The 46,646-nt window shown below is 32.9% G+C and carries 57 protein-coding genes; 24 read left to right on the top strand and 33 right to left on the bottom strand.

The annotated features are described in order from the left end of the window. Positions 1–226: 226 nt before the first annotated feature. The 14 genes from BACINT_RS02050 (at position 227) to BACINT_RS01980 (ending at position 9,189) form a co-directional block, all read left to right on the top strand. A complete protein-coding gene (locus BACINT_RS02050) occupies positions 227–478 on the top strand; it encodes a hypothetical protein (RefSeq protein WP_004295365.1) in 252 nt (83 codons plus the stop codon). Positions 479–799: 321 nt separating this feature from the next. Next, complete coding sequence (locus BACINT_RS02040) at positions 800–1,189, top strand: hypothetical protein (protein WP_007559098.1); 390 nt, start codon at positions 800–802, stop codon at positions 1,187–1,189. 85 nt (positions 1,190–1,274) lie between these two features. Beyond that, positions 1,275–1,415, top strand: coding sequence for a hypothetical protein (locus tag BACINT_RS24310; RefSeq protein ID WP_007559096.1), 141 nt, complete (start codon positions 1,275–1,277; stop codon positions 1,413–1,415). Positions 1,416–1,431: 16 nt separating this feature from the next. Beyond that, positions 1,432–1,623, top strand: coding sequence for a hypothetical protein (locus tag BACINT_RS02035; RefSeq protein WP_007559094.1), 192 nt, complete (start codon positions 1,432–1,434; stop codon positions 1,621–1,623). Between the two features lie 12 nt (positions 1,624–1,635). After that, the gene (locus tag BACINT_RS02030; RefSeq protein WP_007559092.1) at positions 1,636–1,842 is read left to right on the top strand and encodes a hypothetical protein; all 207 of its coding nucleotides are present in this window, start codon (positions 1,636–1,638) and stop codon (positions 1,840–1,842) included. Positions 1,843–1,872: 30 nt separating this feature from the next. Then, entirely contained in the window at positions 1,873–2,091 is a 219-nt protein-coding gene (locus tag BACINT_RS02025) for a hypothetical protein (protein WP_004295363.1), read from the top strand. Between the two features lie 18 nt (positions 2,092–2,109). After that, on the top strand, positions 2,110–2,427 hold the full coding sequence (locus BACINT_RS02020) for a hypothetical protein (protein ID WP_007559090.1): 318 nt from the start codon (positions 2,110–2,112) through the stop codon (positions 2,425–2,427). A 33-nt stretch (positions 2,428–2,460) separates the two neighbouring features. Continuing rightward, positions 2,461–2,943: a hypothetical protein gene (locus BACINT_RS02015; protein WP_007559088.1), complete on the top strand. Its 483-nt coding sequence runs from the start codon at positions 2,461–2,463 to the stop codon at positions 2,941–2,943. Further along, the gene (locus tag BACINT_RS02010; RefSeq protein WP_004295360.1) at positions 2,933–3,145 is read left to right on the top strand and encodes a hypothetical protein; all 213 of its coding nucleotides are present in this window, start codon (positions 2,933–2,935) and stop codon (positions 3,143–3,145) included. The genes BACINT_RS02015 and BACINT_RS02010 overlap by 11 nt, the downstream gene beginning before the upstream one ends. A 162-nt stretch (positions 3,146–3,307) precedes the next feature. Continuing rightward, the gene (locus BACINT_RS02000) at positions 3,308–4,465 is read left to right on the top strand and encodes a replication initiation protein (protein WP_007559085.1); all 1,158 of its coding nucleotides are present in this window, start codon (positions 3,308–3,310) and stop codon (positions 4,463–4,465) included. Positions 4,466–5,703: 1,238 nt separating this feature from the next. Beyond that, positions 5,704–6,060: a plasmid mobilization protein gene (locus BACINT_RS01995; RefSeq protein ID WP_007557662.1), complete on the top strand. Its 357-nt coding sequence runs from the start codon at positions 5,704–5,706 to the stop codon at positions 6,058–6,060. A 433-nt stretch (positions 6,061–6,493) separates the two neighbouring features. Beyond that, positions 6,494–8,056, top strand: coding sequence for a relaxase/mobilization nuclease domain-containing protein (locus BACINT_RS01990; RefSeq protein ID WP_007660158.1), 1,563 nt, complete (start codon positions 6,494–6,496; stop codon positions 8,054–8,056). A gap of 16 nt (positions 8,057–8,072) precedes the next feature. After that, positions 8,073–8,696, top strand: a complete 624-nt coding sequence (locus tag BACINT_RS01985; protein WP_004295355.1) for a ParA family protein — start codon at positions 8,073–8,075, stop codon at positions 8,694–8,696. Between the two features lie 58 nt (positions 8,697–8,754). Continuing rightward, positions 8,755–9,189: a hypothetical protein gene (locus BACINT_RS01980; RefSeq protein ID WP_007660157.1), complete on the top strand. Its 435-nt coding sequence runs from the start codon at positions 8,755–8,757 to the stop codon at positions 9,187–9,189. 88 nt (positions 9,190–9,277) lie between these two features. Here BACINT_RS01980 and BACINT_RS01975 read toward each other — a convergent pair whose 3' ends face one another. After that, a complete protein-coding gene (locus BACINT_RS01975; RefSeq protein WP_007660156.1) occupies positions 9,278–10,000 on the bottom strand; it encodes a TetR/AcrR family transcriptional regulator in 723 nt (240 codons plus the stop codon). Between the two features lie 123 nt (positions 10,001–10,123). Here BACINT_RS01975 and tnpA point away from each other — a divergent pair, with 123 nt between their 5' ends. The 3 genes from tnpA (at position 10,124) to tnpC (ending at position 12,521) form a co-directional block, all read left to right on the top strand. Further along, positions 10,124–10,447 carry an IS66 family insertion sequence element accessory protein TnpA gene (gene tnpA / locus BACINT_RS01970; protein ID WP_007660155.1) on the top strand — a complete coding sequence of 108 codons (324 nt, stop codon included), beginning with the start codon at positions 10,124–10,126 and terminating at the stop codon, positions 10,445–10,447. Continuing rightward, positions 10,440–10,808, top strand: coding sequence for an IS66 family insertion sequence element accessory protein TnpB (tnpB, locus tag BACINT_RS01965; protein WP_007660154.1), 369 nt, complete (start codon positions 10,440–10,442; stop codon positions 10,806–10,808). Before tnpA ends, tnpB begins: the two co-directional genes overlap by 8 nt. Positions 10,809–10,895: 87 nt before the next feature. Then, positions 10,896–12,521: an IS66 family transposase gene (tnpC, locus tag BACINT_RS01960; RefSeq protein ID WP_007660153.1), complete on the top strand. Its 1,626-nt coding sequence runs from the start codon at positions 10,896–10,898 to the stop codon at positions 12,519–12,521. A gap of 114 nt (positions 12,522–12,635) precedes the next feature. Here tnpC and BACINT_RS01955 read toward each other — a convergent pair whose 3' ends face one another. Next, the gene (locus BACINT_RS01955; protein ID WP_007660152.1) at positions 12,636–13,847 is read right to left on the bottom strand and encodes an aminotransferase class I/II-fold pyridoxal phosphate-dependent enzyme; all 1,212 of its coding nucleotides are present in this window, start codon (positions 13,845–13,847) and stop codon (positions 12,636–12,638) included. A 168-nt stretch (positions 13,848–14,015) separates the two neighbouring features. Between BACINT_RS01955 and BACINT_RS01950 the strand changes: the two genes are divergently transcribed. The 4 genes from BACINT_RS01950 (at position 14,016) to BACINT_RS01935 (ending at position 18,709) form a co-directional block, all read left to right on the top strand. After that, entirely contained in the window at positions 14,016–15,014 is a 999-nt protein-coding gene (locus BACINT_RS01950) for a DUF7689 domain-containing protein (RefSeq protein ID WP_004295351.1), read from the top strand. Between the two features lie 211 nt (positions 15,015–15,225). Beyond that, positions 15,226–16,548 (top strand): hypothetical protein, encoded by a 1,323-nt coding sequence (locus BACINT_RS01945; RefSeq protein WP_005647361.1) that lies wholly within the window; start codon positions 15,226–15,228, stop codon positions 16,546–16,548. Between the two features lie 9 nt (positions 16,549–16,557). After that, on the top strand, positions 16,558–18,237 hold the full coding sequence (locus tag BACINT_RS01940; protein WP_007559167.1) for an MAC/perforin domain-containing protein: 1,680 nt from the start codon (positions 16,558–16,560) through the stop codon (positions 18,235–18,237). Positions 18,238–18,280: 43 nt separating this feature from the next. Further along, positions 18,281–18,709 carry a hypothetical protein gene (locus BACINT_RS01935; RefSeq protein ID WP_005780925.1) on the top strand — a complete coding sequence of 143 codons (429 nt, stop codon included), beginning with the start codon at positions 18,281–18,283 and terminating at the stop codon, positions 18,707–18,709. A 434-nt stretch (positions 18,710–19,143) separates the two neighbouring features. Here BACINT_RS01935 and BACINT_RS01930 read toward each other — a convergent pair whose 3' ends face one another. The 13 genes from BACINT_RS01930 to BACINT_RS01870 all read right to left on the bottom strand — a co-directional run bounded on the left by BACINT_RS01930 (position 19,144) and on the right by BACINT_RS01870 (position 28,657). Further along, positions 19,144–19,530: a helix-turn-helix domain-containing protein gene (locus tag BACINT_RS01930; protein ID WP_007559164.1), complete on the bottom strand. Its 387-nt coding sequence runs from the start codon at positions 19,528–19,530 to the stop codon at positions 19,144–19,146. Continuing rightward, positions 19,523–21,478, bottom strand: coding sequence for a type IV secretory system conjugative DNA transfer family protein (locus BACINT_RS01925; protein WP_004295345.1), 1,956 nt, complete (start codon positions 21,476–21,478; stop codon positions 19,523–19,525). The genes BACINT_RS01930 and BACINT_RS01925 overlap by 8 nt, the downstream gene beginning before the upstream one ends. A 3-nt stretch (positions 21,479–21,481) precedes the next feature. After that, the gene (locus tag BACINT_RS01920) at positions 21,482–21,706 is read right to left on the bottom strand and encodes a hypothetical protein (protein WP_004295344.1); all 225 of its coding nucleotides are present in this window, start codon (positions 21,704–21,706) and stop codon (positions 21,482–21,484) included. A gap of 174 nt (positions 21,707–21,880) precedes the next feature. Then, positions 21,881–22,324: a hypothetical protein gene (locus BACINT_RS01915; protein WP_007559162.1), complete on the bottom strand. Its 444-nt coding sequence runs from the start codon at positions 22,322–22,324 to the stop codon at positions 21,881–21,883. 10 nt (positions 22,325–22,334) lie between these two features. After that, positions 22,335–22,607 (bottom strand): hypothetical protein, encoded by a 273-nt coding sequence (locus tag BACINT_RS01910; protein ID WP_004295341.1) that lies wholly within the window; start codon positions 22,605–22,607, stop codon positions 22,335–22,337. After that, complete coding sequence (locus BACINT_RS01905) at positions 22,598–22,876, bottom strand: HU family DNA-binding protein (RefSeq protein WP_004295340.1); 279 nt, start codon at positions 22,874–22,876, stop codon at positions 22,598–22,600. The genes BACINT_RS01910 and BACINT_RS01905 overlap by 10 nt, the downstream gene beginning before the upstream one ends. Before the next feature lie 11 nt (positions 22,877–22,887). Then, positions 22,888–23,241, bottom strand: a complete 354-nt coding sequence (locus BACINT_RS01900; RefSeq protein WP_004295339.1) for a hypothetical protein — start codon at positions 23,239–23,241, stop codon at positions 22,888–22,890. Beyond that, on the bottom strand, positions 23,238–24,074 hold the full coding sequence (locus BACINT_RS01895) for a topoisomerase C-terminal repeat-containing protein (protein WP_007559158.1): 837 nt from the start codon (positions 24,072–24,074) through the stop codon (positions 23,238–23,240). Before BACINT_RS01895 ends, BACINT_RS01900 begins: the two co-directional genes overlap by 4 nt. Further along, positions 24,075–24,782, bottom strand: a complete 708-nt coding sequence (locus BACINT_RS01890) for a hypothetical protein (protein ID WP_007559156.1) — start codon at positions 24,780–24,782, stop codon at positions 24,075–24,077. After that, positions 24,763–25,266 (bottom strand): PH domain-containing protein, encoded by a 504-nt coding sequence (locus BACINT_RS01885; RefSeq protein WP_005647342.1) that lies wholly within the window; start codon positions 25,264–25,266, stop codon positions 24,763–24,765. The genes BACINT_RS01890 and BACINT_RS01885 overlap by 20 nt, the downstream gene beginning before the upstream one ends. Continuing rightward, positions 25,263–26,372: a toprim domain-containing protein gene (locus tag BACINT_RS01880; RefSeq protein ID WP_007559154.1), complete on the bottom strand. Its 1,110-nt coding sequence runs from the start codon at positions 26,370–26,372 to the stop codon at positions 25,263–25,265. Before BACINT_RS01880 ends, BACINT_RS01885 begins: the two co-directional genes overlap by 4 nt. A gap of 4 nt (positions 26,373–26,376) precedes the next feature. Then, the gene (locus BACINT_RS01875; protein ID WP_007559152.1) at positions 26,377–27,936 is read right to left on the bottom strand and encodes a DUF3945 domain-containing protein; all 1,560 of its coding nucleotides are present in this window, start codon (positions 27,934–27,936) and stop codon (positions 26,377–26,379) included. 1 nt (position 27,937) lies between these two features. Next, positions 27,938–28,657: a DUF4099 domain-containing protein gene (locus BACINT_RS01870; protein WP_029425721.1), complete on the bottom strand. Its 720-nt coding sequence runs from the start codon at positions 28,655–28,657 to the stop codon at positions 27,938–27,940. A gap of 40 nt (positions 28,658–28,697) precedes the next feature. Between BACINT_RS01870 and BACINT_RS01865 the strand changes: the two genes are divergently transcribed. After that, entirely contained in the window at positions 28,698–29,363 is a 666-nt protein-coding gene (locus BACINT_RS01865; protein ID WP_007559149.1) for a M23 family metallopeptidase, read from the top strand. Between the two features lie 46 nt (positions 29,364–29,409). Here the strand turns inward: BACINT_RS01865 and BACINT_RS01860 are convergent, their stop codons facing one another. The 18 genes from BACINT_RS01860 to BACINT_RS01765 all read right to left on the bottom strand — a co-directional run bounded on the left by BACINT_RS01860 (position 29,410) and on the right by BACINT_RS01765 (position 43,623). Beyond that, a complete protein-coding gene (locus tag BACINT_RS01860; RefSeq protein WP_007559145.1) occupies positions 29,410–30,276 on the bottom strand; it encodes a zeta toxin family protein in 867 nt (288 codons plus the stop codon). After that, positions 30,263–30,523, bottom strand: coding sequence for a hypothetical protein (locus BACINT_RS01855; RefSeq protein ID WP_005647331.1), 261 nt, complete (start codon positions 30,521–30,523; stop codon positions 30,263–30,265). The genes BACINT_RS01860 and BACINT_RS01855 overlap by 14 nt, the downstream gene beginning before the upstream one ends. A gap of 21 nt (positions 30,524–30,544) precedes the next feature. After that, the gene (locus BACINT_RS01850; protein WP_005647329.1) at positions 30,545–31,024 is read right to left on the bottom strand and encodes a DUF3990 domain-containing protein; all 480 of its coding nucleotides are present in this window, start codon (positions 31,022–31,024) and stop codon (positions 30,545–30,547) included. Continuing rightward, complete coding sequence (locus tag BACINT_RS01845) at positions 31,021–31,470, bottom strand: DUF3791 domain-containing protein (RefSeq protein WP_004295329.1); 450 nt, start codon at positions 31,468–31,470, stop codon at positions 31,021–31,023. Before BACINT_RS01845 ends, BACINT_RS01850 begins: the two co-directional genes overlap by 4 nt. Positions 31,471–32,588: 1,118 nt before the next feature. Continuing rightward, positions 32,589–33,230, bottom strand: a complete 642-nt coding sequence (locus BACINT_RS01830) for an OmpA family protein (RefSeq protein ID WP_007559135.1) — start codon at positions 33,228–33,230, stop codon at positions 32,589–32,591. Between the two features lie 2 nt (positions 33,231–33,232). Further along, the gene (locus BACINT_RS01825; protein ID WP_007559134.1) at positions 33,233–33,892 is read right to left on the bottom strand and encodes a hypothetical protein; all 660 of its coding nucleotides are present in this window, start codon (positions 33,890–33,892) and stop codon (positions 33,233–33,235) included. Between the two features lie 2 nt (positions 33,893–33,894). Continuing rightward, positions 33,895–34,398: a hypothetical protein gene (locus tag BACINT_RS01820; RefSeq protein ID WP_007559132.1), complete on the bottom strand. Its 504-nt coding sequence runs from the start codon at positions 34,396–34,398 to the stop codon at positions 33,895–33,897. Positions 34,399–34,410: 12 nt separating this feature from the next. Further along, complete coding sequence (gene traN, locus BACINT_RS01815; RefSeq protein ID WP_004295380.1) at positions 34,411–35,250, bottom strand: conjugative transposon protein TraN; 840 nt, start codon at positions 35,248–35,250, stop codon at positions 34,411–34,413. A 1-nt stretch (position 35,251) separates the two neighbouring features. Beyond that, entirely contained in the window at positions 35,252–36,361 is a 1,110-nt protein-coding gene (gene traM, locus BACINT_RS01810) for a conjugative transposon protein TraM (RefSeq protein ID WP_007559128.1), read from the bottom strand. Between the two features lie 3 nt (positions 36,362–36,364). Beyond that, positions 36,365–36,796, bottom strand: a complete 432-nt coding sequence (locus BACINT_RS01805; protein WP_007559125.1) for a hypothetical protein — start codon at positions 36,794–36,796, stop codon at positions 36,365–36,367. Further along, entirely contained in the window at positions 36,796–37,410 is a 615-nt protein-coding gene (gene traK / locus BACINT_RS01800) for a conjugative transposon protein TraK (RefSeq protein ID WP_005647312.1), read from the bottom strand. Before traK ends, BACINT_RS01805 begins: the two co-directional genes overlap by 1 nt. 32 nt (positions 37,411–37,442) lie before the next feature. Continuing rightward, complete coding sequence (locus tag BACINT_RS01795) at positions 37,443–38,465, bottom strand: plasmid transfer protein (protein ID WP_007559121.1); 1,023 nt, start codon at positions 38,463–38,465, stop codon at positions 37,443–37,445. Continuing rightward, entirely contained in the window at positions 38,458–39,114 is a 657-nt protein-coding gene (locus BACINT_RS01790; RefSeq protein ID WP_007559119.1) for a hypothetical protein, read from the bottom strand. Before BACINT_RS01790 ends, BACINT_RS01795 begins: the two co-directional genes overlap by 8 nt. 1 nt (position 39,115) lies before the next feature. Next, positions 39,116–39,790: a hypothetical protein gene (locus BACINT_RS01785; RefSeq protein ID WP_004295374.1), complete on the bottom strand. Its 675-nt coding sequence runs from the start codon at positions 39,788–39,790 to the stop codon at positions 39,116–39,118. A gap of 10 nt (positions 39,791–39,800) precedes the next feature. Beyond that, positions 39,801–42,641: a TraG/VirB4 family ATPase gene (locus tag BACINT_RS01780; RefSeq protein ID WP_007660146.1), complete on the bottom strand. Its 2,841-nt coding sequence runs from the start codon at positions 42,639–42,641 to the stop codon at positions 39,801–39,803. A 5-nt stretch (positions 42,642–42,646) separates the two neighbouring features. After that, entirely contained in the window at positions 42,647–42,946 is a 300-nt protein-coding gene (locus BACINT_RS01775) for a hypothetical protein (protein ID WP_004295371.1), read from the bottom strand. A gap of 1 nt (position 42,947) precedes the next feature. Further along, complete coding sequence (locus BACINT_RS01770) at positions 42,948–43,262, bottom strand: DUF4134 domain-containing protein (RefSeq protein WP_004295370.1); 315 nt, start codon at positions 43,260–43,262, stop codon at positions 42,948–42,950. Positions 43,263–43,281: 19 nt separating this feature from the next. Continuing rightward, complete coding sequence (locus tag BACINT_RS01765) at positions 43,282–43,623, bottom strand: hypothetical protein (RefSeq protein ID WP_007559113.1); 342 nt, start codon at positions 43,621–43,623, stop codon at positions 43,282–43,284. A gap of 145 nt (positions 43,624–43,768) precedes the next feature. Here BACINT_RS01765 and BACINT_RS01760 point away from each other — a divergent pair, with 145 nt between their 5' ends. Together BACINT_RS01760 and BACINT_RS01755 are read left to right on the top strand one after the other, a co-directional pair. Then, complete coding sequence (locus BACINT_RS01760) at positions 43,769–44,362, top strand: recombinase family protein (RefSeq protein WP_007559111.1); 594 nt, start codon at positions 43,769–43,771, stop codon at positions 44,360–44,362. Between the two features lie 392 nt (positions 44,363–44,754). Further along, on the top strand, positions 44,755–45,765 hold the full coding sequence (locus BACINT_RS01755) for an ArdC family protein (RefSeq protein WP_005780952.1): 1,011 nt from the start codon (positions 44,755–44,757) through the stop codon (positions 45,763–45,765). Positions 45,766–46,646 lie beyond the last annotated feature (881 nt).

Genomic DNA, 46,646 nt, shown 5'->3' with positions numbered 1-46,646 from the left:
AACCTAAAACCATTTTTAACAAAAATAATTGTCCTATTATTTGCGACATTTATAGAAAATCACTATCTTTGAGTATTGAAAATAAAGAGATAAACAAACCTTTAAAGCTGGTTTGGCTGCCAGTATAAAGAACAGCAAACAAAATCATGAAACATTGCTTCTTAAATCCATTTCGTAGCCAACTGTTAGTGCTATTTTTCAGTATTAATTCATTAATCATTTTTTTATGAAAAAAGAGTTTACATTACGCTTAGACGATGCAGCCTGCGCAGAGTTAGAAAATCTAAAAAAATTATCTGGTGAAAAAACAGATGCTAAAGCTATTAGATTTGCTATTCAGAATTATGCAACTTTGAATGATAGGTATATTGAAACACAACGGCAAATAAGGACGTGGAAAGATAAATATGCAGCGTTAAATAAAGCTGTTGATGATTACTTGTCTTCTTTTGAAGCATTGAAGAAAACTACAGATTGATAGTCAATTATTAGAAATGTGAAAGGATTAATTTATGATTGGAGTAGAGAAGAAAATTTTCAGATTATCTAGTTCTGTGTTAAATCGTACTTTTAAGCAGGAAAAGAGTATTTTTTGTTCAATGGTGTTACGATTGATGGATACAGAAAACTATGCAAACAATTATTGCGATTCGCTAAGTCTTGTTCTTGAACTATTTCCAGAGATTGATAGGGAAAAGCTAGAAAAAGAATTGGATAAATACGTTTGATAGTATTTGAAATCAAAAATGGGCTATTAAACTAGTTAATAGCCTTATTTTAATACATAAATTCATGAAATATGGCAGCGGATATGACAGATGAAACGATTGCACAATACATGGAACGCATCGAGAAAATGAGCATAAAAGAAATTCAAAAAGAAATTGAATTTCTGGAAAGCCCCGGTTACAACTGTGAAGGACTGGTATGTGCAGACGGAGTAATTACTCCCCGGACAAAAATGCATCGTAAGGTTCTTTGGTATAAGAGAATGAACCAAAAGAGCCTAACAGCCCTGCAATGGGCAAAAGAAGGATATGTTGTAAATCCGGATGCAATAGGAAGAAAGTGGAAAAACAATCCTCACAATTCAAAGGCTATAATATATTATGTATCAGATGAAGTACATGAGGACAAAGAAGCGGCTAAAGAATTTCTCAAATCGAGGCGTAAGGAAAAGAAAGAGTAGTCTTTAGTTCACAGGTCTCTTTTCCAGATATATAAGTCAAGATAAAATGGGATTATCATACCAAATAACGCATAACAGAATAGTAATGAATCAAGAAAGAACATTAACCTTTGGTAAGTATAAGGGAACACATCGAAGTAATATTACTGGAGGCTTCTCAGCAGGTGACTTCGGTGGTTTAATTTATTCAATCGAAAATTTCAATGAAAGTGAATATGAGTTTTAACCAATAAAATGAAGATATGAATAATGAATTTATTGATGGTATTTGGTTTGCTGTTCAGCATATTGTAGTAGTCAGAGATATGCCAGCAATCGCAATAGGGATAATTAAGGAATCGAATCTTTCCATTGATGATTGTAAGGCTGCGCAAAAAAGGAGTGGTTCTTTTCACAATCAGATGATGAAGTTTATTGAAACAGAATTAGCGTAAAACAGTATAAATATGAGCAAAATTGAAGAAGCCTTCAGAGGCTTAGGAAGAACAGAGAAAGTGAGATTCATTTCGCAGAACATCGAGTATGCAAATGCGGTTGCAGTAGCCAGTTATGTAAAAGGTTATCTTTTCGATGTCCTTAATGATGTCGGAGATGATGAGTATATAGCAGCGTATCTCAGAGAAAAGGGATATGAAGTAAAAAAACAAGAATAATCCTCAAATCGATATATAAATAAACGAATTATGAATGAAAGAACAATCCAAATAGACGTAATTGGAAAAATAGAAGGTACTCAATTTATGAAGTGTAAGCTATATACAAATGAAAATATTGTCATTATCATGATGAATGAATTTGATTATGAACGGTTGAAAGAAGAAGGAATCTTCATAAGAGATGGCAAAAGTCGAGATTCAGCCGGGGTGTTGAATACAACCAATACTTTCATCGAAAAAAATTAATACTCAAAACAAAAAAGAATGATTATGGATAAAAAAGAAAAGAATTTTGCCACATACAAAGAATTTGCAAAGATGCTTCGGGAAGTGGCAAACATATACTCTAAACTGGGTGACGAACCATTGTTGAAAGAAGGATATGAGTATAACGCCATTAGAGATGCTGTTCAGTATGTAACGAACAAACACGATTTTGGTTACTTTATACAGCCTTGGAAGGATGAGTTTCTACGTATGCCTTTTGATGTGACGAAGCGAAAAAAATGGGCTGATTATGTGGCTGAATGCCATGCTACAGGAAAGGAAATAGATTACGATAATTATGATTGGGATAAATGACCATAATTTTTCGAATAGTGTGAAAGGGAATAGATGTCATATAATCAAAATATAGATAGAATGTTTATTGAATATAAGGTATATCGTAGGGTGTCAGATTTGAAGCCTTTTATATCTAGGGATGAACTTCCTTCTTGTCAGATGATTGGGAAAAAAAAGTTTGTAGGAAAAAAAGCAAAAATGGAGGCTGTTTATAGACTTACAGGGAAACGTTTGCCAGAAGACTATACAACAGAGCAGGTAAACAATTTTCTTACGGTAGAGCTTTTTAATACGTCTTTATGGCATAAGTATAGAAAGATTTACAATGAAGTTTCCAATGAAAAAGAAATTGTTGTTGAGAACTATAGTTATCAATATACATTAGTTGTAGAATTAGCAAATAAATCGAATTTATCATTGGATGAAGGAAAAATTGTACATTTTGTTATGTGCGAACTGTTAGGAAATCCTTGTGAAACGTATAAAGGGATGAAAAACCCTATAATTTCTTTACGAAAAGATTATGATAGATAAAGCAAAAACATTAGATGAATGCTTTAAGGAACTAATTCTTAAAAGAGGTTGGTCTAAAAATAGTCCATATGACCGCCGAACTGCATCAAGGCATAAAAAGCAATTCCTTGAAGGAACGTTGCCCGATGAATTTAAAAGAGTATATTTGCAAAGTGCTGGTTATACAATAGTGCAGCCGGAGCTTTGGCGACAGGAATTATAAAACAAAGAAAATGGACTGGAGGAACATAATAAGAAATCTATTAGAAATTATCATTGCTATTTTTAGAATGATTTTCATAGGGCTATTTTATATAGCCAAGTTTATGTTTGTGTTCTTTATTCTACTTTTTTTTGGAGTATTAATCAGTCAAAATAATAAGCGATGGTAAATAGAGAAATAAAAGCCCGAAAACGTGCGGTGAAAGAAGAAAAAGAAGAAATAGACGGTGAGATTGTTAGAATTAGGAAAGGGCATCCTCGTACAAATCTTCCTGTGAAACTCCCAGAAAATCCCACATGGCTGAAACAACCTAATGTAGTTACATTAATGGCTGGTGATTTTAAGACAGTACAGATTAGAATCTTAATTGCTGTTATAGAGAAATTACAGGATGTCATAGAATTAAGTATTCAGCATCTAGATAAATATGGTACATCTATTCCATGCGAGCAATTATCTTTATTTCAAGAATATTCAGACCGTATAAGAGTAGATATCGCATATCGGGATTTGGGCGTTAATCCAGACCAATACAAGGAAGTAAAAAGCATGGTTCGTAAATTAATCAGTATTCCTGTAGAGCTTGATGTTAAAGACCCAATAACAGGTGAGGATAGTTGGTCTATTACTGGTTTATTCACTAAGGCAAATATACCCAAAACTCCTTATTCAAGAGGTTTTTCTTTAGAAATGGATAGAGAGGTTGCTAAAGTTTTCATTAATGTTGATAGAGGTTTTACACGCTATATAAAAGAGATAGCTTTAAGAGCGCAAAGTAGATATACAATAAGAATGTATATGCTGATTAGCTCATGGAAAGAAAAAGGTGGTTTTTCTATCTATGTGGATAGATTTCGGAAATTCTTAAAATTAGAAGATAAATACCCCGAATTTAAAGATTTGTATAAACGTGTAATACGCCCTGTTTACGATGATTTGTTTGAACAGGCTGATTGCTGGTTTGAAATGGCAGAAGTTTATCGTAATTCAGGCGATACACAGCCTTATAAACTTAATTTCAAAGTTATTAAGTCTGCATTATCAAAGAAGGAAGAAGAACTATTAAAAGGACAAAAGAAGATGATAACGAATTTTTGTTCTTTGCACTTTGCAATGAAGGACGAGCATTTGCAGCAGTTTATTCCACAGATTACATTAAGCAACTATAAAGCAGTAGTAACTAAGATGCTTTATCTAGGCGAATATGTTAGAGATAACTGGAATAAAATTTCAAATAAAGCAGAATATTGTTTATCCGTATTATTAAAAGAAGTAGAAATACTCCCCGGAATGATTGGAGAAGAAAAAGAAGATGAATAAAAGTTGGGTTTTTGTCCCTAGGAGGGGTCTAAAAGTTGGGTTTTTGTCCCTAAGAAGTTGGGTTTTTGTCCCTAAGAAGTTGGGTTTTTGTCCCTAAGAAGTTGGGTTTTTGTCCCTGATTTTTTACAATTATCTGTTGTTTTTCAGATAGTTACCCTTTCATTTTTAAGGGTACTACCATCACTAGCTGATAAAAAAAAACCTGATAATCATACCAACACACAAAAAAGGAACTTTTCTTATTACATAAACCCATAAAAAAGGAACTTTTCTCATAATCTTAACACAAACTTTAGGGAAAAGAACATCTATTAACAAAAAAAGACACTATATGATACAAATAATCAATCAAAAGTTGGGTTTTTGTCCCTATCTAAAAAAAACATATTTTAAAAAGTTGGGTTTTTGTCCCTATCTAAAAAAAACATATTTTAAAAAGTTGGGTTTTTGTCCCTATCTAAAAAAAACATATTTTAAAAAGTTGGGTTTTTGTCCCTATCTAAAAAAAACATATTTTAAAAAGTTGGGTTTTTGTCCCTATGCTTTTTTGATATACTGTAGGGAAAGAAATTGATACCGAATTATCATTCCTGGCACACCCTGTAGAACGACCTTTTGATACCAAATACAAAAAGCAGCCGGAAGCCGGACGCAAAAAATTGATACCATAAAACATTAGGGAAAAAGAACAGGAACAAAATACAATATTATATATATAAATAATATGTGAATATATAATATATAAACAAACAATATATAATATGTGATTAACACGCTTCACTTCCAGAGTTCCAGAAAGAGCCACACGAAAAATCTTCTTTTCCCTAAAGTTCCTTGTGTCGTTTCTCTCTATACTTGAATACAGGAAAACGGCTGCATCATAAAAGAAAAGACACCGACACCATTCAGGAACTACCGCCCATCGGTAAAAGGATTGCATCTAATTGATACCTTTTCTGCCTGCACTGGAGAGAAACCGGGAAGGTATTTGATACCGTACTTTTCCGGGTTCTGCCCGGCATGGACGATAAGAGAACATTATTATGATACCAAAAAAACTTATCTAATTGTATTTTTTTCCCTTTTGTTTGGGAGGGTGTTTAGTAATTTATATATTTGCGTTTGTAGAAATTAATAGCAAGATGTGTTTTTGTGGACACAAAAACCAAATCTTGCCTGATAAATCAGGAGTTTAGCCCCCTCGCAACTTGGGGGCATATATTATTTAGTATCATAGTATGAAAGCAAATAAAAGAGATAGAATAGTGAAAGTTCGCTTAACGAATTTAGAATATGAAGAACTAACTAAAGCTTCTAAATCTAGCAAATGTATGTCAGATTATTTTAGACAGAGAGTCTTTAGGAAAGGAGTTGGTCTTATTGACCCTAAAGAATTTATTCGTTCGATGGATGAAATTTGTTTGGAAATGAAACGTATAGGAAATAATATAAATCAGTTGGCTAGGTATGTAAATATTCATAAGGAAGAAGTTAATCAAGAGGTTCTTAATGAGGTAGAAAAGAAAATGGCAGACTATGTAATTATGCAAGATAAATTGAATGTTACTTGGCGTAAGTTGATGTCAATCAAATAATATATGTATATATAATATTTATATATATAATTTTAGTGATAAAGACAGCGTTACTATTTCTTTTCCCTAAAGTTCCTTGTGTCGTTTCTCTCTATACCTGAATACAGGAAAACGGCTGCATCATAAAAGAAAAGACACCGACACCATTCAGGAACTACCGCCCATCGGCAAAAGGATTGCATCTAATTGATACCTTTTCTGCCTGCACTGGAGAGAAACCGGGAAGGTATTTGATACCGTACTTTTCCGGGTTCTGCCCGGCATGGACGAAGAGAAAACATTATTATGATACCAAAAACTTTAGGGGAAAATATTATATATATAAATAATATATGAATATATAATATTTGTATATTTATTGTATGAATAAATTATATTGAAATATTCTTTTATTGAATATTTGTTTGTATATTTGCGGTGTGAAGTTATAAATATGGTAGTAGTAGTTTTAAAAGCGGCAACTTCTTTCGCTGGTATTGATTATAATGAGCGAAAGAATGAGGAAGGCAAGAGTGAACTTCTTGTTGCAGAAAATTTTGCTATGAATCCAGATAATTTGAAGAAGTCGGATTATATAGCTTATATGGAATCTGTCTGTAGGACTAATCCAGCGGTCAAGGCAAAACAATTTCATGTAGTGATTTCATGTAAGGGGCGTGAATATTCGGCAGAGGATTTGAAAAATGTAGCTTTGCAATATATAAATAAAATGGGTTATGGAAATAATCCTTATATGATATATTTTCATTCTGATACAGAAAATAATCATGTACATATTGTTTCTACACGAGTACAGAAGAACGGACAGAAGGTAAAAGATAATATGGAAGCTGTGCGCTCACAGAAAGTCATAAATCAAATAATGAATGTTGATTTAGCTTTGAAGGCTAAAGATGATATTTCAAAATACATGGAGTTTTCTTTTTCTACAGTGCAGCAATATAAGTTGTTACTTGAACAATCAGGATGGAAATTAAGAGAAAAGGATGGATTATTAATTTTGTATAAGGGTGGTGAAAAGCACGCTTCAATTCAATTAGAGCAGATAAAAGATAAAGCTAAACAATATACACCTGATGAAGAAAGAAGAAAACAGATAACAGCTCTTTTATTTAAATATAAGCAAGGACTTTCCTATACAGAACTTCAAACTTTGATGAAAGATAAGTTTGGTATAAATTTAGTCTTTCATACAGGAAAAGGACATACTAAACCTTATGGATATACATTAATTGATTATAGAAATAAGAGAGTTTTGAAAGGTGGGGAAGTTATGGATTTGAAGGAACTTTTAGTAGAGCCTAATAAACAAGCAAAAGTTGAACACTGTAATAGTATAATTAATCTTCTTTTGAAAGATGGAACAAAATATACAATGGATAGTTTCAAGAAATTAATGTTAGATTACGGTTATAGGTTTTCAATGAATGGCACAATATTTATAAATGGTGATGATAAGGCTTTATTGGTTCTTGATAAAAAACTGTTGAAAGAACTTAGATATAATAGCAGAGTGTATGAAGCAAATAAATTTAATGTTGCTACACTTAAAGAAGCCGAGTTGTTAAGTAGAATTTATCATGTGAAAAAAGATGATATTTTGATTCAAGAGCATATGGATAAAAAAAATACTGTCTATACTGATATGATAAATAGTTATTTGGCTCATAGTTCAGATTTACATTCTACATTAAGAGAAAAAGGAATTCTTTTTGTTGAAGATGATAATTTAGTTTATCTAATAGATAAAAAGAATAAAGTAATCGTAAGTACTGATGATTTAGGAATCAATATTATAAAAGATGGCTATAGTAAAGATAGGATTACTCTAGTTACTCTTGATAAGATGGAAAGAATAAATGTTGAACAAGATTCAGAACTGGCAAGGGGATTTAATCTGATTGATGCTATTTGTGATATTCTTAGCCAGCATATAAATGTACAGCAAGATAAATCTCCTAATAGGAAAAAGAAAAGAGGACAGCAACAAAATTAATAAATATAAGTAAGATATGATAATATTATTTGGGAATCAGAAAGGCGGTTGTGGTAAAACGACTAATTGCATACAATTTGCCAACTATCTAGTAGAAAAAGGAAAAGAAGTTCTAGTATTGGATTTAGATTTTCAGCGTTCATTATCGGATAGAAGAAAAGAAGATATTGCGACCTATGATAATGAACCTAAATATGAGGTTATACAAACCGATATATCTAATGTTGCTAAAATTATTAGTGATTTTACTAAGGTTGAGCAAGGAAATCTATTAATAGATTTGCCTGGTAAGATTGATGATGATGCTCTGGGAACTATTCTTAAAGCTGCGGATATAATAATATGCCCATTTAAATACGATAAATTTACAATGGATAGTACAGGTTTTTTTATCCAAGTGTTACAGTATTTAAATGTAAAAGCTAAAATATTCTTTTTACCTAACAATATGAGAACTGCGGTAAGATATGAAACAAAAGAACAGGTAGTTGATATTCTTAAGCAAGTTGGTTTTGTTACAGATGAAATACCAGCTTCTGTTGCTATGGAACGTATAAATACATTAGCAATTAGTAATGAGTGTATTGATAAGGTGAAGAATGCTTATGATTATATCATTCAAGAAGGAGCAATAAAATAAAATATTCTTTTAATAGATATTTGTTATAAAGTTATTCATTTATTGTATATATTTGCACATGGCTGATAAATTAAGGAAAAAGCAAAATGAAGGTATTTCTAGTGTTCTGGAAATAGCTAAAATGATAAGAGGTGAAGAATTGCATGGGAGTAGTATAAATGAAACTCCTATTCAAGAAGCTAAATATGAAGTTGAAGAGGAGAAAGAACCACTTCATGTAGAAATGGAAACAACTTCTTCGGAAGTTTTTAATTTTAATGGCTCTAGTGAAATGGATTTGACGGACTTATTAGAGTACATTAAAGGAAAAAATTATAATTGCAAGGAAGTTCTATATGTTGATACAGATGTAAAAGAGGTGTTTGGGTTGCTCAAAGCTAAAGCCAAAATACCTATTTCATCTTTAGTTTCGTTTATTTTGGAAGATTGGTTAACTAAACACCGTAGCGACATAAGTTCTTTGATTAAGCAAAAAAAGAACCGTTTTCTTTAGTACAGAAAAAGGGTCGTTTTGTGAAACAAAAGATTTTTGGTTAGGCTATAGACCCGTCCAATGGGTTTTTCCTCATTGGACGGATATTTTAGATAGAAACAATAATTTCTTTAGGGATTCCTGTATAATATGCTATTTTTTCTACAGGAATATTATCTTCTCTCATTTTTATTATAATATCAATATTTTCTTTAGTAATAGAAGAAGGTATAAACGTAAATAAAATGTCTGACAATTTGCTTATAGCCTTAATAACTTTTTGTTTGTCAGATTCTTTTTTTAAGTCTATTCCACTGAAAGTTGAAAGTTTATCATGCAAAATAAGATAATATATTCCTCCTATTATTAGTGCAGATATAGTTACAATGTCAATATCTGTATTGGAGAATATGTTTGAGAATTTTTGGCATAAAGGTAACGTGTGCAATTCCCGTAGTTGAGCGGTACGTTGACTAGTTTCATTGTTATTAGCTAGTTCCCATTTTAGAAGTTCTTGCATGATTTTATTTTCTGATAAAGATTGAAATAAACCTACAAGAATGTTCATATATAGTGCTTTATCGTTACTAGATTGTTTTTGTGATTTTACAATATCGCTAAACCAATAGTCGTATTTTTTTACATACTCGTCAATGAACTTATTCAAATCATCATATCTGTTATAGAATTGTACAGGCTCAATTTCAGCTTGTCGCATAATACCTGTAACTGTTAGATTAGAAAATCCTTCAGTTTCAATTAAATGGGTTGCCGCATTAATAATGCTTTCCTTTATGTCTTTGGCACTTCTTCGCTTTCTCCTTTCTTTCATTATTATTTTATTTTTATGTTCTTATTTATATCATTAAGGTAAGCATTCGAAGAAATGCACCTTTTACACTTTGAGGTTTGGTTGTAGCTTTGCGGCAGTGAATACAATCAAACCTCAATTATTATGAACAGACAAGAATTTGAAGAATTAGAATTGCAGGTGCAACAAAGCGAGCTGCCGTTGAAGTCGTACCTTCAACAGATAGGTGTAAGTTATTCAACCTATCACTACTGGCGTAGAAAATGTTCCGTTGACAGGAGCAGTATCAAACACGAGTTGACTCCTATCAGTTTTAAACAGGCATTTACGGAGTCTTCCCAAGAAGAACAATTGCCGCATGGTGTTGCACTGCTGTTTCCTAATGGCCTTCGTGCCCACTTCGGGAACGGTTCTGAAGAGATACTGATGGAATTATTGACCCAAAGTCTTCGAGGCGGCCATGTTTAACCTGAACGACACGATGCGCTACTTCCTGTGTCCTGGCAGGACAGATATGCGCAAAGGTATCAGTTCGCTATGCGGAGTGGTACATGAGAAGATGAACAGTGAAGTGAGGAACGGTGATGTCTTCATCTTCATCGGTTCCAGCCGCAGGCTCATGAAACTGCTTCATGCCGAAGACGGAGGTATGGTAATGTATGTAAAACGTCTGGAGGCCGGTCACTTCAAGCTGCCGGAGTATGATCCCAAATCAAACAGCTATCCTATGGAATGGCGCGACCTGGTGATGATGGTTGAAGGCATACAGGAAAACCCGGAACAGAGGCTCCGGCGGTTAAGAGCCGAACGTAAGGAATACCATGTATAATATGTTTTTTGTGTGAGTAAACTTTGGATATTGTTGCATAATTCACTGTTAATTAGTATATTTACATCATTAAAAGAAGTATAGACAATGGAAGAAAAAGAAATTTTACTCAAGACGATAGAAGGGCTGAATGCCTCTATAGCCTCATTGTCTACTACTAATAAGAATCAATCCGAACAGATAAAAAATCTGCAGGAACGTATCAGGGAGTTGACGGCTCAGGTCGCATGGCTGAACCGTCAGCTCTTTGGTCGTAAATCGGAGAAACTTCGCGTATATGATCCTAATATGCCAGATCTCTTTGCCGACGAGTTTTCCGGACTCCGGCAGCAGGCGGAAGAAAAGCGGGACGAGGCTGTGGAAAAGATTGAGAAGGAATCGGTGGAAGACGTAAAACGAAATCGCCAGAACCGCAAAATGATAGAGGACTTGCCCGTATTGGAGACCGATACAATAGAACCGAAAGGCGTAGACTTGTCTTTATACCGTAGAATAGGCGAAGAGATAACAAAAGTCGTCAAGCACAAGCCGGGAATGCTTTACGTCAAGGTGATCATCCGTCCCAAATATGCTCTCAAGGATAGTACCCTGCTTCCTCCGGCCGGACAGAAAGGCGTAGAGATAGCTCCCATGCCGCTAATGCCGGTCGACAAGTGCATCGCTGACACCAGCCTGCTTGCCGAAATATTGCTTCAGAAGTATGAATATCATGTCCCGTTCTACCGTCAGATACAGCAATACCGCCATCTTGGAATGAAAGGTCTGACCGAAAGTACACTGGACGGCTGGTTCAAGAAAACCGTAGAATTGCTTAAGCCTCTGTATGAAGAACTCAAACGTGAAGTCTTCTCCTGTGATTATGTACAGGTGGACGAGACTACAGTTCCGGTCATCAACAGGGAAAAGCACAAGGCCGACAAGGAATATCTCTGGATGGTAAGATCAGTCATGGAGAGACTGGTCATCTTTCATTACGACGGAGGCTCACGGGCCGGAGCGGTCATCGAATCCCTGGCAAATCAATATAACTTCAAGGGATATCTTCAATGTGACGGTTTTGCAGGTTATGAAACAGCCTTCAAGGCCAACCCCGACGTGCGGCTGCTCAACTGTCTGGTGCATATACGTCGTCATTTTGAGCAGGCTTTGGATGAAAACAGGGAGATGGCCCAACATGCACTGACTCAGATACAGCATATCTATAAAATAGAACGTCAGTGTGACGAAGCCGGCCTGTCATATGATGAGCGCAGACAGAAGCGTCAGGAGCTGGCCCGGCCAATCATGGAGGCAATGAAGGTATGGATGGAGACAGAAGGGATTAAATACAGTCCAGGTTCTTTGACAGGCAAGGCCATTACATATGCCTATACCAAATGGGATAATATTATAAGATGCCTGGACGATGGTCGCCTGTACTGGGATAACAATCTGGCGGAAAACGTCCAACGCCCCATCACTCTGAGCAGAAAAAATTTTCTCTTCTGTGGTAATCACGAAGCTACGGTTAATATGTCTGTCATATGTTCTCTGCTGGCCACATGTAAGGCGCACGAGGTAAATCCCAGAGTATACCTGAACGATGTTATCGCACAAATGCCTTATCACAAGAAGGCAACCCAAGAAGAACTTTTGAATCTACTTCCACATAAATGGAAGTTGAAACATCCGGAATGTGTACTGACAAGGCAAAAGGAGGAATCTTGTAACTGATATAAACTGTAACATATGGGTTCAACAAAACAATAGCGGCTGATACTATTAGGTTCATAGTGACAGTCGCTATTGTTGTATATAAAGGTTTAATACCTGTAGTTGGCCGAATACTTACTCATTAAGAGTATTGACTAAAGATTCTAATTGTTCAAGTTTATGCGTGGCAAGAACGCTGACCCTTAATCTTGCTTCTTTGGTTCTTACAGCCGGATATACAATTCCAATTGTAAAGATACCTTTTTCTTGCAACATTTTAGCAATTTCGTAAACCTTTTTATTATCTCTTATCATAATAGGAAAAATAGGGGAAACAGATTTTCCTATGTCGAACCCTTCTTCTTTCAACCGTTTTCTAAGATAGTTCGTATTTTCCCAAAGTTTGGTTCTTATTTGTGGTTCTTTTTTTATAATCTCTAAAGCTTTTAGTATGGATGCTGTGACTTGTGGGGTAGGGGCTGCTGAAAACACATTGCTGTCCGCATAAAATTTCAAGTATTGTATTATCTTCTTCGAAGCTGCTGCAAATCCCCCTACGCAACCAAATGACTTGCTGAATGTGCCAGTAATAATATCAATTTGACCTAAACAGTTATAGTATTCAGCTGTTCCTCTGCCATTGGCTCCCATTACTCCTATTCCATGTGCATCATCTAACATCAGCATGGTTTCATAAGTCTTGCAAAGAGTAATAATTTCCGGAAGTAAAGACAAATCCCCATCCTGGGAATATACACCATCTATTATTACAAGTTTAGTTTGATATTGCCCTTTGACTTCTTTTAGTACCTTCTCCAAATATTCTAGGTCGTTATGCCCAATTCGTTTTATATTTGTTCCTTTTAGTCCAGCCATTGCGCTTGTGTGGATATAAGGGTCTATCAATGCAATATCATTTTGACCCAATAAGGCTCTTAGTATTCCGGCATTTGCTCCAAATCCGGAAGAAAATAAAATAGCTTCTTCTTGTCCTACAAAAGAAGCTATTTCTTTCTCTAGCTGTTGGTGTATGTCGAGATAACCACCTATTACTTGTGCAGCGCAAGCACCTGTTCCATATTTTTTTATAGCATCTATACCTGCTTGTTTAGTTTCTTCTCTTTGTGACATACCTAAATAATCATTAGAAATAAATGCAATAACAGGTTCGTTGAAGCCTTCAATTGCCATTGTTGAACCGATACCTGTATGTGAAGTTATCCAATAGCTTTTACATCCGAAATCATTTAGTTGCTCAATGTACTGCTGGAAATCATTTGCTCTCTCAATAGCATTTTTCCCATAGGATAGTTCAAAGTCTTTTAATGAATGATAAGTTTTTTCCATATTAGTATAATTTAGATTGTATATTGCAAAAATAGCAAATATATTATGTTTTTAAGCATTAACAGTGGAAAAAACAATATAATTCTTATATTATATACAATTTGTATTATATATTTGCGATATGCAAATGCATTTGCTGAATAATTACTAACTTAAAAATATCGTTTTATGAGAAAACAAATTTTAATTTTATTAGGTTTCTCTTTTAGTCTTATTGCTTGTCAGCAAAACGAAGAGATTGGTTCTGTGGAGGATAATGCCAATCCAAACGAACTTACTACTAGAGCTGCTTCTATGAGAAGGGTTCCTACACAAGCGGAAAAGGATAATCTTAAAAAGGATTTCCCAAATTTAGATGTAAATAATATTTCTGTAACAGGAGAAGCAACAGGTACATATAATTGTATTGCTTATTCTATGGGGATAACTAACAAATGGATTGACCCAGAATCTTTTTACAATGATTTTATAGAACAGTATAAAAATGCTAAAACTTTATATGGTTCGTCTTGTAATTATGAACAGACTAGTACAGAAGGTAGCAATGCTACTGTTGATGGTTGGGGAACAAGTAGTATAGATATGACTCATGGAAGTGTTGTATATAGTAGCGGTACTTGGGAGTCAAAACTTGGGCGTTATTTGCGTATTACCCATAAAAGGAGTGAGCTATCTGGCACTTTGTATGGTAGAATTTTGGTTTCTTTTATCGAGAGTAGAACAAAGACTGATATGTCGGAGATAAAGGAACTTGCAAAACAGATAGCACAAGAAGATATTGAACTTTCTGATGCAGAAAAACAAGCTGTCATTGATAAAGCTGCAAATATTAATTGTGAGGTAAAGACTAAGTTTAACGATTTGTTTAATTCATGGAACGAAGAAATTTCAATAAATCCACAAACTAAATATAGTTCAAGTACTCTCGCTTATACAACATTACCACAGTTTAAAGAAATGCAAGCGATGGGTAAAAATATTATTCCGTTAATAATGGAAAAACTTTTAGATGAAGATAATTTCTTTTTGCTTCCTCTATATGATGCTATACAGACTGATTCTCAATTAAAAATAAGCTATAAGAAAGGTGATGCAAAGATTCTAGAAGGAGAACAGAATAAGGCTAAAAGAACAGTTCGTCTTTGGCTAAGTCTTTCGGGAAATTAAGTAAAATATAACTGACTTTTTGGGATAAATAGCTCTTAACGTAATATGCTGTAAGAGCTATTTATATATTTACCTAAAAGTTTTTGGCATCATGGATTTGTTTTCTCTTCGTCCTTTTGTATATGTGGCGTATTCGCGTGCGTCAGAAAGTAAATCTACGTGAACTCTATTGTGTATTTGTTTCTAAGGACATAATTTTAAAACTATATTTATGAAAAAAAAATTCTATTCTTTTTGGGGCGTAAGTCAATTATTGGTAGGAGCAATGACTATTGGTCTTGTCTCTTGTGAAAAAAGTTCTGAACTTTTATATGATTTTTCGGAAACATCAGAAAGTTCAATCCAGTCAAGAGCTATCTCTGTTGCTGACTCTGTGAGTCTGTTTTCTAATATAGATGAGTTTAAAAAAAAGCCAGAAACGAAATCTTATTCTTATTATCCTGAGACAGATGAATTTTATTCATCAAATATGTATGCTGTTAGAGAGCTTCCTTTTGCGTTGAAAGTCAGAGGAGGTGGAGTGGTTGGACAGCCTTATCTTTCTACTCAAGGAATGAGAAAAGAATTGATACTTTCAGCTTATAGTTCTTCAAAATTCTATTTAAAGATTTTGCCACCTAGTAGTGGAATACCATATTTGATTTATTCAAAGTCTTATAATAAGCCATTGGTTTGTGGTCAATATAACAATGACCCAAACAATAAACTTGTTTTTGTTTGGGACTCGGAAGATATAAGTTCTGGAAGTTGGGACCTTATACCATCAACATATAAAGGATATTTTAATATTGAAAATCAGACATATTTAGGAACGGCAGACCCCAATAATCCTTGGAGTGTGTTTAATTATTCTATAGAAGTAAAGAGTAATGGGCAGGTAGGGTATGCAAAATATAATAAGCAACCACAGCAAGAGTTTCTATTAGAGTTTCAGGATAAATTTAAAGTAAAAGAAATAGCATTTGAACCTAAAGCTGTAGTGACGGAATTAGACCCTGTTGTTGTGTATTCAAATGGTCAGACAGGAGCAGTTGCTGGACCATCAAATATTACAATTTATGCAAAAAAAGATGTAAAAGATACTTCTTGTTATACAGAAAAAGGAGCTTTGAAAATTCCAATGGCAAATGAAGAACAAATGTTTTTACGTCCTGCAATAATAGCCGGGCAATTTATTGCCCCTGGCAATTTTAGTAGTGGGGAAATGCCTGATTCAACAATATTTTTGCCTAGAGCTCCTTATACTTCCACAACGTATGAGATACCTAAAACATTATCGGTGACTATTCCGGTAGAAGTTGATGAGCCATCTTTAATTAAAGTAACGACTTATTTAAAGAAATATAGTGTAAAGGCTGACTATACTATTACTATGACTTATCGTAATGGAAATGAGGCTAATGATAGAGAAGTTAAATTTAAAGGTTCTTGGTATGGAATAATAAATACTACATCAAAGGCAAAACCAGACGAAATAGTAACAATTCCTTTAGAAGAATATATGAAAAGTTTATCTAATAATAATCTGCAATAAGAAAAGATTATGAAATCAATATTATATATAATAATTTTATCTGTTATAGCTCCATTGTTTATAGCTTGTTCAGAGGATTTGAACTTATGCGCACAGCAAAATACAGTGGTTGAAACTGATTATTCATGTGATGATGTGATTCTTCAAGAACGTAATCCATCTCTTCCAGATGTTATTACAGGACAACCTTCTTTTGATGAAGAGTTGACAAGAAGTGGTGAGATGATTGGGGGAACTGATAAATATCTAGGTTATGGTTATAAATTGCTTAAGGGGAATTATATACCAAGTGATTTTGATAACTTTACGCATTCCATACTTGATATTGAATCTCTAAAAGAATATGATGAATCATATATTGATGAAAATTATCCTAACTGGAACGACCAGTCATCGTTTGCTTATTATGATTTTAATAATTATACGCATTTTTCATCAATAAGTAAAACTGTGAAAAGTGGATTTTCTTTAAATCTAGGATTTTTTTCTATAGGGAAAAAGAAAACGACAACCGAAACATTTAGAACTTTTATTAATGAATCAAAAGAACAAGCTTATGGGGAAATGAATATATTGTTTGCTCATGGCAAATTTACCTTGTTAAGTTCCAATGGTTCTAATAAAGTGTTTGCAAGGCAGTTTTTAAGAAGGTCTTTTATTAATAATTTATATACCTCTCCTATATCATCTATCATTGATTCATATGGAGATTTTGTTGTTGTTGGTTATTATACAGGTGGAAGAGCTTTTGCGCAATATATGGGTAATGCGGATTCAAATACGAATGTTGAACAGAAAACTAAATCCTTAGAGAAAAATATTAATGCTTCACTTGTATATAAAGGTGATTCACTTAATGGGTCGTTCGGATTTAATGGAAAGGATGGTACTTTTGATTCTACAGTTTACAAAAGACAAGATATATTTATACGTGTAAAAACATTGGGTGGTATTCAAGATGAAACAGGTGTAGTGAATACTACAATGGCACTTAAAGACATAAATATAAACTTGCAATCTTGGAGAAAATCATTAAATGATTCAAAAAATCATACAGTGATTGATTTAATAGAAGAAGGATTATATCCAATGTCGGATTTTGTACTGGAAAGAAACTTTCAAAGACGTTTTGATGATACTTCTAAGGAAATTCTTCTTCCTGTTACAAGACTTTATACTCCGTCTATTACGATTGCAAGAGTATTGACAAAGACATCTGCTTCGGGAGAAAGTTTATATGATGTAGCTGCTGTGTTAACAACAAGACAGGGTGACCAAATAGTATTGAGTAAAAGTAATGCTACGGATGCGGAATTAAGGCAAAATGAAGATGATAATGTTTTTATCAAAAAAGCCCAAATTATATCGGCAGAAATATCAAGGTATTTCAGCTCTGATATTCAGATAAGTTATAATACTAGAAAGCGTATTAATCCTCAAATGCGTTCTCCGCTATGTATGGTTTTGGAGAACTTCAATGAAAAAGGTTTCTGTAAGTACTATCATGAGGCAACTAATATGGAATATTTATACGACCCAACTACCAAACTCTGTTTTTCATTTTTTGCAGATGAAAGAGATGAGAGTTTGCTGGAAGTATATGGTCTTAGTTCATGGGCTTCTAATTTAGTAGAAAAACAGATTTCAATAGCAACATTAGCAAATCTATACACAATTATAGGATTGTAATTTTGAAGTCTGGTATTTATATTAATATAATCTATTTTAATACATGGTACATTATTTTAAACAATCTTGCTTATTAATGCTTTGGGCATTATTTTTAGTAAACATAAGTTTTACAAGTTGTGATGATAAAAATCCAGAGGTACAAATAGGAGAACTTACTCCCCAAAAACTATATCAAACCTCATGGCGTGGTACAGGTCGTTGTGATGCTTGGGTAGTTCCCAATATGGGAGTAGGTATGCAATTTATAGATACTCAATCGGGGAAAGTAAATTGGGAAAGTTACGATGAAATTGATATTACTTACAAAATAGAAGGAAAATATATCATATTTAATAGCAATGCTTTATATTTAGGTGGTGCTCCTTGGGTTATTAAAAGCTATACCCAAAAACATATAACTCTTATACAAAATGAAGCAAGTCCAGATAAAGAGAAAGTAGCTATAATAGAATTAGATAGGATAGATTGATTTCGATTGTATTGTTAAAAGGTATGTATTTGGATGCTCTCTTTTCATATTATAAGTATTTGTTATTATACTGGTATCATTTTTATGAAATGGACATAGGGAAAAGAAGATTCTCGTGTTGCTCTTTCTGGGTTTCGGGGAGTGAAGGATATTAATCACATATTCATATTATTTATATATAATATGGCATTTTGTCCTTCTTCTTTTTCCCTATAGTTTTATGGTATCAATTCTTTGTGTCCGGCTTCCAGCAGCTTTTTGTATTTGGTATCAAAAAGGAGTTCTTCAGGGTGTACCAGGGACGATAATTCGGTATCATTTCATCATGCTATATACGCCCATCAGTGCCAGAACTCCAAAAGAATAGGTATCACAAATTCTTTAAAGTAATATTGGAAAATAAAAGAGAGTATTTTGTACTCTCTTTTATTTTATTAGGGCTGTAATAAATTGATGGCTTTTTGAAGATTAGCTTCTAGCTCTTTTTTAGCGTTTGACATAGCATCCTCATAGTTTTTTTCTGATTGTCTTATAATTTCTATTATAACAGAATTATAATTGGCTTTTTGCGCTTCATCTTCTTCTGTATTAGAAATCAGATAAAACTTTTCACTAAATATTAAATCTATAAAAACATAGTTAGAATAAAAATTCAGCACTTGAAATAAAAGTTTTAGGCTGCCCCCTTTTCCTAGTTCAAGATTTGAAATCGCATTTTGTTTACAGTTCAGCTGTTCTGCTAATTGAGCTTGGGAATATCCTATATGCTCTCGGATTTGCTTTAACCTTGTGCCTAAAATTGGTAATGTAATGTTATACATATTGTTCTATTACTGTTTCTACTTCGTCGTATATTCTCTTAAAGTTTTTTTGCAGTAATTTCTCTCTATTATCTGCTGTCCCAAAGTTATATACTTTTGGCAGTTCTTTGTAGGCTTCTTCTTCTTTCTTAATTTTTTTTAAATCTAAATTGGTTTTGCAATGGTACATCGCTGTTGGAAAATTATCTTCTTGTCCAAAATCTAATGCAACTTGCCCTACTAATGTACCAGCTTGTAATGAAGATATTTTGGATGCCGGGATAACAAAATCCATTTGTTCATTCATATTAATTGTTGTTTCGTTTCTTCTGATAGTAACACCTTCTTTTACTTGCTTAACTTTTCCAAATAGTTTTTGTAGCCAATCTAAAGTTTCAGGAGCTTTAGCTTGCCCGGATAAAGTGTTACCTATAATAGAAGTTATAGTTTTTGCGGTAGCTTTGCCGTATTGTTCTTCTAATTGCGGTAGTTCCTGTAATCCCAAACAAATTGAAACCTTATTGCTACGTGCAGTAGAAAGTAGTGTTGCAAGTTGATAAAAATATAATGTGGGACATTCATCTACTATGATTGAAGTAGGGTAGTTACCTTTTGTATTGACAAGTCTAGTTAATCGGTTAATGATAAGTGCATTTAAAGCACTATTCATGCTTTGTGTTTTAGGGTTATTTGCAATGATAAGATAACTAGGGTCTTTTTTATCTGATACTTTTAAATTGAAATCATTGCCACTAAATACCCAAAAAGATTCTTTAGTAGCCAGTCTTGATAACTGTACTTTTAGACTTGCCATCTGTCCTTCTAATTGGTCCACTGCTCCTGATTTATATGCAGCTTCAAATGGGGAAACTAGTGATTTTAATTCAGGTTCGGAAAAGAGGACTTTAAAAAGTACGTCATATTCTTGATTAAGGAAAGCCAGTACATGCGGTAAATCTGAATATTTGCCATTCTCGTATCTAGACCAAAAATAAATAGAAGCTGCTAACAAGTTTACTGCTGATGTTTTAAAAAAATCGCTATTACCTCCACTTCCTTTGTCGCCTTTTTGTAAACTCTCATATAATGCTTCTGCCGTTTCTGTTGCATCTGCTAGGATTTCTATATATTCTCGTTTCAATGGGTTTATTCTTCTACTATATTCAATATCAGAAAAATTAATGACATTGAACTTGAAATTACTTGGTATTTTTCCTAATTGCTTGTTCTTTTGATAATTATAATATGCAATTTTGGCAAGTTCAGGAAATTTGAAGTCGTAAACAACTTCTGCAAATCCTTTAGCTGAATGTTGTCTTATAAAAGAATTTATAACAGAAAAAGATTTACCACTTCCAGGCGTTCCTATTACGAAAGTTCCACGAAAACAGTTACATATATTCAGCCACCCATTATGCCACTTTCTATTGTAGAAAAACTTCATCGGAATATTGACAGAGAATTCTGTTTCTACCTTGTCTTTAGATTGTTCAAAGCTTTCATTCTCTATATTAAATCTATCTTTCATAAAGTTTGATTTAATACGTTTGGAAATGTTATCTAGAGCTGAATTTATTAATGTCGCTCCAATTATTGATAGTATAATGTAAGCTATATTATACCATTCTAAACTAGTTTCTCCTTTTTCTTTAAAGAAAAGAAAGCATATACTTCCAAAGAACATTATGAATCCAAAGATTAAAGGAAAAATGATTTGTTTAGTCGGGTCTAATTCTAAATCCTTTTTTGAACGTGTTCCAATGCAAGTAACCATTATAATAAAGAATGTAAATAGTTTACTATAAAGAATATTAGAATAGATAGGAATTTTTGCCATTTTTGATAATAAGGGCATAATTTGTTCACTAAAGGGAAAATGAACAAATAGTAGAATCTCTATGCAAACAGTTATATAAATGAATGCTTGCATGAATCCATATAGTTTTTGTAATTCTTTGCTTTCTTCCATGATTTAATCGGGTATTTTAACTTTTTCAGGTTCCTCACATTGAAAAGCCTTGAAATCTTCTATAGCTAATTTCAAGTCTTCTAAAAAATTGCTATTGCAACCTTTTTCTACTGCTATCTGGTAATATGCTTCCATTGCTTGGACGGAACAAATATCTGTTCCGCATATTACAAAAGCTGGAATGTCTTCTAATAGGCACTTGTGTAATAATCTTTTTTGGTCTTTCATTTTATTAATTCAAATGAAAATATCACTCTTTTATGCAGTGAGAGTGGTATTGGTTTTTATTTTTTGGTATCATAATAATGTTCTCTTATCGTCCATGCCGGGCAGAACCCGGAAAAGTACGGTATCAAATACCTTCCCGGTTTCTCTCCAGTGCAGGCAGAAAAGGTATCAATTCTACTGGTAATTTTCCTGTCCGAATATATGTTGAACCATTGCATAATTTTCACCACTGTTAGACTTATGCAGCTTATCATCAATAAAAATTTTTACTTCGACTGTCTTAGGTAGCTGTAAATTTTCAAGGTTTTCTTCATCTTTAGGTATAGGGTAGGCAGATAGCCATAAATATGTTCCTTGTTTGGCTTCTTGCTCAAATGTGAATGGACTTTCTACAATAGTTTCTTTGGCAGCTTCTTCGGGAGCTTCGGAAGAAATATCTACTCCTACTGTATAATGTATTAGAAGTTTGAAATTTTCTGGGTCGCTTACGGTAGCTTCATAACGTACTTTTCCTGTATCTCCTGTAGGTGGAGTATCAGGGTCGTTGTTATCGTCTTTATTGCATCCAGACAACATAAGGCTTAAACCAATCATTACTAATGATAAATACTTTTTCATATTGTTTCTTTTAAATAGTTGATAATTCAATGTGTATCGTTCCATTTGCAGCATTATATGCTACTTCCTCAATATTGGTGAACCGTCTTATTGATTCTTTCCATTCTTCTGTTTGTGGATTGTGGTAATATTCTTCTTCTAATAGACTTATCAAATTATTTATTTGTTTGTCAGATAGATAAATCTTTTCTCCAACCCTTGGAACTACAGGTAATTGGATTGGTATAGAAATATTGTTCACACCATCTATAGGAATATGGATGTTTATTTCTATCATAGCCATTTCATGTTTAGTATATTTTTGGACGGCTTAAATTTAACAACTTCCTTTTCTGGAACTTCTACAGGTTCTCCAGTTGCCGGATTTCTAGCTATCCGAGCTGGCTGAATAATCTTTTTGAAAGTACCAAAATCTTTTATAGAAACATCTTTTTCTCTTAGATTTTGAGATAATTCTTTGAAAAAACTATCAATTATTTCTGCTACTTCTTTTGTTGGTTTATTTGCCTTTTCAGCAACCATTTTGATTAAATCAGTCTTATTCATTTGCATATCAATAATATTTAATTACTTAAATCACTTAAACAAATTTCAGGAATAATTTGGGTATAGTCTTCTGTATCTGGTCTATAATGTATTGATTCAACTATATTGACCTCACAGATAACATCATATACCCATGCTTTAAAATTCCCTTCTAAATCATCTTCACCATCATTGAATTTATTAAAATCACTTTTAGCTTCATCTGTTAGATATTCTAATAAATTTTGATAGGTAAATTCATTCTGAAACATTATAATGTGAGGTGAAATTTCTTCGCCTATCCTTGGAAGATGCGGAAAATTCCAATCACCCTTTACCTTCATTCCTCTCTCTTTAAAAAAATGGCTATAAATTATAAATTCTATTTTCATATTAGTTTTATTTTAAAATCATCGTTCAGTACAAGCTTTCTTTCCATCGGTTGCCCGTTTTTATCATGAAATCCAGTTAACACAGGTGTTTCTTTTTTCTCGCAAAGTTCTATTGCTTCTTCGGGAGTTATAGAACGTCCTGACATTTCACGCCAAATGACAAAATCACATTTTATGGCTTCATTTCTATAGTTGGAACAATTATAGGCTTTTTTGTTTATATATAAGTTTCCTCCACACTTAGGACACTTACACAATGTATTGTCAAAAGAAATATCTAAGTTCTCTGTTAGAACCAGCCGTGAAGAAAAATCATTTCCTTCTCTTGATTTAAATCCAGTCATAAACGGTGTTTTTTTTCCTCTGGCAAGTATTTCTGCTGCTTCCAATGGTATTTCTCTTTGTGCAATAGTTTTGGGTATATAGAGGTTACAAACTCTGTTGTTGTCCTTGTCCTTTTGTGAATACCCTTTACAAGCATATCCATTTAGTAAAATTTCAATTTCTCTACCACACACAGGACACGGAGTTTCTAATACTTCATTTACGAAAGAAGGAATAACGATTCCATTTTCGATAGTCAGATATGCAGAAAAAGGAACTCCTTTTTTATTATGGAAGTCATGAAATATATCTGTTTTCCCTGTTGTTATTAATTGCCTGGCTATTTCTTCTGTAATCTCTTTTCCCCAATATGAATGATAAATATTAAATGTACATTTGTCATTCATGTTTTTGAAGTAATTACAGGAATATCCTAAACTGCCTTTCATTATGTGTCCTTTCTGGCAAATAGGGCATAAGCCTAAATCTTTGATTGTATCATTATCCATTTAATATCCTCCTTTACTAATCCATTTAATACCGTTTAAAATATTATCTACTTTTTGTTTCCCACTATTTACATATTTAAATTGTCCGGGTACAAGTGTTTTTAGTACTCCAGCCCTTTTAGCGGATTTCATTTGTCGGCATACAGCGTATGCAAGTCCTCGCATTCGTCTAAGTTCATTGACCACATGAATACATAAATCTATCCTTTGCTTATTATCCATAAGATTTTTTTCACCGCCTTGCAATGCTATATTGTTTATGTATATCATTAAATCTACACTTCGACTGATAAGCTCATACTCTGTTTTTGCAATTATGGTTAATAATTTAGGGTCTCCAACTGCATATTTAGCTGCTTCGGATTGGTATTTAGCTATGTCTCTAGCTAAGGTTGAAGCATAAATAATATCTTTTCCATTTTTCACAACTGCATTAACTGTAGAAAGATAGTTGTATGTCTTCTCCTGTAAGGATTGAATTTGATTCATTTTTTGTTGGATTAAAATTTGAAAGTTGCGGATTTTTGTTTCCTCACTTTGTATGTCTTTCAATACACCTTGTTGCTCCTGATGGGAATAAACCAATGTTCCAATCATTACCGGGTCAATGACAATAGATTGTGCTAGTCCTTTTATGTTGCCTAACAGTAACATTAGGGAAAAAAATAAAAGCACTCTTTTCATATCATTATCTGTTTGTAAATTCATATATTCCTTTTTTCTTTTTTTGTTCTTCTACTCTATTTCTGATGGTTTGAATTATATCACTATTAGCTTTAAGACCATTCATCAGTAGTTCTGGTGTTGATTTATCGCCAGAATAAATGTAGATATTGGTGTTGTTTATTAAAGACTGGATAAAACTTTGCTTTTCTTCATAATCATATACACGATATAATTCTATGTAGTTAATCCTTTTTGAAAGCACTCCTTGATATATTTTTATTTGCTCTCTAGTTATAATCCATTTTGTACAAAGTAACATTGAAATATATCTGTAGAAAATTATAAATATCAACAATACTAATATCGTTCCACTGATAAATTTTAATAATTCATGTTCTCTTATATATTTACTAAAAATGAATACGAAAATCGCTAATGTGATTAAAAGGAAATTCTTCATTAACCAATATCGGAATTTAGGTTTTAATATAATATCATCAGAAGCTATGTTTGTTCCATCATTCATAACTTAATACTTTTTTTTTGTTCATGTTGTTTCATTAGAATTTCATTGAAATCTTTTGCTTTTTCTGCTTTATGAGAAATCATAGGAGCTATTATTTTGCTTTTTTCCCTAAAACTTTCTAGTGAAACGTCATTTTTGTTAATAGTGAATTCTCTACCCTTAGTTTTAAACAGCACATCATCTTTATTTTCTTTTATTGTCATTTCTGTATTACTAATGATTCCAGACACTTTAATGTCATACAAATTACCGTTTAAATCATTATCAAAACAGGTATGTACTTTAGCTTGTGGGTATCGCAATAAAGTGTTTTTTATTTGATTAACTGAAATGTACCCTCCTACACTACAAAAAACACTTTCTTCTAATTTGATTTTGTTAGCATTGAGCTGATAGAAGCTCATAGCATCTAAAGCGGATTCTGCAAAGTATATATGTTTTGCCATTTGGGGGTGTGGGCAAAAATCAGCAATCCAAAGCGAGTTACTTTTATCACCTCCGGCAGCCATTCCTTTGAATCCATAGTTTCTTAATTCGTAATTTGTTACTTTGTTGTCTTTATCTTTTGGATTAATATAGGGAAAACCTATATTATAATAATTGCCGTTTCCTTGTAAGTCTTTAACCCTTGTGATAAATGGTAGAAACTTTTCTACGACTTGATGATTTATATTTCTTTCATTTGTGAGAAATCTTAAATCAGCGAGTGTAGTAGGAAATTCTTTATATCTATCTCTGTCAAAAGATTTGTTTTCTGCTTTTACAACTTTGAATGCTTCATATTTAGGACTATAAGGCTCATTTGCGTAATGTCCTAAAATCATATTGATTCGCACAAATGTATTTTGATGTTGGAATTGTGGGAAGTCGTTAATATGATTTTTGATGAACTGAATTAAATCTCCACCTTTATAATTCCTATCATAGTAGTGTTCTTGTACACTATGAGGATTCTTGATGATGATTTCATCCAACTTGTTACCTGCTCCGTCTGTCAGTTTAAAAACAGGCGAAACCTTTCCTTTGCTAATGTCTTGTTTATATCCTAAATCTTCAAGTATTTGAATGATGGATATTTTAGCCTTATAATCGTCAAATGTTAGCATAATATTATAGTTTCATCGTTGGAGTATCATTATTTTTTCCGTAGGTTCTACCATATCCGAGAATAGATGCTTCTTGCTTCGCTGTTGCTTTAATAGAACTATCTATTTTATCCATTTGGGTAGATATTTGTTCTCCGACAGTTTGTTTAGTAGCTTCCCTAGAGCTGGAATATGTTTTTTCTACTTCCTTGTAAGAAGCATAATCTTTAGAAAGTTTATGTTTCTCTAAAAAGGCAGCCATTTCGGTGGGTTTATCTTTAAAAATTTCATCAATCCCTTTAGCTCCTTTTTGGGCTACAAACTCTAATCTTTCTTTATCAGATATATATCTTTCTTTCCCTATTGTTTGTTCTTTCTTTTCAGTCGCTTTAATTTCTATAGTATTTGCATCTTTGATTGATAATCCATTTCTGGCATTCAAATCTAGTTTTACTTTTGCAGCTTTGTTTAGTTCCTCGTTTACAATGGTAATTTCTTTTCCATTTTTGAGATTTTCTTGCTGCATAGGAGTAAGCTCTATTCCTCCAAGTTTTTGGGGAATATGAATGTCTTTTGCTTTTATTGATACTATCTCATTAGTATCTTTGTCACGTTGGTGCAATGTTCTTTCTCCTTTTGAATTAGTCTTTACTACGACATTATCAGCTTTTAGGGCTTTTATTTCATCCTTAGTAAAGGATAAATCATTTTTTATTTCTTGTCGTTTAGGAATGAGCAAGATAGCAATCCCAGCGATTGGGTAAACTACTGTAATAGCTGCGATTGCTAGTTTTCTAGCATTGATACCATCAATTTTGATGCGTTTACCTTCTTCTTTGAAATCAATTTCGTTGGTTTTTAATTTAGATTTATTTTCAGGTGTATTCTCGGCTGTTATATATTTAAGAGTTGTTGCTTTCCCCTCAAAATGGAGTTTTCCATTTTCTGTTTTATAAGACACTTTTTCATTGTCTAGAAGTGTTCTATTACCGGGAGTATCTTCAATGGAAAAATTTAGCATACCTGTTTTTTTCCCATTTTTGATGTTTGCAATATCTTCGGGGCTTAAATTTTCCGGTTTAACTCCTACTTCATTAAACTTGTTCCAGTCTATATCAACATATGAACCTTTACCATCTAGGGTTTGGTTTTGTTCATAAGCATATCGATAAAGGTCTTCTCCTTTATATGCAATTTTATTTTCAAGGTCAATGACTGTAAATCCGTCTTTATATCCTTCATTCTTGTTAGTACCTTGTTTTATATCATCCCATTTTATAATTGCAACATTGTGGTTTTCTCGTAAATATTGGCTATATTCTTGGAAATTATTGCTAGCTTGTTCTTTATCAAAGAAACTGATTATTCTTTCTTTAGATTGCTCTAATAAAGATTCTCTATTATCTCCTAAATTGCCAAGTTTAAGTGTATTCAGTGGATAAGTATATGTTTCATTACCTTTGGAAAAGGTAATATCACCATTCCGATATTCTTCTGAATATCCAAGAATTGCTGCTATTGCTCGGAATTGTCCGGCATTTTCATAACTATATTGCAAAGCTTCAAATTTTTTCTTTTCTTCCATTTTATAATTTGAATTTATGTTCTACTTTAGATTGCGATTCATTTCCAAGTGTTGTTTTTTGTCCTTTCATGTATTCTATATATTCATTTCTGTTTTTATCAGTATGAATAGTTCCTATAATTTGTGGGTTATGCCGGTCATAAGCTATTTTCTGTTTCTGCTCGAAGTCTAGGAATTTTATTCCTCTTGGATTATTTAAATCTAATCTTATGGCAATTTTTTCTTTGTCAACATTCAAAATTAATTCCTTACCTGATTTTAGAGTTTCCTTTTGTTGCTTATCCAGCTCAACACCTTTTATGTTTGAAGGTATTGAAATACTTTTGATTTTTGTTTTAAGCAATTCGTTTGTTTCAGGGTCTAATTGTACGAGATATTTTTCATTGTTAATAGTTTTTGTTATTATCTCGTTATCTTGAAGTCGTTCTAACTCCTTTGGTTTAAGGTTTATATCATTCATTATTTCTGGTCTGACTGGATGAACTTTAACGCCAGCATTGTTGCTATCTTTCCAGTACAAACTTATTTTTCCTTTCATACTTATTTCTTCTCCATTATTATCGTGAAAAGAAAGGTCTAGTAAACTGGTTCTCTTTCCAGATAATAGAGCTGTGATATTTGCCTTATCCAAAGACCATATCTGTTTTTTTGATATTCCTATTAGTTCTAATTCTTTATATGGAATATCATTTTCATTAAAAATAGCTTGCTTTTTATCCATGTAATGTATATTTTTGCTCAAAAGTAATAAAAATATCAATATGAAGAATAAATTTATCATGTTTTTTACTTATTCATTGTTTTTTTCAGTGAATGGCTACTGTCAGTTTAATACGGTATTACAGAAAAAGGATATTCCTAAAGCGGAACCTGTATTAGCAACGACAGAAAATAAATTGATAGAAGAAAAAGAAAAGGCTGTTGTCGTCAATGATGCTTTGACTACAGAACGACTTGCATACTGGAAGCAAAGAAGGTATTTATCTTTGCCCATTGATTCAATGGTGATAACTTCCCATTATGGTAAAAGAAAAGACCCATTTACTGGAAAAATAGCAAATCATAGAGGGATAGACCTTAAAGGCAACAACGACTATGTTTATTCGATAATGCCGGGAATGGTTGTAAAAACAGGAAAAAATAAAGGGTTGGGCAATTATGTAGAAGTGCGTCATGGTGATTTTACTTCTATCTATGGGCATTTATACAGTGTGCTTGTAAATGCGAAACAAGCTGTTGAAGCTGGGCAACCAATAGGCATTAGTGGAAGTACCGGGCGCAGCACAGGAGAACACTTACATTTTCAAATGGAATACAAAGATAAAACTATAGACCCTAAGCCAATTCTTGATTATATTAATGAGGTAATCAGAACCGTTAAAGGACAAATTTCACAGCAAATAGATAATGAGTTAAGACGCAAATAAATAGAAAAAGAGGATTGGAAAAGCCAGTCCTCTCTTTTTGGAAGAATCAGAAGAAACCTTTTTTTAATCCTTTTTCTTGTCTTTGAACTTTTTCTAGTGAAGATTGAAGTTGTGACAGAGCTTCTTTCATTCCTTTTTTTACTTCAGGATTCGTTACGGATTCAATAAGCTCTTTTCCTCTTTGAATGTTAGTGTTAAGTATTTCTTTATTCTTCATCTGTTTTGAACGACTTTCATCTATAAAAATAGATGGCATACTTTTGCAACTCCATTCACCATTTACTAGATTGAAATCTTTAATTCTTTCTTTCGCTAAGTAGGTGTGGATAGAAATCTTATCTACAGCCTTATCACTGTATAATTGATTTGCAGATTTCATTAGTCCATTTACGGCTTTGTTATGTGAATCAATATCGGCTAATCGTCCTTGTCCTTTACTTAGTACTTCTTCTTGATACCTGTTGTAAAGTCCTAGTTGGGTAAACTCCTTGGGGGCTGCAATAATATATGCTTCAACTCTAAATCCTGCATCTTTAAATTTTTGTGCTGTCTTTAAAGGTACATCTGGATTTCTCATAGTTCCTTCTATAATAATATTGCATTTCCGTTTAATGGCTTCTTCTATTAGTCTTTCTGTAAAAACGCTAGAAAAAATCTGGGTTTCAATGGGGTATTTAATAGGGTCTTTTATTAGTTCCTTATTGGGGTGAAACTGTCTGTAAAGGTCACCATTAACAGTGAGAAAATCTAAGTTAGGATGGTCTTTCTTTGCAACATTTATAAGAGTGCTTTTTCCGCAAGCTGGTTGTCCACCTAAGATTATAGCAATAGGCTTTTGTGATGATATATTGATGTCCTCAAATAAGCCATCTTTTTTTTGTTCAAAGATGGCTTCTACTTCATAGCGTTGCATAATATGCTTTCAATTTAGGTGCGTAATAGTTTTGTATCTTATCCATGACTGATAAGCGCACATTTTCAGAAACTTCAAACTGCAACAATCCATTTGCTATTTTTTCTTCTGTGTTGAGAACAGAAAGTTCTTTTTGCAGTATTTTTTTTCTGTTTTCATCCTTCTCTTCTGATATTTCATCTATCTTCATCATGCGGAGTGTCCCGATAATGTCGAGCGCAACATCCAAGCTCATTTCTTTATTCATGGTTCATTATAGTTTTATGATTTATACTTCAATAGATTCTGTGAATTTTAATAATGGAATAACTTTCACTGTATGAAATGAAAGTTGGTTAAAAAGCTTATGGGTCTTTAGCATTTCAATCGCTGCATCAGCCGTAACAACACCTTGTTCATAAAGCCGGATTGTTGCATATAACTGGTCATTGGCAACGGGTCCCATTATTAAATCATAGCTGTTTTTTCCTTTTCCTCTGCGGTTATTAACTACAAACTCCAGCCACTCTTTTGTAGCCCCATCAAATCGAAGGACTGAAAACTCTCTATCAAGAATATTATCGGGGACTTCATAAACTGAAACGACCGCTTTTTTACCATGTTCCCGATTTCTTTTGAGTATTGCCCACTTCTTAGCCTGTTCAAAATTAGTTGTCGTATAGAATCCTTTTCCAAAGTCAGTAGCTTTACGCCCTTTCTGTATATTAGGGGATTTGACGGTAACTGTTGAGCCGTGATATAGTTTCATGCCTTTTTATTGATATAAGTTATTATAGTATCTAATATATACTCTGTATCTTGTGTGTGCAGCATTTCAAAATTTTCATATAGAAATTCAAAAACGCCATGATTGGAAAACAGCAAAAGAGTTTCTTTAGCACTTATATTTTTAGTTTCCCTGTAATTTTCAGCACAAAACATTTGAAAAAGCAATATCTTTGGATTGTCCTTTTGTACTTTCTTCTGTTCTGTTTTCTCTTTTTCTAATGCTTCATAAAGTGATAATGTACTTGAATACCATAGTTTTGTGTTCTCGTCCAATAATGCCTTGTACAAATTGGAAGAATATATATAGTATAACGCATCTTCTAAAGGTAGCGTTTTTCTTTTCATGACTGTATCAACCAATTCTCTCATAACAAATGGGAGCATAGCCGAACCAAGTTCATTTTGATATGTTTGATTAGTTTCCATAACTATTTATTTTCTAATTTTATATAGCTATCTTGCTGATGTCTTTAGCAAAGATAGAGAAAAAACAATCATCATAGACCTATTGTATTGATTAGTTTGTAAATAGGTTCTTTGTATTTCTTTAGATTTTTAATTTGTATAACATACTTATTGATTCCTAACTCATTAAAGATTTCTGCGTACATTTTTATTATGGATTTTCTGTAGTAGATGGTTAATCCTACTATTGCAATGCAAATAAAAATCAAATAGACTAGTTCACTATACGCATAGATTGCTAATACAAAAATTCCACCCATAGCCCATAAAAAGCTACTTAAAAGAAATCTTAAGATATTCATGATTTTGTTTGCTGTTCTTTATACTGGCAGCCAAACCAGCTTTAAAAGTTTATTTATCTCTTTATTTTCAATACTCAAAGATAGTAATTTTCTATAAATGTCGCAAATAATAGGACAATTATTTTTGTTAAAAATGGTTTTAGGTTTATAGACTGCCGAAGTTTTATTTTTCCCTAAAGTTTTTGGTATCATAATAATGTTCTCTTATCGTCCATGCCGGGCAGAACCCGGAAAAGTACGGTATCAAATACCTTCCCGGTTTCTCTCCAGTGCAGGCAGAAAAGGTATCAATTAGATGCAATCCTTTTGCTGATGGGCGATAGTTCCTGAATGGTGTCGGTATCGTTTCTTTTATGATGCAGCCGTTTTTCTGTATTCAGATATAGAGAGAAACGACACAAAGAACTTTAGGGAAAAGAAGATTCTTCGTGTTGCTCTTTCTGGAAGTGGAGTATATTAATCATATATTATATGTTTATAGGTTCATATATTATATATTCATATATTATTTATATATAGTGTTTTCTCTTTGTTCTTTTTCCCTAATGTTTTATGGTATCAATTTTTTGTGTCCGGCTTCCGGCAGCTTTTTGTATTTGGTATCAAAAGGTCGTTCTGCAGGGTGTGCCAGGAATGATAATTCGGTATCATTTCATCATGCCATGTTTGCCCATCAGTGCCGGAACTCCGAAAAGTACGGTATCAATTTCTTTCCAGACTATAAAACAAAGACCGAGAGTTTTACCTCCCGGTCTTTGTTAATAGAAATCTCTCTTTTTAATATTCATCATTTGTGATAAATATTTCTACTCTCCTATTTTTAGCACGTCCAGCTTCACTTGTATTGTCTGCAATGGGTTCGCTATATCCTTTTCCATCTTCTGTTATGTTGTTTGTTTCTATACCAGCGGTTCTAAGGTAATTTCCTACTGCTGCTGCTCTATTTTTAGAAAGTATGATATTGTATTGTTTTTCTCCTATATTGTCAGTATGCCCAATTATTTTAATCTTAGTATTGGGTATTTCACTAATGATATTACATAAGTCAGAAAGCATTTTTTGAGCTTCTTCATTTAATTCATATGAATCAAATTTGAATAGGATTTCACTTTGAGCTGTTGCTTTAAACTGTTCTTTTCCATTTTTATCTTTATAGCTGGAGATTGATAAGCCATCAATAGCTTTTAGTTTATTTCTTCTAGCTTCTATCTTTTCTTGGATAGCTTTATCTCTTTCCTCTTTAACTAATTTTGCACTTCCACCAACTATTGAAGCGGTTGAATAGTTACTATTATTTTCTATCATGTCTTTTTCTTTGTCGCTTAGTTCAGCGTTACTGAAAGTTATCATATGCGTTGAAGTACATGCGGTAAAAAATGTAACAACGAAGGCTGCTAGTATAATTATTTTCTTTTTCATGATTATCTTATTGCTATAATAGGTCTGATTTTAAATGAATTTCTTTTGCTTGTACTGGTTGCTCTTCCTTTTGTTAATGAAGAAATTAGTGCAAACACTTTAGGAGTATCTTTTCCTGCTCCATCTTCTGTAGAACTCCAGTACCAACCATCAAAGTGCGTTCCTCCAATGATTGAGAAAGAAGAATATACCTTTTCAAGATTATTAGAGATTGCTTTGTTTTGTGCGATAGAGCCAATAAACCAACCTGTAACACCTTTTGGTGCGTATTCTATAGCTTTTTGAGCTGCTGGATAAGCTAAACTATCTTTTATAGCAAAGTTCATTATTGCGGCAGTATTAGCTGCTCCATCAAAGCTGTTTTCATCTTCCGAAACATTAGCTATATCCTCGTCTGTATCTATTAAAGGATTTTCTTCTAAATCTTCTAATGAAACGGCATAAGCGGTTTCTTTTATATCAGGATTATTCCCATCATTACACCAAAATACAACTCCAATGGCTTCTTTTTCATTGGGTGAAAAAAGTGAGGGATGCACTATACTTCCATCACTACATAAGATACTACCCGGCTGTAATGATGTGTCTATAATATCTTCGTGTTTTGTACATGATGATATTACCCCTATAATGGATAATAGAATTATATATATTTTTTTCATACTTAATTATTTATTGGAAATTTGACACCTACTAATAATCCATTTCGGAAATGGTCACGTGTCCAAAAGACAAAATCATTTTTTTGCATTACAAAGACTTGCATTCCATTTCTAAATGAATAGCTATATTCTAAACCTATATCAATGGAAGCCTGAAACCCTTTTCTGTTAGCTCCTAAATCTGCTCCAAACCGCCATCTTAAATTACTGTTTTTGCCTCGTGAGATTGTAGGTTTATATGCTGCACCTATGCCGAATGTTTTATAGCTCCAGAAACTATCAGAGCATACCTTATTACATACCGGGCATTTATCATATGCTGTAGCTAAATCAATATATAGTTCATAAGCATTGTGATATTTACCTTCAAACTCCAGCCCTACAACTGCATTGACGGTATTTTTCCATTGCCAACCTCCTGAAATATTAAAAAACTTATCACCATCACCAGCCATTGACTTTAGGGAAAAAAATAAGGTGATAACAAGAAATGCTATTCTTTTCATAATCGTAAAATTTTATTCAGTAAAAGCATCTGCATGAAGAATGTCTGCATAATCAATTCTTAATGTTATAGTACGTCCTGAAATCTGTTTTTCAGATATTTCTATGGTAAGAACTTTTTCGTCTGGGAAAGTAAATTTTTCAAAGACAAAAATATTTCGATAGTTCTTCTTGAAAACAAGATTCTTATTAACTTGCATCAATGGAAGTATTTCTATAGATTGAAAATTAGTAGCCTTTGTTTGTTTTTTATCTTCTATTTTGAAGCGTATTTGGTCTATATCATATCGTATTTTTGTTTTATTAATCATAGAAATATCAATAAAGAAATACTTATCTAATGTGTAGATATTGTTTAGTACAATTTTCATTAGGTTACTTTTACTGGAAACATCATAGAATTTATTTTTTGAAATAAACATTCTATGTGCGTAATCATACATTTGTGCTTTGGTTAAGTTCACTTCTGGATTCATATAGCTACGTAAATCAGCATAAGGGATATTAAAGCGAGTGTATGCTTTTGCTAAATCGCTACTATATACTAGCATATATTGTACGAAAAATCTTTCTGTAACAATGGTGATAACTCCACTAGCTCCTTCTTTTGTGGGCTTTATTCTAAGAGAGTTACCAGTAGGAATATCGCCAACAATATCATTGACTGATATATCAACATATTTTATATCTTCCATAGCTATAAAATGCGTTGAAACATCTTTGTTGACGTATATAACCTTTAGTTCTTCTGGGTTTTCACCTGCAAGCTCGATGTTTTCTCCAATAGGGGTGTTCTGTGCATTTCCTGTAATAACAGAAACCATTGTGCATAATGCAATAAAAATCTTTCTCATATTATTGTTCTTTATCTTTGTTGTTTACTAAAAAAACTTGTGTGTTATATTTTAATTTGGCTTTGTTTTTTTTGATGTTTTTGGAAAGAGCTTGGGTTGTACTACGGTAAGCATCTTGTAAAGCACCTAAAGCGAATTGTTCTACTCCTTCTGATTGGCTGTTCATTTGTATAGTTTGGCTTCCTATTTGCGCTCCAACATCTTTACTCAAATCTCTAAAAGCTGATGAAGGAACAAAGAAACCTTCTTGTCCGTCATTATCATATACAGATAAATCTACTTTCATTTGTCTGCCATCAACCATTATAGAGGAAATATTAATGTGTACTCTTTGAGCTTTAAAGCCAGATACATTCCCATATAGGTAAGTGCCTTTAGTTAAAAGAGCGTCATTAATCATTATATCATCTAGAAGCCGTATGCGTACTCGGCTACCATCTGTTACTTTTAAAGTTTCATCTAATATAGCTGTGATTAGTGAAGTTTTTTGTTCTTTCCCTACAGTATTAAAATATACTTCTGCGGGATTTTTCGCTTTTACAACTTCTATAGCCTTTTCTTTTGGCTTTTCATCTTGTTTTTTTTGAGGTGTTCTAGGACGTGGATTTTGTAATGAATCTATATAAGCCATTTGCATTTTAAAAAGCTCCATTTCTTCTTGCATCTTGGATTTTTCAGGAGCTTTCCTAGTTTCTGTTTGACTTGATTCATCTATAGTAGGAAATCCTTTTATTTGTTGTTCCAATTCCTTTTCTCGGATTCTAGAAGCTTGATTTAAACTGTCAATTTGCCTTATTTCATCATTGGAGTAAAGAGAACCAGAACTTTCAATTTCGCTAACTTCTTCTTCTTTATCTATGGTTTGTATTGATGAATAATCAGAAGATTTATTGAAAGCTCCTTTGAGTGATTCAAATTTACTTTTTATCTCTCTTTTTTCTAAATTAGCATCAGGAATATCAAGATTTAATTCTTCCGTTTCTACTAATGTAGTTTCTTCTGCTGGGGCAGAGTTTATCATATCCTTAACTAGCCATCCTATCCCTAGAATAAAAGGTAGGATGAGTATCGGAATGATGTACTTAGGCTTTTTAATATCAATCTGTTTCATACGCTATTTATTTAATTTATTGTATAAATTTTTTATTCGTATAGTGTCTTCTGGAGTTAATTTCCCATTTTTTCTTAGCTCATTAATTTCATTTTGCATTTTAATCACTTCTAACAAGTCGTGAACTCCTACTTGTTTTTTTTGTAGGGTACTATCAATGTTAATTTGTACTTTGCTTTTTTCTTCGTTGAAAACTTGCATTGGCTTTCTTTCTGGACGCATTACTAATGATAGAATTGTGACGAAAGAAAGGAATGAAATCGTAATTCCAAACATAGCTTTACGGTGTATATCAGCCCACGCCAATAAGCGTTCACAAGCGTTATTAACTCCGAACTTTTGAAATATTTTAGTAAGAAGAACAACTGTAGCTTGCTCGGCTTTAGTCTTGATACTTTCTTTTCTATCATTCTTTTTATGTTTAAACAGTTTCATTAGAAATTCTTTTTTACTTTATAATCTAGGTCTTTGTTTAGTATCGTTTTCCAATCTGTGATAATAAGTCCATGAGGATTATTTTCAGTACGTGGAATTTGTCTTAATTTCCCTGTAGTTACAAGTTGCCTTTTTAGAATAGAGGTTTCTCGCTCTATACGTTGGATGCCATAGTACTCAAAAGATAGGTTGTTCATGTCCACCTTGATACTATCTGTCATAATTGTTACTGTTGCAGAACTCGCTAATATGGTGTTGAAATATCCTTTTTCTTTTAAATTATTATATTGTTTTAATCCGCTATCATCAATTAGATACATGGCTTTTTCCATGTTGTATTTTATAAATTCATCGTCTGGTGGTAATGTGAAAAATAAAGTGTGGAATAGATTTATGTGGCTCTTACATTCGACTTCCAAGTTGACTTCTGTACCAGTTTGTTTTACTAGTACAGGGACATCATTATCCAAAACATATATTTTTTTTCTTTCAGCTTTTACTAAAGAGAAACAAAAGGCTAGTACCATACCTGAAATAACTATACTAGTTGCAAAACAGCCAATGGATAAAATTCCGGCTAATTTGATTTTATTTTCTAAGTTTTTAATAATCATGATTATGTGAATTTAAAATTTAATGAATCTTTTTACATAGCTGCACTGGCTCCACCTGTAGCCGGAGCTGCTACAGCTTTGGTTGCGATGGCTGCTCCTCCAACCATGCCTCCTACTGCTTGCCCTACTCCAGTTGTACTTACAATCCATGTAGAAACAAAAGGTATTGTAAGCATGGCAAATGCTCCAAGTAATGCTGTAAGAAGGAAGCTATTGACACCTCCAGAGGTCATTCCGACATACATGACAAATGCAGCTTCATTTCTAAGCGCATATTCTAAAATTTCAATTTCTCTTTCTATCCCATATTGCATTACTACTAAAGAAATTGATAATACTATATATGCAATACATGAATATAAACTAACACTGACAAAACGAGCTATCCATTGTATATAAGCATCCCGAAATGCAGGTAAAACAGAGAATGCAAAAGCTAGTGGACCAAGAATAACTAATATTCCTGTGAATATGATTTGTAGGAAAAAGACAAAATAGGTACATACTTGCCAAAAAGTAACGACAATAAATTCAATGATATTAAACATTATCATTTTAACCTTAGCGACTACATATACATATAATCCAGCTATCTTGTCTCCAATAGCTGAGAAGTCTATACTAAAATCATACCATTTCTTATCCTTAACTTCATTTTCGGCTCTTTCAACTTCTAATGAAGTATGTAATAACTCTACTGCTACGCTATCAATGAGTGCATATCTATTACGAGAAAGTAATTCTACTTCTTCTATCTGATTCGTAAACATAGCCTTGCTTCGTGCTGTTAATAACTCTCCGGGATAACTGATTAGATTAATAAAGGGAATCCAGAACATAAGAACCAATCCCAGTGCGAATGGACGCAATAACGGGATAATCTCTAATTTTTTATCTCCACTCATCATTTTGAAGCTTTCTACTCCAAAATATAACAACATAAAGATTGCTGCCAATGCTTGTGCATCCGCAATAAATTCTCCGAATAGAACAGTTGTTTTATCTCTTAGTCCATCAAATAATTCAAATAAGAATTTATCTATTAACTCATTCATGGCTCATTATTGTTTTATTTATATTATTCAATCTTGTTATTAATGAAAGAACCTCTATTAGTTCTTTATCAAAATCTAAATAGGCTTCCCTTTTTTTAGAGTTACTCATATGTGAATCATGGATTATATCTATGTTCTTTTTTATTCTAGTAACTTCATCAGTTATAACTTCAACATGTTCTTTATTACCGCCATTAGAAGAATATTCGACAAGTTTTTTATTTATATCATTAAGAATATCATTTCTACGATTTTTAGTTAAAGTATATTGATAATCAATTTCTTTATCTCCAAATTTGAAGAGTTCCTGTCTATATATGGTATCAACATTATACCCTTCTTTTTCTGTTTCTGATTTATTGTACTCTACGGCTGCCATCATGGGAATTTCTTGTAACTGGAAATTACGTCTATCTTCCTTCCCGTATTTGTCGTGTAACCCTAAGCCCGGCAAAGGAATTTTAATACCCAAAACCTTTTTATACCATATCCAGTAATGATACCATTCTGGTTGTAGTCGTACTCTATCCATAAATTCCATATTATTAAGCACGCTCCATTTCCCTTTATCCTTTACAGGCATTTGGGAATAGGTATTAGAAGTACCAATAATCAACATTAGGGAAAAAAATAAAAGCACTCTTTTCATATTATCTTTTAGGTTTTACTTTATAATTCTGTAATAAATCATCAACTAATTTTGAACGATTATCTTTGTATTTAAATACCCCCGGAGCTAATGTTTGTAATACTCCATTTCTTTTTGCTGTTTTCATCTGTCGGCATACAGCGTATGCTATACCTCTCATGTTTCTTAGTTCATTAATAACATACTTAAGCAAGTCTATTCTTTGCTTATTATCCATAAGGTTTACATCTGTCCCGACAATAGCGACCTGATAAATGTATTGTGTCAAATCCGCAGTGCGATTTACTAATTCTAGCTCTGTTTTTGCTGACACCAATAATAAAGCCGGGTCACCTACAGCAAGTTCAACCATTTGTTTTTGATATTTACCAATATCTGCTGCAATATCAGTGCAGTAGATAATATCTTTTCCTGTTTTTATGATGGCTTCTACAGATTTTAGGCTATTATAAAATTTGCTTTGGAAAAATTCAATCTGAACCATTTTTTCACTGATTTGTTTTTGTATAAGGCTTATTTGAGCTTCATTCTCTTTCACTTTAGAGAAAGAAGTATGTTGCACCTTATGATTAGCTATAAGTGTTTCCATACAGGTTATATCCAAGACTGCCTTTTGCGAATATGCAACTTGGGTTAAAGTAGATGCTACCACTAAAATAAATAGGATTTTCTTCATGATATTATCTTTAACGGTTTGTAATCCATTTGTATTTATCTAGGATATACTTATATAATGGTTGTTCCCCTATGATGTTAAGTATATCTTTTAGGCTTCCATCATCGGAGTGATACCCTAGTACCTTATTGACTTGTAAAACCCAATCCATATTTTTTAATTTGGAAGATTTTAGGTCTATTATAAAATTATCCAATCCTGTTTGGAAACTACCATAAATGATATGATAATATCCAACAGCATCTTTTTCAATTCGTTCTGTAGTAAATGTGAAATATTCGTGTAGAGAAACCTCTACTCCAAATACATTTCCATAATTTCCTCTTTTTATAAATACTTCATTAAACCGATTACGGTTTTCTTTATTGGGAAGTTGATTTATGGTAAATATTTGCTTTTGATTTACTTCCGTTAGGGATAAAAGATTTGCTATTTCTTGATATTTGTCTATAAATTTACTTTGGTCTAATAGGCATATAATATCGGAGTTGCTGATTATAGAGTTTTTGACTACAGGATTACTAATTATGTCCTCCAGTTCTTGAGTAACAACCATTGCCATACCCCAAAATTTACGAACTGTTTTATACAAATAGAGTATATAGCCAGCCATCATAGGGCTAGCTATGGCTTTCCATGCTTCTTCAATTATTAATGCCTTTCTGTTCTTTTTTAATCTCATTTTTTGAATAAAAACGTCCATAATAATTAAGGTTACTATTGGAAATAATTCAGGGTCATCTTTAATTGCATCAATTTCAAAAACTATAAAGGGTTCTTCAAAAAGGGAAGTGTCAAAATCCTCATTAAGAGTTTTTTCTAACTGTCCTCCTTTGTAGAATTTTTTTAATAGAAACTTATAGTTAGTAATATCAAAATCAATTTTGTTCTCTTTGCAAATGATAGGTATAATGCGTAGGGAAAATTCGTAGAAAGAGTTAAAAGATAAGCTTTCAACTTTTATTTCTTTCAATATATCTTCCTTCTTCTGGATTCGTCTTTCTATTATAGAAAGTAATCTAGTTTCAGGATTATCAAGCTCTTGGCGTGTAAAGCCTTTTTCGATGAGAATGTTTTGTATCGCTTTTTCTGCGTTGGTTTTTTCTCCGCCTTCTCCTTTTTCTACTAGTTGCTGTAATTTCTCTATTTTTTCGGAAAGTATCTTGCGTTCTTCTTTTTCCCTTTCGTTTTCAAATTCTTCTTCATTGACTTGAAATTCGAGTAGTAAATTTTCACGTATGGCTTCTTTTTCCGCATCTGAATAACCATTAAAGGGATGAAAGTAGAAAGAATAGTATTTTTCTATGGTAATATCCATAATTTCTTCTTCTTGCTTTTTGACCTCACCATTTGCACCTTTCCATATCAGGAAAATTAATGATTTAAGAAAGTTTTTCTTTTCTACATTATACTCTTCTTCAGTAATTCGGAAAGGATTCATAGATATAGGCTTGCTTTCAGAATAAGTAATGTATTTGCCATGATAGTATTCGCACATTCCTGAATAACTATGCCCTGTATCTACCAATACAATATCAGTGTTATCTAAAACCCATTGTCTTACTTTGGAGTTGACATAGAAAGACTTACCAGAACCACTTGGACCTAAAACAAAGAAGTTGGAGTTATTTGTATATTTTTTCTCACCTTCTTTCCCGGACATATCTATTCCAACAGGCAATCCTTGTCTGTCTGTAAAATAAGTAAGAAAAGGGCTGTTTTCTGTTACTTGTAATTTTTCCTTGAACAAAAGACAAATTGCAGCATCGGAAGTTGTTAGAAATTTGTCATAACTGTTTAGGTTGATTGCGTTTCCTGGCAGTGCACATTCGAATAATTCTAATTGGTTGAAGCATTGTTTATTAATAATAATGCCACAATCAAAAAGAGATGTTTCAACATAGTTGATAGCCTTACTAATATCATCAAGACCAGCAAGAATTATATTATAATGTGCATATACAAGCATTTGCCCTTCTCTGGCAATATCCGACTGCACTCGTTCTATGTCTTCTACACATAAATCATTTGCAGGGTCAGGCATTCCTTTATGTTTTTTCTTTTTGCCTTCTAATTTGTTTGCTTCGTTTCGTTGGTCTGGAATATTTATTACTTGATTATAGATAATTGTGTCTATACCTGGTGTATCATGCAAAAAAGAGAGTAAGTCAACAGGAAACCTTAGCCCAATATTGACCTCTTTATATGGTTTTATAACAGAAGGAAAATTAACTTCGTCAATATCTACAAGAGAAATGCACTGTACGTTTTTTTCTCCAATTATAAGATTTTCTTCTCTTGCTTTGATATTTTTTAGGCTTACTGTTTGCTGATTGAAATTGATAGATAGAAATCTTTTTATATATATTTCTATTTCATTTTCATTTAATAGTTTAGCTCTTATTCCTCTGTTAGCGAATAGTCCTAATACTTTTGTGATGTTTCTAATAAAAGTATCAAACCTTCGAGGGTCAAAAGAAAAGAATTTAGACCTTTCTACTTCTCCTGTAATAACAAGATAAGTAGAAATATCAGTATATATTCGTCCTTTAAAATGTTCAAAATAACGATTTGATAAATAGTCGTTCTTCCTATTCTGGGGTGGTAAAAATGATTTTTTACATAGAATATCCTGTTTTTGTATTGTATATCCAGTTCCTAATACTTTGAGGATATTAGTAAATAAGTGGTGAAAATCATAGTAAGCATCCATATCTGCTGAATACTGTATTATAGGATTTTCACATTTAATGATAACAGAATAGTCGCCCCTTCGGTTATAGAATATAGGAGTATTGTCTATTGTTTCAATACCAATATAAGGAGCTTCAAATTCACTTTTCTTTTTCATAAGCTTTATTTTTTTCTATCTCTTATAAAAGTGCGTGATACTATATATATGCCTTTTCGTTTATCTTTCCTGTGAAGCCCTTTTCTTTGTAATTGCGATGTTATTCCTAACCCTCCAAACATAACTATTACAAGAGTTATACCTCCCCACATAAAAGAAGCCAGAGTAGAAACAATAGCACATAAAAGTAAAGCACTAATAATACAAGCTCCACCGATATATATGAACTTGCCTTTAAATCCTTTGAAAATAAGGGGCTTTTGTAGCCCCTTATATACATTGTAACTTGGATACTCTTTCGACATATTAGATTCCGAAGAATGCTTTTACGACAACACCTGATACAACCAGAAAGATACATGACCCCATCCAGCCCATAACAGCCTTTTGTACATCTTGGTCACCAGAGTTCCATTTTAAATAAACTCGCACTGCTCCAACTAATCCTACTAGACCTCCTAGTATCATCATCATGTTTCCTAGGGGGTCCATGTAGGTTGCAAGTTCAGAACTAGCTGCATCAATTCCCGCAGCACCTTGTGCAAAAGTGTTAGTTACTACCATTATGCTAATGGCTAAAGCGAATGCTCTTTGAGCAATTTTTGAAAAAAACTTTTTCATTTGAATAAAAATTAGTTGTTTATTTGTTAAAATTTACGTGTGAAAACATGCTTTTCCCTTTAGCAAGAAGTTGTTCCATTGGAATACCTTGTGTTTCAACTTCCATTTCAATAGATTCATTTACAGATACATAATTCTGTTCAGATTCTTTTTTTTCATCTTCTTTTTCGTATGAGCCTGTTTCAAAATCTTCATCTACAACTTTGTGAGGTATTTCTTCTTCCTCTCCTATTGAAATAATTTCTTCTTCTTCACCTGTATTGGTTTTGCTTTGCTTTAGGAAAGCATCATACAGGATGTTTGCAGCGTAGTAAACTACATAAATGGCAAATACAGCCATGATAAATTGTGAATAACTCATATTCTTAAATTTAAAAGTTTCATTAATCGACCCTTTTTCTGTACTTTTGATTTATAATAGTACTAGAGGTAATAACAGGGGGGAAAGCCCTAGTTTAAAATAGTTTCGCGAATAGTTGAATTTATGAAACTTGGATTTAAATAAAATGGAGATAATAGGCTACGCTCGTGTTTCAACGAGGGAACAGAATTTAGATTTGCAGCTAGATGCTTTAAAAGAAGCCGGATGCAAACTTATATTTGAGGAAAAAGTATCAGGAGTAAAGGATAGACCCGAATTAGATAAAGCCCTTGCATATTTGCGAGAAGGTGATACTTTTGTTATCTGGAAGCTAGATAGATTAGGACGTTCTTTGAAAGATTTAGTTTATATAGTTGATTGTTTGCAGAAAAGAAAAATTGCATTCAAAAGCATAGTTGATGGTATTGATACTAATAGTGCTTTAGGAAGATGTCAATTTGGAATTTTTGCTTCATTGGCTGAATATGAACGTGAAATAATAGTAGAACGAACTAGGGCTGGATTACAAGCTGCAAAAGAACGAGGGAAACTTACGGGACGACCTATAGGGTTATCGGAAGATGCAAAGAGAAAAGCTATAGCAGCAAAGCGTTTATATGAAAATCGGGATTATTCTATAGATGAAATATGTAGAATTTTACACATTGGAAGTAAGGCTACTTTGTATAGGTATTTACGTTATGAAAAAGTAAGATTGATGAATAGAAGAAATAAATAGGGCGTTACCTTTCAGGTCGGGCTTTCCGCTGCAATCCCTAACGCATTTTCCCACCCACCCTTCTAAGGTATATCCAATGCTTTGCTTTTTTCACCGCTTCTATGAAGCACCTACAAAAGCAAGGCATTGGATATTCGGTTTTATAGACTTCATGTTCCCTAAAGGGAATATTCCGTTTATAAAACCTTATCTCTCACCCAAAATATATAAAACTTTAGGGAAAAGATAATACGTTAAAAATCAGCCGATTATAAACTATTTTTAACAAAAATAATTGTCTTATTATTTGCGACATTTATAGAAAATTACTATCTTTGAGTATTGAAAATAAAGAGATAAATAAACTTTTAAAGCTGGTTTGGCTGCCAGTATAAAGAACAGCAAACAAAATTATGAAATCTACTTTTGATAAAAATGCAGAGAAGTTTGTAAACCTTATGGTTGAAAAAATTGAAAGCTTGTCTATGAATTGGCAAAAACCTTGGTTCTCTAAAGTCAACTCTAAACAGAACTTTTTACCACAAAATTTAACAGGTCGTACTTATAGTGGTGGAAACGCTTTTTTACTTTATTTTTTGTGTGAAAAATATAATTATCAAACTCCTGTTTTTTTGACATTCAATCAAGCACGAAACGAAGGTATTAATGTTCTAAAAGGTGCTGTTGCTTTTCCTGTTTATTATACATTATTTTGTGCTTATCATCGTCAGACAAATGAAAAAATTTCATATGATGAATATAACAAATTATCAGAAGAAGAACAAAAAGAATACCGTTTAGCAGCTTATACAAAATATTTCCAAGTTTTTAATTTAGACCAAACAAACTTTGCGGAAAAATATCCCAATAGATGGGATATATTAAAGGCTAAATTTTCAGGAGAGGAACAGCCACAAGAAGAGAAAGAAATGTATGTAAATCCAATACTTGATGAAATGAATAAGAATCAAAATTGGGTATGTCCTATTCAAACGGTTTCTAGTGATAGTGCGTTTTATTCAATATCAAATGATAGCATTACTTTACCTTTAAAGAGCCAATTTAAGGACGGAGAAAGTTTTTATGGTACAGAATTACATGAAATGGGACATAGTACAGGTGTTAAAAATAGACTAAATCGAAAAGGATTTTATGAAAATGATAAATTCAATTATGGGCGTGAAGAACTTGTAGCAGAATTAATATCGGCTTTGTCTGGTGTATATTTGGGTATTTCTGTAACCGTCAGAGAAGAAAATGCGGCTTATTTAAAATCATGGTGCAAAGCAATAAAAGAAGAACCTAAATTTTTATTTACTGTATTGGCAGATGCTATTAAAGGTAGTAAATTCATAGCCCAGCATCTAAATATAAGGCTAGATGTGGAAGAAGTTGAAGAAGAGAAAAATACAAAGGTTGCTTAAAGGTTCCTTCCCCCCTCATTGGGGGGAGTTCTTTTTTCAAACGCCAAAAAAGAACCAAAAAGGCTTAATCGCTTCACTTTGTTACGCTCCAATAGTTTTGCTATCGGTAAACCCACCCACCCTTCTAAGGTATGTTTCTTTATCCCTTCTGCAATCCTTAGTAAAGTTCCACTACCTTTTAGGTAACTCCACTTTAGTAAGCATTGCAGAAGCGGAAACATGACGCAAATTAAAATACATTCTCACTTTGAGAATACATTTTAATGCGTCTTGTTGTCTAACCCAATAAGAACTATAGGGAAAGAAATTGATACCGTACTTTTCGGAGTTCCGGCACTGATGGGTAAACATGGCATGATGAAATGATACCGAATTATCATTCCTGGCACACCCTGCAGAACGACCTTTTGATACCAAATACAAAAAGCAGCCGGAAGCCGGACGCAAAAAATTGATACCATAAAACATTAGGGAAAAAGAACAGGAACAAAATACAATATTATATATATAAATAATATGTGAATATATAATATATAAACAAACAATATATAATATGTGATTAACACGCTTCACTTCCAGAGTTCCAGAAAGAGCCACACGAAAAATCTTCTTTTCCCTAAAGTTCCTTGTGTCGTTTCTCTCTATACTTGAATACAGGAAAACGGCTGCATCATAAAAGAAACGATACTGACACCATTCAGGAACTACCGCCCATCGGTAAAAGGATTGCATCTAATTGATACCTTTTCTGCCTGCACTGGAGAGAAACCGGGAAGGTATTTGATACCGTACTTTTCCGGGTTCTGCCCGGCATGGACGATAAGAGAACATTATTATGATACCAAAAACTTTAGGGAAAAATAAAACCTCGGCAGTCTATA

Source organism: Bacteroides intestinalis DSM 17393, assembly GCF_000172175.1.
GTDB lineage: Bacteria > Bacteroidota > Bacteroidia > Bacteroidales > Bacteroidaceae > Bacteroides > Bacteroides intestinalis.
Note: the sequence above shows the minus strand (reverse complement) of the source record. Positions and strands in the feature narration are given on the sequence as shown.

Excerpts from the sequence above, each read along its gene's own strand:
- BACINT_RS02050 (WP_004295365.1), top strand. The coding sequence starts at position 227 with ATGAAAAAAGAGTTTACATTACGCTTAGACGATGCAGCCTGCGCAGAG.
- BACINT_RS02040 (WP_007559098.1), top strand. The coding sequence starts at position 800 with ATGGCAGCGGATATGACAGATGAAACGATTGCACAATACATGGAACGC.
- BACINT_RS24310 (WP_007559096.1), top strand. The coding sequence starts at position 1,275 with ATGAATCAAGAAAGAACATTAACCTTTGGTAAGTATAAGGGAACACAT.
- BACINT_RS02035 (WP_007559094.1), top strand. The coding sequence starts at position 1,432 with ATGAATAATGAATTTATTGATGGTATTTGGTTTGCTGTTCAGCATATT.
- BACINT_RS02030 (WP_007559092.1), top strand. The coding sequence starts at position 1,636 with ATGAGCAAAATTGAAGAAGCCTTCAGAGGCTTAGGAAGAACAGAGAAA.
- BACINT_RS02025 (WP_004295363.1), top strand. The coding sequence starts at position 1,873 with ATGAATGAAAGAACAATCCAAATAGACGTAATTGGAAAAATAGAAGGT.
- BACINT_RS02020 (WP_007559090.1), top strand. The coding sequence starts at position 2,110 with ATGATTATGGATAAAAAAGAAAAGAATTTTGCCACATACAAAGAATTT.
- BACINT_RS02015 (WP_007559088.1), top strand. The coding sequence starts at position 2,461 with ATGTCATATAATCAAAATATAGATAGAATGTTTATTGAATATAAGGTA.
- BACINT_RS02010 (WP_004295360.1), top strand. The coding sequence starts at position 2,933 with ATGATAGATAAAGCAAAAACATTAGATGAATGCTTTAAGGAACTAATT.
- BACINT_RS02000 (WP_007559085.1), top strand. The coding sequence starts at position 3,308 with ATGGTAAATAGAGAAATAAAAGCCCGAAAACGTGCGGTGAAAGAAGAA.
- BACINT_RS01995 (WP_007557662.1), top strand. The coding sequence starts at position 5,704 with ATGAAAGCAAATAAAAGAGATAGAATAGTGAAAGTTCGCTTAACGAAT.
- BACINT_RS01990 (WP_007660158.1), top strand. The coding sequence starts at position 6,494 with ATGGTAGTAGTAGTTTTAAAAGCGGCAACTTCTTTCGCTGGTATTGAT.
- BACINT_RS01985 (WP_004295355.1), top strand. The coding sequence starts at position 8,073 with ATGATAATATTATTTGGGAATCAGAAAGGCGGTTGTGGTAAAACGACT.
- BACINT_RS01980 (WP_007660157.1), top strand. The coding sequence starts at position 8,755 with ATGGCTGATAAATTAAGGAAAAAGCAAAATGAAGGTATTTCTAGTGTT.
- BACINT_RS01975 (WP_007660156.1), bottom strand. The coding sequence starts at position 10,000 with ATGAAAGAAAGGAGAAAGCGAAGAAGTGCCAAAGACATAAAGGAAAGC.
- tnpA (WP_007660155.1), top strand. The coding sequence starts at position 10,124 with ATGAACAGACAAGAATTTGAAGAATTAGAATTGCAGGTGCAACAAAGC.
- tnpB (WP_007660154.1), top strand. The coding sequence starts at position 10,440 with ATGTTTAACCTGAACGACACGATGCGCTACTTCCTGTGTCCTGGCAGG.
- tnpC (WP_007660153.1), top strand. The coding sequence starts at position 10,896 with ATGGAAGAAAAAGAAATTTTACTCAAGACGATAGAAGGGCTGAATGCC.
- BACINT_RS01955 (WP_007660152.1), bottom strand. The coding sequence starts at position 13,847 with ATGGAAAAAACTTATCATTCATTAAAAGACTTTGAACTATCCTATGGG.
- BACINT_RS01950 (WP_004295351.1), top strand. The coding sequence starts at position 14,016 with ATGAGAAAACAAATTTTAATTTTATTAGGTTTCTCTTTTAGTCTTATT.
- BACINT_RS01945 (WP_005647361.1), top strand. The coding sequence starts at position 15,226 with ATGAAAAAAAAATTCTATTCTTTTTGGGGCGTAAGTCAATTATTGGTA.
- BACINT_RS01940 (WP_007559167.1), top strand. The coding sequence starts at position 16,558 with ATGAAATCAATATTATATATAATAATTTTATCTGTTATAGCTCCATTG.
- BACINT_RS01935 (WP_005780925.1), top strand. The coding sequence starts at position 18,281 with ATGGTACATTATTTTAAACAATCTTGCTTATTAATGCTTTGGGCATTA.
- BACINT_RS01930 (WP_007559164.1), bottom strand. The coding sequence starts at position 19,530 with ATGTATAACATTACATTACCAATTTTAGGCACAAGGTTAAAGCAAATC.
- BACINT_RS01925 (WP_004295345.1), bottom strand. The coding sequence starts at position 21,478 with ATGGAAGAAAGCAAAGAATTACAAAAACTATATGGATTCATGCAAGCA.
- BACINT_RS01920 (WP_004295344.1), bottom strand. The coding sequence starts at position 21,706 with ATGAAAGACCAAAAAAGATTATTACACAAGTGCCTATTAGAAGACATT.
- BACINT_RS01915 (WP_007559162.1), bottom strand. The coding sequence starts at position 22,324 with ATGAAAAAGTATTTATCATTAGTAATGATTGGTTTAAGCCTTATGTTG.
- BACINT_RS01910 (WP_004295341.1), bottom strand. The coding sequence starts at position 22,607 with ATGGCTATGATAGAAATAAACATCCATATTCCTATAGATGGTGTGAAC.
- BACINT_RS01905 (WP_004295340.1), bottom strand. The coding sequence starts at position 22,876 with ATGCAAATGAATAAGACTGATTTAATCAAAATGGTTGCTGAAAAGGCA.
- BACINT_RS01900 (WP_004295339.1), bottom strand. The coding sequence starts at position 23,241 with ATGAAAATAGAATTTATAATTTATAGCCATTTTTTTAAAGAGAGAGGA.
- BACINT_RS01895 (WP_007559158.1), bottom strand. The coding sequence starts at position 24,074 with ATGGATAATGATACAATCAAAGATTTAGGCTTATGCCCTATTTGCCAG.
- BACINT_RS01890 (WP_007559156.1), bottom strand. The coding sequence starts at position 24,782 with ATGAATTTACAAACAGATAATGATATGAAAAGAGTGCTTTTATTTTTT.
- BACINT_RS01885 (WP_005647342.1), bottom strand. The coding sequence starts at position 25,266 with ATGAATGATGGAACAAACATAGCTTCTGATGATATTATATTAAAACCT.
- BACINT_RS01880 (WP_007559154.1), bottom strand. The coding sequence starts at position 26,372 with ATGCTAACATTTGACGATTATAAGGCTAAAATATCCATCATTCAAATA.
- BACINT_RS01875 (WP_007559152.1), bottom strand. The coding sequence starts at position 27,936 with ATGGAAGAAAAGAAAAAATTTGAAGCTTTGCAATATAGTTATGAAAAT.
- BACINT_RS01870 (WP_029425721.1), bottom strand. The coding sequence starts at position 28,657 with ATGGATAAAAAGCAAGCTATTTTTAATGAAAATGATATTCCATATAAA.
- BACINT_RS01865 (WP_007559149.1), top strand. The coding sequence starts at position 28,698 with ATGAAGAATAAATTTATCATGTTTTTTACTTATTCATTGTTTTTTTCA.
- BACINT_RS01860 (WP_007559145.1), bottom strand. The coding sequence starts at position 30,276 with ATGCAACGCTATGAAGTAGAAGCCATCTTTGAACAAAAAAAAGATGGC.
- BACINT_RS01855 (WP_005647331.1), bottom strand. The coding sequence starts at position 30,523 with ATGAATAAAGAAATGAGCTTGGATGTTGCGCTCGACATTATCGGGACA.
- BACINT_RS01850 (WP_005647329.1), bottom strand. The coding sequence starts at position 31,024 with ATGAAACTATATCACGGCTCAACAGTTACCGTCAAATCCCCTAATATA.
- BACINT_RS01845 (WP_004295329.1), bottom strand. The coding sequence starts at position 31,470 with ATGGAAACTAATCAAACATATCAAAATGAACTTGGTTCGGCTATGCTC.
- BACINT_RS01830 (WP_007559135.1), bottom strand. The coding sequence starts at position 33,230 with ATGAAAAAGAAAATAATTATACTAGCAGCCTTCGTTGTTACATTTTTT.
- BACINT_RS01825 (WP_007559134.1), bottom strand. The coding sequence starts at position 33,892 with ATGAAAAAAATATATATAATTCTATTATCCATTATAGGGGTAATATCA.
- BACINT_RS01820 (WP_007559132.1), bottom strand. The coding sequence starts at position 34,398 with ATGAAAAGAATAGCATTTCTTGTTATCACCTTATTTTTTTCCCTAAAG.
- traN (WP_004295380.1), bottom strand. The coding sequence starts at position 35,250 with ATGAGAAAGATTTTTATTGCATTATGCACAATGGTTTCTGTTATTACA.
- traM (WP_007559128.1), bottom strand. The coding sequence starts at position 36,361 with ATGAAACAGATTGATATTAAAAAGCCTAAGTACATCATTCCGATACTC.
- BACINT_RS01805 (WP_007559125.1), bottom strand. The coding sequence starts at position 36,796 with ATGAAACTGTTTAAACATAAAAAGAATGATAGAAAAGAAAGTATCAAG.
- traK (WP_005647312.1), bottom strand. The coding sequence starts at position 37,410 with ATGATTATTAAAAACTTAGAAAATAAAATCAAATTAGCCGGAATTTTA.
- BACINT_RS01795 (WP_007559121.1), bottom strand. The coding sequence starts at position 38,465 with ATGAATGAGTTAATAGATAAATTCTTATTTGAATTATTTGATGGACTA.
- BACINT_RS01790 (WP_007559119.1), bottom strand. The coding sequence starts at position 39,114 with ATGAAAAGAGTGCTTTTATTTTTTTCCCTAATGTTGATTATTGGTACT.
- BACINT_RS01785 (WP_004295374.1), bottom strand. The coding sequence starts at position 39,790 with ATGAAGAAAATCCTATTTATTTTAGTGGTAGCATCTACTTTAACCCAA.
- BACINT_RS01780 (WP_007660146.1), bottom strand. The coding sequence starts at position 42,641 with ATGAAAAAGAAAAGTGAATTTGAAGCTCCTTATATTGGTATTGAAACA.
- BACINT_RS01775 (WP_004295371.1), bottom strand. The coding sequence starts at position 42,946 with ATGTCGAAAGAGTATCCAAGTTACAATGTATATAAGGGGCTACAAAAG.
- BACINT_RS01770 (WP_004295370.1), bottom strand. The coding sequence starts at position 43,262 with ATGAAAAAGTTTTTTTCAAAAATTGCTCAAAGAGCATTCGCTTTAGCC.
- BACINT_RS01765 (WP_007559113.1), bottom strand. The coding sequence starts at position 43,623 with ATGAGTTATTCACAATTTATCATGGCTGTATTTGCCATTTATGTAGTT.
- BACINT_RS01760 (WP_007559111.1), top strand. The coding sequence starts at position 43,769 with ATGGAGATAATAGGCTACGCTCGTGTTTCAACGAGGGAACAGAATTTA.
- BACINT_RS01755 (WP_005780952.1), top strand. The coding sequence starts at position 44,755 with ATGAAATCTACTTTTGATAAAAATGCAGAGAAGTTTGTAAACCTTATG.